This window comes from Streptomyces sp. NPDC002793, from assembly GCF_040295485.1.
Taxonomy (GTDB): domain Bacteria; phylum Actinomycetota; class Actinomycetes; order Streptomycetales; family Streptomycetaceae; genus Streptomyces.
In genome coordinates this window covers 228570-285593 of sequence record NZ_JBEOVL010000001.1, presented here as the reverse complement: position 1 = coordinate 285593, position 57024 = coordinate 228570, and the positions used below count along the sequence as shown (strand labels likewise).

The window sequence follows — 57024 nt, the reverse complement described above, 5'->3', positions numbered from 1 at the left end:
GGTGCGAGCCGCAGCAGCTGAGCGGTGGAACCCCGTCCGATCTCCTTGCCGAGGGAGCGTACGAAGCCTTCGAGCGCCTGCTGGGCCGCCGCCTGGTGGTGGTCGTCGGGGGACGGAGCGGTGCCGAGGACGACGACGCGGCCACCGGGGGCCAGTGACCGTACGACGGGGTGCAGGGCGGCGTGCACGTCGGCGAGTCCGGCCGCGGTGGTGATGCCCGTGGCGTCCAGGACGACGGCGGCCGGGCGGTCGGCCCGGTCGGTGACCTTCAGGCCGGTCGCCGCGAGCACGCGGCCGAGGGTGTCGGAGTGGGCGGAGCTGCCCGCGGTGAGGTGGAGCAACGGCCCCACGAGGGAAGGGGTCTCCAGTGTCCAGCGCCGCAGCGGGATCGGCTGCGGCAGGCCGAGCCTGCGGGTCAGGAAGCGGCCGGGTGCGGTGCCGGTGAAGTGCAGATAGCGGTCGGCCATTGTCTGGACTCCTGCTCGGTCGTAGATTTACTCCGGAGTAAGGTTACTCAAGGGTCAGGAGTTGTCGAGATGAGTTGGTCGAGTTGATTCCCCTCGCACTTCCGCGGCCGCGCCGGGTCGCGGTCATCGGTGGCAGTCGCATTCCGTTCGCCCGCTCCGACGGCCCGTACGCGCAGGCGTCGAACCAGGACATGCTGACCGCCGCGCTGGACGGGCTCGTCGAACGCTTCGGCCTGCGGGGACAGCGGGTCGGAGAGTTCGTCGCCGGCGCGGTCCTCAAGCACAGCCGGGACTTCAACCTGGCCCGAGAGACCGTCCTGGGCTCGGCCCTGGACCCGCGCACTCCGGCGTACGACATCCAGCAGGCGTGCGGCACCGGACTGCAGGCCGTGATCGCCGCGGCCAACAAGATCACGCTCGGCGCGGTCGACTCGGCGATCGCGGGAGGCACGGACACCGCGAGCGACGCCCCCCTCGGGGTCAACGACCGGCTGCGCAGGATCCTGTTGGAGGCCCGCCGCGCCACGTCACCGGGCGCCCGGATCAAGGCGCTGGCCGCCGTCCGGCCCAGCCATCTCGTCCCGGACATCCCGCGCAACGCCGAGCCCCGCACCGGGCTGTCGATGGGCGAGCACGCGGCGGTCACCGCCCGGAAGTGGGGCGTGACCCGCGCGGACCAGGACCTGCTGGCCGCCACGAGCCACCAGCGGCTCGCCGCCGCGTACGAACGCGGCTTCCTGGACGACCTCGTCGTCCCGTACCTCGGCCTGGACCGGGACCAGAATCTGCGCCCCGGCTCCACGGTGGAGAAACTCGCGACGCTGAAGCCGGTGTTCGGCGCCGGTCACCCCGACGCGACGATGACCGCGGGCAATTCGACCCCCCTCACCGACGGCGCGGCCACCGTGCTGCTGGCGAGCGAGGAGTGGGCCGAGGAGCGCGGCCTGGAACCGCTGGCGTACCTGTCGCTGTACGAGACGGCCGCCGTGGACCACGTGAGCGGCGAGGACGGGCTGCTGATGGCGCCCGCGTACGCCGTGCCGCGCATGCTGGAGCGGGCCGGGCTGACCGTCGGGGACTTCGATCTCTTCGAGGTCCACGAGGCGTTCGCCTCCCAGGTGCTCGCCACCCTGGCGTCCTGGGAGGAGCAGGGGCTCGCCCCCGTCGACAGGACCAGGCTGAACGTGGTCGGTTCCTCCCTCGCCACCGGCCATCCCTTCGCCGCGACGGGCGCCCGGATCGTGGCGACCCTGGCCAAGCTCCTCGCGGAGCGGGACGCGCCCGGCCGGGGGCTGATCTCGATCTGCGCCGCGGGCGGCCAGGGGGTCACCGCGATCCTGGAACGCCCCTGAACCCCCGGGCCACCGCACACCCCTGAACCCCGCAGGCCACCATCCGTACGTGAACGACCCCGCGCACCCAGCAGCCGCCGAGGCGCCGGACCCCCAGGACGGGCCGGCGCCGGACCCCACGTCGAGGAGCCGCTCGTGTCCACGCCCGCCCCCGCCGCCGTACCCGCCGTACCCGTCCTGGTCGAACCGACCAAGGTCAGGGCGGCCGACGGCACCGTACGGGAAGTCTCCGTGCCGCCGCTCGCGCCGACCGTACGGCGCGGTTCGCTCGCCGAGATCCCCTTCGACAACGCCCGGGAGGCGCCCTCCGAGGCGGTCCTCAGCCGTAAGCAGGCCGACGAAAGCTGGCAGGACATGACCGCCGCCGCCTTCGCCGCGGAGGTCCAGGCCGTCGCCAAGGGTCTGATAGCCGAGGGCCTGCGGAGCGGTGACCGGGTCGCCATCATGGCCCGTACGACCTATGAGTGGACGCTGCTCGACTTCGCGTCCTGGGCGGCCGGCCTGGTCACGGTGCCCATCTACCCGACCTCGTCCGCCTTTCAGACGCGGTGGATACTCCAGGACTCCGGAGCCGTCGCCTGCGCGGTGGAGACCAAGGAGCAGGGGCGGCTGGTCAGCCAGGAGCGTCAGCAGCTCGGAGACCTCACGCACCTCTGGCAGTTCGACACGGGCGCGGTGAGCCGGCTGAAGACGCTCGGCAAGGACATACCCGACGAGGTCGTCGCGGCGCGTCGCGCCGCCCTGGAACCGGACAGCCCCGCCACCCTCATCTACACCTCGGGCACCACGGGCCGGCCCAAGGGCTGCGTCCTGACGCACGGGAACTTCTTCGCCGAGGTCGACAACGCCATCGAGCTGCTCCACCCGGTCTTCAAGTCGGTGTCGAAGTACCCCGCCTCGACCCTCCTGTTCCTGCCGCTCTCCCATGTCTTCGGCCGGATGGTGGCGATCGGCTGCATGCGTGCCCGCGTACGCCTCGGGCACGCGCCGTCCATCCGTACCGAGGACCTGCTCGCGGATCTGGCCGGCTTCAAGCCGTCGTTCCTGCTGGCCATCCCGTACGTCCTGGAGAAGGTCTACAACACCGGCCGCGCCACCGCCGAGAAGATGGGCCGTGCCTCGTCCTTCGACCGCGCGTCCCGGATCGCGCAGCGTTACGGCGAGGCGGTCGAGGCCGCCGAACACGGCACGGGCCCAGGCCCCGGTCTCGGGCTCCGCGCCGCCCGCGCCCTCTACGACCCGCTGGTCTACCGGCGCATCCGGGCCGCGCTGGGCGGCCGCGTCCGGTACGCGATCTGCGGCGGTTCCCCCCTGGGGAGCCGGCTCGCCGCGTTCTACGCGGGGGCCGGCATGCAGATCTTCGAGGGCTACGGCCTGACCGAGACCACCGCCGCCGCCACGGTGACCCCGCCCCTCAAGCCCCGCCTGGGCACGGTGGGCTGGCCGCTGCCGGGCACCGCCGTGCGGATCGCGGACGACGGCGAGGTGCTGCTCAGCGGGGGCCAGGTCTTCCGGGGCTACTGGGACACCGAGCGAGGCGGGGCCACGCCGTATCCGGAGGACGACTGGTTCCCGACGGGCGACCTGGGGGCGCTCGACGAGGACGGCTACCTCACGATCACCGGCCGCAAGAAGGACATCATCATCACGTCCGGCGGCAAGAACGTCACCCCCGCCCCGCTGGAGGACTGGCTGCGCGCCCACCCGCTGGTCAGCCAGTGCATGGTGGTCGGGGACAACCGCTCGTTCATCAGTGCCCTGATCACCCTGGAACCGGACGGTCTCGCCCACTGGCGCCGGATGCGGAAGAAGGAGGACGTCCCGCTCCACGAGCTGGTCGAGGACGAGGAGTTGCGCGGCGCGCTGCAACGGGCGGTCGACGAGGCCAACCGGCTCGTCTCGCGTGCCGAGTCCATCCGCAAGTTCACCGTCCTGCCGCAGGACTTCACCGAGGAGAGCGGCCACCTCACCCCGTCGCTGAAGCTGAAGCGGGACGCGATCACGCGGGACTTCGACGCGGAGATCGAGGAGTTGTACCGGAAGCAGTAGGGCGGGGTGCGCCTCCGGCGGATGTCCGGCAGGCGGACGGCGGGAAAATTCTGAACCACTGCAAAACGGACAGGGGTGCGGTTCCCGTACTTCCCCGGACCGCACCCTGGGGCATCAATTGGAAGGCGTGAGTTGACTCATGCCTTCGATGCTTCGGTTCAAGTTCCGTTCAGGTGTTGCTAGTCAAGGGTGAGGCGGCGGAGCCTCATCCTCCGGATGTGGATATCGCAGCGCATAACGTCCTGTCCATGACTGAGCTGGACGCGCGGCCACGGGCCGGAGACACGGTACGGGGAAGCGCCCCGGCCGACGGCGGCGTACGGGAGAAGGGCCTCGGCGGGAATTCCGTCGGCCTGATGGGCAGCGCCGTCCTCGGTATCTCCACCGTCGCACCGGTGTACTGCCTGACCTCCACCCTCGGGTCCACCGCGGGCGAGGTCGGTGTGCAGATGCCCGCCGTGTTCCTGGCCGGGTTCCTGCCGATGCTGCTGGTGGCCTTCGCCTACCGGGAGCTCAACAAGGCCGTGCCGGACTGCGGCACCTCGTTCACCTGGACGGTCAAGGCCTTCGGGCCGCGCCTGGGGTGGATGTGCGGCTGGGGGCTGGTGATCGCCACGATCATCGTCCTGTCCAACCTCGCCGGCGTCGCCACCTCCTACTTCTGGCTGCTGGCCGGCGAGATCTCCGGCAGCGAATCGATCGCGGCCCTGGACGACAGCAAGCCGGTCCACATCCTCACCTGCCTCCTCCTGATCGCCGTCGCGACGGCGGTCAGCTACCGGGGGATGACGGCGACCAAGGGCCTCCAGTACACCCTCGTGGTCCTCCAGCTCGTGGTCCTCGCGGTGTTCGTGGCGATGGCCGTCCGGAAGGCGGGCAGTGGCGACTTCGCCGCGACGTCCATGGACTTCTCCTGGTCCTGGCTGAATCCGTTCGCCGTCCGTTCCTTCGCCGCCTTCACGGCGGGACTGTCCCTCTCGATCTTCATGTTCTGGGGCTGGGACACCTGTCTCACCGCCAACGAGGAGACCACCGGATCGGCGAAGACGCCCGGCCGCGCCGCCCTCATCGCGATGGTCGTCCTGGTCGGCTCCTACCTCGCGACCGGCATCGCCGCCCAGATGGTCGTCGGCGCCGGCGACTCGGGTCACGGCCTCGCCGACCCGGACACCTCCGACAACGTCTTCGCCGCCCTCGCAGGCCCGGTCATGGGCCCCGGCCTCGGCATCCTGCTCTTCCTCGCGGTGCTGGCGTCAGCCGCCGCGAGCCTGCAGACCACCTTCATCCCGGTGGCACGCACGGTCCTGGCGATGGCGGCGTACGAGGCGCTGCCGGCCTCCTACGCCCGCGTCCACCCCCGCTTCCGGACACCCGGCAGGGCCACGGTCGTGGCGGGCGTCGCGACCGGGGTGTTCTACACGGTGATGACCCTGGTCAGCGAGCACGTCCTGATCGACACGATCTACGCCCTCGGGCTGATGATCTGCTTCTACTACGCGCTGACGGCCTTCGCCTGCGCCTGGTACTTCCGCGCCGACCTCACCCGCTCCGCCCGCGACCTCGTCTTCAAGGGCCTCTTCCCCGTCGTCGGCGGCCTGCTGCTCGCAGCGGTCTTCGGCAAGACCCTGTACGACATGTGGGACCCGGCGTACGGCTCCGGATCGTCCGTCCTCGGTGTCGGCTCCGTCTTCGTCATCGGTGTCGGGCTGCTGCTGCTCGGCGTGGTGCTGATGGAGGCCATGCGGCGCCGCGGCCCGGCGTTCTTCCGCGGCGAGGTGCTGACGAAGGAGACCCCGGTGCTCGTGGTGGGCGACTGAGCGGTTCGCACCGGCCGGGCCGAGTGGTCTCGGCGGCGTGTTCCACCGCATACCGTGGAGGCGTCACGGACGACGACGGAGGTGCCTCGCATGCGGATCGCCACAACGATCTTCCTCACCGACGAGACGATTACCCCGGTCCGGCTCGCGCGCGAGCTGGAGCAGCGGGGGTTCGCCGGGCTCTATCTGCCCGAGCACACCCACATTCCGGTGAACCGTGAGTCGCCGTATCCGGCGGGCGGCGAGCTGCCGGCCGAATACGGCCGCACCCTCGACCCCTTCGTGGCGTTGGGGCAGGCCGCGGCCGTCACCGAGCGCCTGGCCGTCGGTACCGGCATCACGTTGATCGCCCAGCACGACCCCATCGATCTGGCGAAGCAGGCAGCCACGCTCGACCACCTCTCCGGCGGCCGCCTCACGCTCGGCATCGGCTTCGGCTGGAACAAGGAGGAGGCCGCCGACCACGGCGTGGAATGGTCGACCCGGCGCGCCCTCGGCTGGGACCGGCTGGCCCTGATGCGTGCGCTGTGGGCGGACGAACCGACGGCGTACGAGGGTGAGTTCGGCTCCGTCCTGGCGAGCTTCGCCCATCCGAAGCCGGTGCAGAGGCCGCGCGGTCCGGTGAGCGGTCCGCGCACCCTGATCGGCGGGGCGGCCGGCCCGAAGCTGTTCGCGCGGATCGCTCAGGACGCGGACGGCTGGATGCCGATCGGTGGACGCGGGCTGTCCGAGTCCGTGCCGAAGCTGCGCAGCGCCTGGGAGGAGGCGGGCCGCGACCCGAAGCACCTCCAGGTGGTGCCCTACGCGGTCCAGCCCTCTCCGGGGAAGCTGGCGTACTACGCGGAGTTCGGCGTCGACGAGGTCGTCCTGCAACTGCCCTCGGCCGCGGAGACCGAGGTGCTGCGGGCACTGGACGCGTATGCGGCGTATCTGTGAAAAACCTGTGGACGGGAACCTGCCGGGGGCGATCTGCCGGTGGAACCGACAACGCTAAAATCGCATCTATCACCTCCGGACATCGATGGTGCGGCCCGTGTGCGTGTGTGCCCGGCTGCCTGGGAGCAGGAGCACGATGAACAGGCCATTGCGGCATATAGCCATTTTCTGTGGGCTGCTGATGCTGGCTCTTCTGGTACGGGCCAACTGGCTCCAGTACGCGGAGAGCGAGGAGCTCGCGACCCACGAGCACAACCGCCGTGTCAAGATCACCCAGTTCGCCACCCCGCGGGGGGACATCATCGTGGGCGGCAAGGCGATCACGGGGTCGAAGGCGGTCGAGGGGACCGACTTCAAGTACCAGCGCACCTTCAAGCAGGGCGCGATGTACGCCCCCGTCACCGGCTACGCCTCCCAGGCGCAGGGCATGTCCCTCCTGGAGAACACCTACGACACCATCCTCAGCGGCCAGGACGAGCGCTTCGCCTTCCGCCACGCCAAGGACATCCTCACCGGTGAGGAGAGGCGCGGTGGCGATGTGATCACCACCATCGACCCCAAGGCGCAGGAGGCGGCCTACAAGGGCCTGACCGACCTCGACGCCCGGGGCGCCGTCGTCGCCCTCGACCCGGCCACCGGCAAGGTCCTCGCCCTGGTCTCGACCCCCTCGTACGACCCCTCGGTCTTCGCCGGCAACTCCTTCAAGGAGGGCGACAAGTTCCAGGCCCTGGTCGACAACAAGGGCAAGCCGCTGGCCAACCGGCCGCTGCGCGAGACCTTCCCGCCCGGCTCCACCTTCAAGATCCTCACGGCCGCCGCGGCCCTGGAGCACGGCGTCGTCTCGGACGTCGACGCGCGGACCGACGCGGTGTCCCCTTACCCCCTGCCGCTGTCGTCGAGCAAGATCAGCAGCGAGGCGGGTGACCAGACGTGCAACAAGGCGTCGATGAAGACGGCCATGCAGTACTCCTGCAACAACGTCTTCCTGGACGCCGCGCTCAAGGTGGGCGACGAGGGGATGCGTGAGACGGCCGAGAAGTTCGGCTTCAATGAGGACGTCTACTCCGATGCCTTCGGCGACATGCTCGCCACGAAGAGCCTCTACCCCCAGGAACTGGACAAGCCCGGCACGGCCCTCACCGGCATGGGTCAGGGCAGCCTCACGAGCACGCCGATGCAGATGGCGATGGTCACGGCGGCCCTCGCCAACGGCGGCAAGCTGATGCAGCCGTACCTCGTGGACGAGCTGCGCGGCCCGGACCTGTCGACCCTGGAGAAGCACGAGCCCGAGCTGAAGAGCCAGGCGGTCTCCGAGGAGACGGCGAAGAAGGTCCAGGAAATGATGGAGTTCACCGCCAAGGAGGGCAGTGCGAAGCGCGCCCTGATCGACGGCGTGACGGTGGGCGGCAAGACGGGTACGGCTCAGCGTGGTGACGACGTGAGCAAGGAAGTCCCGTACGGCTGGTTCGTCTCGTACGGCAAGAAGTCCGACGGCCAGGCGGTCGCGGTCGCGGTGTTCATCGACCCGACCGCGATGGACATCTCGCGTTCCGACATCTCGGGCGGTGGCCTCGGTGGCCCGATCGCGAGGGAAGTGATGAAGGCGGCCCTCGGGAAGTAGGACGGGCTCCCGAGCAGACGGAGGCCCCCGCCCGGCGACGAGCCGGGACGGGGGCCTCCGTCGTGCGCGGGCCTGGGGCGGGTCAGCCGATGCGGCCCAGGTGGATCACGATGACGGTGACCTCGGTGTCCTCATGTGCACAGCTGTTCACTTCGGGCTGGTCCATCGGGTCGACGGCGAAATCGAGGGGTGTCGGCACCGTGTGGCGCGGCGTGGTGCCACCTGGTGCCACGTGGGTGTCGCTGCAGGTGTCACTGCAGCGTCTGCGCGTATGTGATGCCATGCCTCCTCTGTGAGCATCGATGCATTTACGCAGGTCAAGTGAGTGCTTGAGGGGTTCACCCTGAGTCCCTCCCGGGAGGGACTTGCGTGCGGCGCCATAGTGGTGCCACTATGGCGCTATGGACCTCACTCCGTATGTCGACACCCTCCGCCGTGAACTCGCGGTGGCCGCCGATGCCGGCGGCGACGCATCCCGCGAGCTGGCGGAGAGGCTCACCGCTCCTCTGGAGTCGGCGGCCCGGCTGACCATGCTCAACATGCTCGCCGCCGCGGCGGACGAGATCACCCGGGAGCTCGCCCCCGGCTCGGTCGACGTACGGCTGCGTGGGCTCGACCCCGACTTCGTGGTGACGCCGCCGCCCACCGACGGCGAAACCCTCGCCGAGCCGGCCGCACCTGCCGAGCCGCTCAGGGCCCCGGTCCCGGCCGACGGCGACGAGGGTGGCACCGCCCGGGTCAACCTGCGTTTGCCGGCCCACCTCAAGGCCCGCGCCGAGGAGGTCGCGACCCGGGAGGGGCTGTCGGTCAACGCATGGCTCGTACGCGCCGTGTCGGCCGCGGTCGACGGCGACCCCCGGCCGCGCACGCCGGAGAAGGCCCGCACCCTCGGACAGAGCTTCACGGGCTGGGTGCGCTAGCCGCACCACGTCACCCGCACCACCCACATCACGTCCCCGCCCCAGGCGGGGACGATCCCAAGACCCAAGAGGACGGGACAGCCATGCCTTCTTTCGACACTCCCGAACCGATCTCGGCCACGGCGCACGTGGAAGCCGGCTCCATCCAGTTCACCGCGGGCGACCGTCTCGACACCGTCGTCGAGGTCCTGCCCCGCGATCCGAAGAAGGACCTGGACGTCAGGACGGCTGCCCAGACCGAGGTCGTCTACGCGAACGGCGTCCTGGGCGTCCGGACGCCCAAGTCCGGCCTGTTCGGCCGCACCGGCGTCCTCGACGTGACGGTCGAACTGCCCGCGGGCTCGCACATCGGCGTGACGGGCTCATGGGCCCAGGTGCTGGGCGAGGGGCGTCTCGGAGAGGTCCAGGTGAAGACCTCCGTCGGCGATGTCCGTCTCGACACGACCGGCCCGCTGAAGGTGGCGGCGGCGCACGGATCGGTCACCGTGGACCGGGTCGAGGGTCTGGCCGAGGTCACCACCAGCTCCGGCAGTCTGCGCATCGGTGTCGTCGACGGCCCGGCCGTCCTGAAGAACTCGCACGGCTCCACGAACGTCGGTGTCGTGGCCGGTGAGCTGCGGGTGCGCGGTGCCAACGGCGACATCGACATCCGGCGTGCCGAGGACTCGGTCGCCGCCTTCACCGCGCACGGCCTGCTGCGGGTGGGGGAAGTGGTGCGCGGAACGGTCCAGTTGGAGACCAACTACGGCTCCATCGAGGTCGGCGTCCGTGCGGGTACGGCCGCCTGGCTCGACGCCCACTCGCGCTCCGGGCAGGTGCGCAACTCGCTCACCGCGTCCGATTCCCCGGAGGAGTCCGAGGACACCGTCACCGTCCGCGCGCGCACCCGGCACGGCAACATCGACGTCCGTCGCGCCAAGGTCTGACCCGGAAGGGCCCGCCACCTCGACGCGCCCACGCATCAGTCACTTCAGTCATCGCACTTCAGTCATCGAACGGGGTACTCCATGTCTTCTTCTGTCATGCCCATGTCTAAAAAGGGTGACGGTCCCCAGTCGCCTGCCGCCGTCTCCGCCGTCGGGCTGCGCAAGTCCTACGGCGACAAGACCGTCCTCGACGGCATCGATCTGCACATCCCGGCCGGGTCCGTGTTCGCTCTGCTCGGCCCGAACGGTGCCGGCAAGACCACCGCCGTGAAAATCCTCTCCACGCTGATCTCCGCCGACGGCGGACAGGCCCAGGTGGCGGGCCACGACCTGGTCGCCGCGCCTCAGGCGGTGCGTGCGGCGATCGGTGTCACCGGGCAGTTCTCGGCCGTGGACGGCCTGATCACGGGCGAGGAGAACATGCTCCTGATGGCGGACCTGAACCACCTCTCCCGTGGTGAGGGGAAGCGGGTCACCGCCGAACTCCTCGAACGCTTCGACCTGGTGGACGCGGCGAAGAAGCCCGCCGCCGGCTACTCCGGCGGCATGAAGCGCCGCCTGGACATCGCGATGACCCTGGTCGGGAACCCGAAGATCATCTTCCTCGACGAACCGACCACGGGCCTCGACCCCCGCTCCCGCCACACCATGTGGACCATCATCCGCCAACTGGTCGCCACCGGCGTGACGGTCTTCCTCACCACCCAGTACCTGGAAGAAGCCGACGAACTCGCCGACCGCATCGCGGTCCTCGACAACGGGAAGATCGCCGCCCAGGGCACCGCCGAAGAACTCAAACGCATGATCCCCGGCGGACACATCCGCCTCCGCTTCACCGACCCCGACACCTACCGCGACGCAGCCTCCACCCTCCACGAGGCCACCGCCGACGACGACGCACTCGCCCTGCAGATCCCCAGCGACGGCAGCCAGCGCGAACTCCGCTCCATCCTCGACTGGCTGGATTCGGCGGGCATCGAGGCCGACGAACTCACCGTCCACACCCCCGACCTCGACGACGTCTTCTTCGCCCTCACCAGCATCCCCACACAGAACAACCAGTCCAACCAGTCCAAGGAGGACGCCCGATGAGCAGCAGCACCCTCTCCCTCGCCGTACGCGACTCGTCCACCATGCTGCGCCGCAACCTCCTGCACGCCCGGCGCTATCCGTCCATGACCTTGAACCTGCTGCTCACCCCGGTCATGCTCCTGCTGCTCTTCGTCTACATCTTCGGCGACACCATGAGCGGCGGCGCGGGCCGCTCCGCGTACATCGCCTACCTCGTCCCCGGCGTCCTGCTCATGACCATCGGCTCCACGGTGGTCGGTACCGCCGTATCGGTGTCCACGGACATGAGCGAGGGCATCATCGCCCGCTTCCGCACCATGGCCATCCACCGAGGCTCCGTCCTCTTCGGACACGTCGCCGGCAGCGTCATGCAGGCCGTCCTGAGCGTCATCGTGGTCGGCGCCGTCGGCGTCGCCATGGGTTTCCGCACGAACGCCACCCCGCTGGAGTGGTTCGCGGCTCTGGGGCTGCTGGTCCTGGTCTCCCTGGCCTACACCTGGATCGCCGTCGGCATGGGCATGGGCAGCCCCAACGCCGAGGCGGCCAGCAACAACGCCACGCCCCTGATCCTGCTGCCCCTCATCTCCAGCGCGTTCGTCCCCCTGAGCGCCATGCCGGGGTGGTTCCAGCCGATCGCCGAGTACCAGCCCTTCACCCCGGCGATCGAGACCCTGCGCGGGCTCCTGCTGGGCACCGAGATCGGCAACAACGGCTGGATCACGCTTGCTTGGTGCCTAGCCCTCTCCCTCCTCGGCTACCGCTGGTCCAAGTCCCAGTACGACCGCGACCCCAAGTAGCCGGTGAGGAAAAGGAGTGCGGGGGCCCGCGCCAGGTGCGGGCCCCCGCTCGGTCACCTCCCCGTCGGGAATGCCGCGCGTCGGCCGAAGCCGACCGTGACGAGCGAGACGAGTGCGAGGGCGATCACCGCGGCGGGCAGGACCCGTGCGCCGACGCCCTCCACGATCACAGCTCCTGCCGCCCCGCCTGCGAAGATCGCCAGGTTGAAGACGGTCGTCAGCATCGAGTACGCCGCATCGGCGTTCTCTCCCGCGGCCTCGCCCATGGCCGTCTGCAACTGAGTCGCCGAGCCGCCGAACGCGAGGCCCCACAGGACGATTCCGAGCAGGGCGAGCACGGTGGACTGCTGCGCGGCGACCAGGAACACGCCGGCGACGGTGAACAGGGCCACGCTCGCCAGGGTGAGCCTGCGCAGTGTGCGGTCGATGAACACGCCGGTGACCCAGATCCCTCCAAGTGCGGCGACGCCAAAAACAAGGAGCGCGACGTCGGGCCGGAGCGTCAGGTGCATCTGGTGCAGGAAGGGGGCGATGTAGGTGTAGAGCAGGTTGTGCGCGAGCATCCAGATGAATACGACGGCGAGGACGGTCGCCACACCGGCCGTGCGCAGCACTCGGCCGAGCGGAGCCTGCGTCTGTGCCGACTGCCCTGGGGCGTCGGGCACGAGGAACTTCGCGAGGATCATGACGATGACGCTGAGCAGTGACATCGCGGCGAAGGACCAGCGCCATCCGGCCGCCGAGCCCAGCCAGGAGCCGAGAGGGGTGCCGACGGCCAGTGCGACCGGGGTTCCGGTCATGGCGATGGCGAGGGCGCGGCCGGCGCGCTCGGGAGCGACGATACGGCGGGCGTACCCGGCGAGCATGCCCCACAGCAGGCCGGAGAAGGCTCCCGCGAGGAACCGGGCGACGAGTGCGACGGCGAACGACGGCGCTACCGCGGTGACGGAGTTGGCGACGAGGAACCCGAGCAGACCGACGAGGAGGAGCGGCTTCCGCCGTGCCCCGCGCGTCAGCATGATCGAGGGGACGGCCGCCAGGACCGTTCCGATCGCGTAGGCGCTCACCAGCTGACCGGCGCCGCCTTCGGAGACGTCGAGTCCGGCCGCGAGCTGCGGGAGCAGTCCCGCCGGCAGCGTCTCGGTCATGATCACGATGAATCCGGTGCACGCCATCACCACCAGCGCCGGGACGGGGAACGAGCTGGACGCCCGTTCGCGGATCGGAGTGGTGCTGGTTGTGGTCATCGGGTGGACCCTCCCTGATTCTGGATCGATTGATCCGATATTGATCGAGGTGGTGGGAGGTGTCAAACTGGATCAGTCAGTCCGCAATGGAGGAGGTTTGCCGTGTCCCCTGTCGGCCGTCCCCGCGCTTTCGACCAGGAAGCCGTCCTGGAGGCTGCGATGCTGCTCTTCTGGGAACAGGGCTACGAGGCGACATCGCTGGCCCAGCTCCGTGAGGCCACGGGCCTGTCCTCAGCCAGCCTGTACGGCGCCTTCGGCTCGAAGGAGGGGTTGTTCGAGAGGGCTGTCGAGCACTACATCGCCGGGCCGGGCAGCGTCACCGATGTCGTGACGGACGAGGCGGCGAGCCCTCGCGCGGCTGTCGCCCGCCTGCTGCACGGGTCGATCGACATGCAGACCGACCCCTCTCACCCTCGCGGATGTCTCGTCGCCCTCTCGGGGACGGTGCGTGCGCCGGGAGAGGGGGAGTCCGGGCCGCACACGGCCGTAGTGGCGCGCCGGGCGGGGGACCGGGCGCGTATCCGGGAGCTCGTCGTACGCGGGGTCGCCTCGGGGGAACTCGCCGAGGACGCCGATGTGGACGGCGTCACCTCGATGATTCACGGCTTCCTGCTCGGCGTTTCGGTGCAGGTGTGTGACGGCGTGCCGGCCCGCGACCTGCACGCCGGGGCCGATGCGGTGCTCGCGGACTGGAACACGCGAGGACAGTGACGCTCGCCTGCGGCACGCGAAAGGGCCGGGCCCTCCACCCCTGATGGAGAGCCCGGCCCGTTCGCAGGAGACCTGAGCGGTGGTGCCGGTGGTCAGGACCGGGTCAGCGCTTGATCTCCTTGATCTTGAGCATCCGCGTGATGACCTTGTCGAGTTCCTCGTCCTTGAAGACGTTCTTCCAGTCGTCGCGGACGATCGACTCGCGCCCGTAGTCCATCGCGATCAGGCAGGCGTCGGAGAACGGGTTCGAGCCCTTGAGGGTGTTGGCCAGCGCGACCTGCGTGTGGCCGAGCAGCATGGCGCGGGCCGCCTTCTCCGGGACGCCCACCGTGTGGACGGTCTCGTGGAGGGCCTCGGTCAGCAGTGCGCCGACCATGCAGGCGATCGTCTCGACGAGGGTCGGCTCCAGGACCGCGAGCTGCTTGACCGTGACCCAGTGGACGTCGATCACGGGCGCGTACATCACGCGGATGACCGAGTCGGCCAGCTCCTGCTTGGCGGCGTCACCGCCCTCGTACGCGGCGACGACCTCCTGCGGGGCGGCGATGCCGCCGAAGGTGTCCTGCCACTCCTCCTTGGTGGTGCGCTCCAGGAAGACGGACGGGTGGCAGGGGTGGGCGCAGGCGTAGTGGATGTCGTCGCGGGAGAACAGCAGTCCGGCGTAGGCGGCGGCAGGGTCGAGCGTGAGGACGACGGTGCCCGGCTGCATCAGCGGCACCAGTTCCTCGGACACCTTGCCGAGGACGACGTCGGGGACGGCGAGGATGACCACGTCGGCCCGGGCGGCCGCCTCGGCGGACTCGGTCAGCTCGCGGCCCAGGCCGCGGATCAGCTCCTGGCCCTTGGGGGACGCCTCGCTGAAGAGCACCCGGAAGTCGCTCTCGACCAGGTTGTCGGAGACGCGCCGGCCCATCTTGCCTGCGGCTCCGATGACGGCGACGGTCTTGGATCCGGTGGCCATTACTAGCTCCTCAAAAGGGTGTTGATGCTGTGCCGGGTCCACTGGTCCTCCAGGCGGGCGGTTTCCTCGAAATCGCCCTGCCAGGGGAGCCAGTGCTCCACGATCTGGTTGATGCCCCGCTCGTCCGGCCTGACCGTGTCGGTCATGTGGCCGTAGTCGAGGAGGCCCTCGCCGAGAAGGCAGCCGGCGAAGGTGAAGCCGACCCAGCCGTCGCGGCGGGAGAAGGAGAAGTCCTTGACGTGGATGTTCACCACGTAGGGGGCGGTGGCCTCGACGACGTCCACCGGGCGCTCCAGCCGGGCGACGCTGTTGCCAGGGTCGAGGACGACGCCGAGGTGGGGGCTGTCCACTCCGCGTACGACGGACAGCAGGTCGTCGGTGGAGACCTGCTCGTAGGTCTCCAGGCCGAGCGTGACGCCCGCCGCCGCGTAGGCGGGGACGGCCTCGCGCAGCAGGGCGGTGGCCTCCGCGACGGTCGGGCGGTGGTCCGCCGTGTTCAGCATCGAGCGGACCAGGGTGACGCCCAGGCGCCGGGCGATGCGGAGGTAGGTGGCGAGGTGTGCCGTGCGTACGCCCCGGGTGCCCAGCTCCAGCGTGATGCCGTGGCCGGCGGCCGTGGCGCGCAGGGCGTCGAGCTGGTCGTCGTCGTACGTCTCGATCAGCGGGTAGTCGCAGATCTGGAAGACCGTGCCGCCCGTCTCCCGGGTCTGCGCGAGCATCTCGTCGAGCGTGAGCGGCCGGGGGGCCTTGTCCGAGATGCGCCAGAAGAAGGCGTAGGTGCTCAGGCCGTAGGACATGGGACGGCTCCTTCCCTGGTCTCGTCGAGGATGCGTTCCACCGCTGCCGGGTCGTGCGCGAAGCGGCCGAGGAACAGTCCGTCGACGCCCGATCCCAGGTCGGTGAGCAGGCCGGGGCCGGCGCTGCCGCCGTAGATCACGCGGCTGCCGGTCAGCGCGGGCTGGGTGGTGAGCCATGCCGTGAGGGCTTCGCAGACCGTACGGATGTGCTCCGGGGACGCGGGCCGGGGGGCGCCGATGGCCCACTGCGGTTCGTACGCGAGGACGACCGGGGCGAGGGGGCCGTCGTGGGCCGCCGTGGCCAGGATGCGTTCGGCCTCGGCGACCGTGCGGGCGGCGGCTTCGGAGGGGGACACCTGGTCGAGCTCGCCGACGCAGAGCACCGGCGTCAGCCCGTTGCGCAGGGCGGCGGCCGTCTTGGCGGCGACGACCGTGTCGCCCTCGCCGAAGAGCCGGCGGCGCTCGGCATGGCCGACCTCGGCGTAGCGGGCGCCGATCTCGTGCAGGTGGGCGCCGCTGACCTCGCCGGTGTACGGACCGGAGTCCTCGGTGGCCAGGTCCTGCGCCCCGGTCCGTACCTCCGTACCGGCGAGGATGCCGGTGACGGGGACGAGCGCGGGGAAGGCGGGCAGCACGAACAGTTCGGCGGTGCCGCTGGTGACGGCCGGGTGCCGGGCGGCCAGATCCGCGATGGCGCGGGCCCAGTTGAGGGTCTCGTGGTGGCCGAAGTACATCTTCAGGCTCACCCCGATCGTGACCCGGGGGCGGTTCCGCCCGGTGTTGTTCTGCGCGACGGACATCAGGCTGCGGCTTCCTGCTTGTTCTCGTAGTCGTCCATCAGCGCGACCTTGGCGGCGGACGCCGACGCCTCGTCGAAGCGGTACGTCAGCCACTCGGCGGCCAGTCGGCGGGCCAGCTCCAGGCCGACGACGCGCTGTCCGAAGGTCAGGACCTGGGCGTTGTTGGAGAGGACCGCGCGCTCGACGGAGAAGGAGTCGTGGGCGGTGACGGCGCGGATCCCCTTGACCTTGTTCGCGGCGATGGCCACCCCGAGGCCCGTGCCGCAGACCAGCAGGGCACGGTCGGCCTCGCCCCGGGCGACCATCTCGGCGGCGGCGATGGCGACCTTCGGGTAGGCGGTGTGCCCGTCGGAGTCGACCCCCACGTCGGTGACGTCGGCGACGAGGCCGCTGGCCTCCAGGTCCTTCTTGAGGGCTTCCTTGTACGCGTAGCCGGCGTCGTCGGAGCCGACGACGACGCGGAGCTTGTCGGACCGCTGGCCGGGCTGCTTTTCGGACATCAGTGCTTCTCCAGTGTGGGTACGAACACGCCGTGCACGGCGCGGACGATCAGGGCGAGCGAGTGGGCTCCGGCGTCCGGAGTGCCCAGGCTCTTCTCTGCGTGCGGGCGGGCGCGGCCCATTCGGGGCAGCAGGTCCGCGGTGGCCCTGGCGGCGGCGGACGCGGAGTGCGCGGCCGTGTCCCAGGCGGTGGCCAGGGGCTGTCCGGCCTCGGCGGCGGCGGTGAGCGCGTAGGAGAACGGGACGAGGACGTCGACCATGGTCTTGTCGCCGACCTCCGCCTTTCCCAGCTCCATCACGCCGGCCGCAGCCCGGGCGACCCCGGTGGCGACCACGGGGGCGGTGGGCCGCTCGGTGTCGCCGAGCGTGGTGCCGAGTGCCCGGAGGATGACGCCCCAGAGGGCGCCGGAGGTGCCGCCCGCGCGGTCGGCCCAGGCGTCGGCCGCCCGTTGCAGGAGCGTTTCCGCGCCGGCTCCGAGCGACTCGGCGCGCACCGCGGCCTCGTGGGCGCCGGTGGAGCCGCGCTGCATGCCGATGCCGTGGTCGCCGTCACCGGCGACCGCGTCGATCCGGCCGAGCTCCTCGGCGTGGAGGTCGACGGTGTCCTTGAGGACGCGCAGTGCGGTCAGCACCGTGCGTGCCGTCTCGCGTGATGCGTCGGTGGCCGGCGGGACGGTGTCCGCCGCCGCCTCCTCGGAGGGGTCCGGGACGTACGGGTCGGCGGCCTCGACGGCGCCCTTGCGGTAGGCGGGGGCGTCGGCCGGGGCCGTCCACAGGGGCTCCAGCTCGTCGGTGAGCCAGCACAGGGTGAGCGAGACACCGGCCATGTCGAAGCTGGTGACCAGCTCGCCGACCTCCGGGTCCACGGTCTGCACACCGGCCTCGTCCAGGAGCTGGGCGACCCGGCGGTAGACGACGAACAGCTCCTCGTACTTCACCGAGCCGAGGCCGTTGAGGATCACCGCGGCACGCTGTCCGCGCGGCGAGCCGACGCCTTCGGGGAGCTCGCCGAGGACGGTGGAGACCAGGAGTTCGGCCGCCTGGTCGGCGGTCGGCACCGGCCGCTCGCCCATGCCGGGCTCACCGTGGATCCCGAGCCCCACGGCCATGCGGCCCTCGGGCACGGTGAACAGGGGGTGGTCGGCGCCCGGCAGCGTGCAGCCGGAGAACGCGACGCCGAAGGAACGCGTACGGACGTTCGCCAGTTCGGCGATCCTGGTCACCTCGTCCAGGGGCTGCCCGGCCTCGGCCGCCGCCGCTGCCGTCTTGAAGACGACCAGGTCCCCGGCGACCCCTCGGCGCTTGTGGGCCTCGTCGGCCGAGGCGCTGGACATGTCGTCCGTGACGCCGAGCGCGCGGGTGGGTATGCCCTCGGCGGTCAGCCGCTCGGCGGCCTGGCCGAAGTGCAGGACGTCGCCCGCGTAGTTGCCGTAGGCGAGGAGGACCCCGCCGCCGGTCTCGGCGGCACGGGCGACCTGGCGTACCTGGTGTGCGGAGGGCGAGGCGAAGACGTTGCCGACCGCCGCGCCGTGGGCGAGGCCCTGGCCGACCAGTCCGGAGAACGCCGGGTAGTGGCCGGAGCCGCCGCCGACCACCACGGCGACCTGGCCGGGGGCGGTGCGGGTGGCCCGGACCACCCCGCCGGGGACCTGGCGGACCCTGCGGGGGTGGGCGGCGACGAAGCCTTCGAGTGCTTCGTCGGCGAAGGCGGCGGGGTCGTTGGTCAGGCGGGTCATCAGCGAACCTCTGCGAGAGGCCGGCCGTGGTGCGCGTCCCGGCCCTTGGACCGGTTGGCGAGCCACAGCATCAGCGCGGCGGACATGAGCATGAAGGCCCCGACGAGGAACAGCGGCAGGTAGTAGGCCCCGCTGAAGTCCTTCAGCCAGCCGGTGACGTAACCGGCGGCGAAGCCGGCCACGTTGCCCGCGGTGTTGATCAGGGCGATACCGGCCGCGGCTGCCGCGCCGGTCAGGAACTGCGAGGGGATGGACCAGAAGACCGGCAGCGCGGCAAAGATCGCACAGGCGGTGATGGTGATCACGGCGACCGTGGCGGCCGGTGAACCCATGTAGAGGGCGATCGGGATGGAGACCCCGCCGACGACGGCCGGTCCCGCGATGTGCCACGTGCGGACGCCGTGCTTGGTCGCGTGACGTGACCAGAAGTAGAGGACGATCGCGGCCGGGAGATAGGGGATGGCCGTGATCAGGGCCTTGTCCATCACGCTGAACGTCGTGCCGAACTGCTCCTGGAAGCCGTTGATGATCGTCGGCAGGAAGAAGGCGAGGGCGTACAGGCCGTAGATGAAGCCGAAGTAGATGAGGGCGAGGGTCCAGACGCGGCTGTTGGTGAAGGCGGCCTTCAGAGCCTCCTTGCCGTGGTTGCTCTTCTCGTCCGCGCCGGTCTTGCCGGCGTTCTCGGCGGCGAGCTCCTTCGTCAGCCAGTCCCGCTCCTCCGAGTTCAGCCACTTCGCGTCGGCCGGCTTGTCGATGAGGTAGAACCAGGCGACGACGCCCAGCAGGATCGCCGGGATGGACACGCCCAGGAACATCACGCGCCAGCCCTCGAGGCCGAAGAGTCCGTGCTGGTTGATGAACCAGCCGGCCAGCGGTGCTCCTATGACGGTGGTCAGGGGCTGCGCCAGGTAGAAGAGGCCGAGCACCTTCGTACGGTGCCGGGAGGGCACCCACTGGCTGAGGAAGAGGATGGCGCCGGGGAAGAAGCCGGCCTCGGCGACACCGAGCAGGAAGCGGAGCGCGTAGAGCTGCTCGCTGTTCTGCACCCAGGTGAAGAGGAGGGCGACGACGCCCCAGCTCACCATGATCCTGGCCAGCCAGCGGCGGGCACCGAACTTGTGCAGCGCCATGTTGCTGGGCACTTCGAGAATGATGTAGCCGACGAAGAAGACCCCCGAGGCGAAGCCGAACTGGGCCGCGGTGAGTGCGAGGTCCTGTCCCATGCCGTTCGGCTCGGCGAAGGAGACGGCCGTGCGGTCCAGGTAGTTCACGAAGAACATCAGGGCCACGAAGGGGACGAGCCGGATCGAGACTTTCCTGATCGCCGACTTCTCGATGGCTGAATGTGCAGTGGCGCCCATGGGGAGACTCCTCGCTTGCGGACCGCTCTGTCCGGTTCTGTGTCTACTCCGGCGGGCGTGATCGAACTGTTGAAGCACGTGTTTCCAGCCGGTGAACAACTCCAAGCTAGCCCTGGATCTTAAATTGGTCACCAATTTACCAAAGTGACGTAGGTCGCTCCCCTGAGCTCTTCTCCTGGACCGATGAGCGCGTTATCGTCCGCCCGCTCCGGGGCTCCACCCGCCTGTCTGGTGTACTGGTCAGCGTGTCCACGCAGCCCGAAGCGCCCGATTTCACGTCACTTCTGCGCCCCGTCGTACGGGAGTCCTCGGTCAGTGAGGTGGCCAAGCGGCTCCTCGATCACCTGTCCGAGGGGAACCTGAAGCCGGGTACGCGCCTGCCCGCCGAGCGTCAGCTCGCCGACGCCCTCGGCGTCGCGCGCTCCAGCGTGCGCGGGGCGCTGTCCGCACTCGACGTCCTGGGCATCATCGAGATCAGGCCCGGCTCGGGCTCGTACGTCCGCGAGGGGACCTCGGAGTTCCTGCCGCGGGCCATCAACTGGGGCCTGATGCTCGGTCAGCGCCGCACCCAGGACCTGGTCGAGGTCCGCACCTTCATGGAGGGCATGTCGGCACGGCTGGCCGCGGACCGGGCGTCCGAGGAGGACGTCGAGCGGCTCGAGTCGCACCTGGAGCGGATGCGGGAGGCGGGGACGGACGTCAAGGCGTTCATCGACGCCGATATCGCCTTCCACCTGGAGACCGCGAACATCGCGCGCAACACGGTGCTCAGCGACATCCTGCACTCCATCCGGGCGCTGCTCCAGGTGTGGATGGAGCGTGCGGGAGACATCGAGGGCACGGTCAGCGGGACGCTGCACGAGCACGGGGCCGTGCTCGACGCGATCCGGGCGGGGGACCCCGAGGGGGCGGACGCGGCGATGGCCGAGCACATGAGGCTGGCGAGTGACCGGCTGAGGCTCTCGCTCAGCGGCGACGACGACTGAGCGACGGGGCGGGTCCGGGGGTCACTCCCCGGCCACCACCGCCGCCGGGACCTCCCGCCGCCCGGCACCTCCCAGCAGCGCCGGCAGTTCGGTCAGCGCGTTGATCCGCCAGTCCGCCGTCTCCACGACGTCCGGGTGGTCCGCCCACCAGTGGCCGTACGGCCCACGGCGGATGTGGGCCGCCCGCAGCCCCGAGGACTTCGCCGGGAACAGGTCGTCGGCGGGGTGGTCGCCCACGTAGAGGGTCGCCTCCGGTGAGGCACCCGACACCTCCAGCACGCGGGTGAAGAACTCCCGACCCGGCTTGGACGCACCCCACTCCTCCGAGGTGACGACCAGATCGGCCGGCAGGTCCAGCGCCCGCAGCAGTTCCCCGGCCCGGGCCGTCCGGTCGCCCGCCACGACGACCCGCAGGCCGAGCGAGCGCAGCTCGGCCAGGGCGGGGCGCACGTCGGGGTAGAGGTCCGTCTCGTCCAGGTGCTCGCCCCGCCCGGCCGCCGCACGGGCGTGGTACGCCTCGCGGACGTCCATGTCGGGGCGCAGGACGCGCAGTGCGTCGGTGCAGTCGCGGCCCTGTACGACGGCGGCGCCGACCAGTGCGCTGACCGTGTGGGGCGGGACCCCGAGCCAGTTGGCCCACGAGGACCAGTGCCGGTCGTCGCGGACGAGGGTTTCTCCGATGTCGAAGACGATCGTTTCCATCACCCCTCCGAGCCTACGGGGCAAGACGGACATAACGTCCAAGGCGCCAGTGCCGGAGGGGTGGTTACGCCGGTGAGAGGCCCTGGTCCGTACGGATCGACGCGCTCGTATGCTCGGGTCATGACCGATCCTCAGCGCCCCACGACCAACGCCATGCGGCGCGCCCTCCGGCGGGCCCGCGACGGCGTCGCCCTCGACGTGGCCGAGGCCGCAGTCCTGCTCCAGGCGCGGGGGGACGACCTGACCGACCTCGCCGCGTCCGCCGCCCGGGTCCGGGACGCGGGTCTCGACGCCGCCGGGCGGCCGGGAGTGATCACGTACTCCCGCAAGGTCTTCATCCCGCTGACCCGGCTCTGCCGTGACACCTGCCACTACTGCACCTTCGTCACCGTGCCGGGGAAGCTCAGGCGCGCCGGCCACGGGATGTTCCTGTCCCCGGACGAAGTCCTCGACATCGCCCGCAAGGGTGCCGAACTGGGCTGCAAGGAAGCCCTGTTCACGCTCGGCGACCGCCCCGAGGACCGTTGGCCCGAGGCGCGGGAGTGGCTGGAGGCCGAGGGGTACGACGACACCCTGGCGTACGTACGCGCCATGGCGATCCGGGTGCTGGAGGAGACCGGCCTGCTGCCGCACCTGAACCCCGGTGTGATGACGTGGACGGACCTGCAGAGGCTCAAGCCCGTCGCACCGTCCATGGGCATGATGCTGGAGACGACGGCGACCCGGCTGTGGTCGGAGAAGGGCGGCCCGCACCACGGGTCCCCGGACAAGGAGCCGGCCGTCCGGCTGCGGGTGCTGGAGGACGCGGGCCGGTCGAACGTGCCGTTCACCACGGGCATCCTGATCGGGATCGGCGAGTCGTACGAGGAGCGCGCCGACTCGCTCTTCGAGCTGCGCAAGACGGCCCGTGCCTACCACGGCATCCAGGAAGTCATCGTCCAGAACTTCCGCGCCAAGCCCGACACCGCGATGCGCGGGATGCCGGACGCCGAACTGGAGGAGCTGGCCGCCGCGATCGCCGTCGCCCGCCACATCCTCGGCCCCTCGGCGCGCATCCAGGCCCCGCCGAATCTCGTCGACGCCGAATACGCCCTGCTGATCGGTGCGGGCATCGACGACTGGGGCGGCGTCTCACCCCTCACCCCGGACCACGTGAACCCCGAGCGCCCCTGGCCGCACATCGACGAGCTGGCGGCCCGCACCGCCGAGTCCGGCTTCCAGCTGCGCGAACGCCTCACCATCTACCCGGAGTTCATCCAGCGGGGCGAGCCCTGGCTCGACCCCCGCCTCGTCCCGCACGTGCGGGCGCTCGCCGACCCCGACACCGGCCTCGCCAAGGAGGGCGTGATCCCGGTCGGGCTGCCCTGGCAGGAGCCCGACGAGGGCTTCAGCGCCTCCGGCCGCACCGACCTGCACCGCACCATCGACACCGAGGGCCGCACCGGCGACCGGCGCGACGACTTCGACGCGGTGTACGGCGACTGGGAGGCCCTGCGCGAGGCCGCCGCCCCCGGCATGGTGCCGTCCCGCATCGACGCCGACGTACGCCAGGCCCTGAGCCAGGCCGCCGACGACCCCACGAAGCTCACCGACGACCAGGCGCTCGCCCTGCTGCACGCCGACGGACCGGCGCTGGACGAGCTGTGCCGGATCGCGGACACCCTGCGCCGCGACGTGGTCGGTGACGAGGTCACCTACATCGTCACCAGGAACATCAACTTCACCAACGTCTGCTACACCGGCTGCCGTTTCTGCGCCTTCGCCCAGCGGCGTACGGACGCCGACGCCTACACCCTCTCCCTGGACCAGGTCGCCGACCGTGCCGCCCAGGCCTGGGACGTCGGCGCGGTCGAGGTCTGCATGCAGGGCGGCATCCACCCGGACCTGCCCGGCACCGCGTACTTCGACATCGCGCGGGCCGTGAAGGAACGCGTGCCCGGCATGCACGTCCACGCCTTCTCGCCGATGGAGGTCGTCAACGGCGCGTCCCGCACCGGCATGTCCACCCGCGACTGGCTGACCGCCGCCAAGGACGCCGGGCTCGATTCCATCCCCGGCACCGCGGCGGAGATCCTGGACGACGAGGTCCGCTGGATCCTCACCAAGGGCAAACTGCCGACGGCCGACTGGCTGAAGGTCATCAGGACGGCCCACGAGACGGGCCTGCGCTCCTCGTCCACGATGATGTACGGCCATGTGGACCAGCCCCGGCACTGGCTCGGCCACTTCAGGACGCTGGCCCGCCTCCAGCAGGAGACCGGCGGCTTCACGGAGTTCGTGACCCTGCCGTTCATCCACACCAACGCCCCGGTCTACCTGGCGGGCATCGCCCGCCCGGGCCCCACCGACCGCGACAACCGTGCCGTCACCGCGATGGCCCGTCTCCTGCTCCACCCGCACATCACCAACATCCAGACCAGCTGGGTGAAGCTCGGCGCGGAGGGTGCGGCGGAGATGCTGCGCTCGGGCGCCAACGACCTGGGCGGGACCCTGATGGAGGAGACCATCTCCCGCATGGCGGGATCCAGTTACGGCTCGTACCGCTCGATCCAGGACCTCGTCGCCATCGCGGACCTCGCGGGCCGGCCGGCGAAGCCGCGTACGACGCTGTACGGCGAGGTCCCGGAGGAACGCGTCACAGCGGCGACGGCCTCGGACGGCCACCTGCCGGAGCTGCTTCCGGTGCTGCCGCAGTAGCGGGGCACATGTCTGCTTCCGGAGCCCGGCCAGCTCCGGAAGCAACTGCTCGCAACTGCCCTTCTGTGTGTGTCACTCAGATGAGTGATTGGGCTCTTTCCGGCTCTTTCGGGCGACAACTGCGGACATATGCTCCTGGCAAGAACGGAACCGGTGCTCGCGGCACTTCGAGCATCACGCCACTCGCAGGAGTCCCGCATGGTCAGTTCGCCCCACGAAGCGATGCATCGCATCTTCCAGGAGCACCCGGGCCTGTTCTCCCGGGTCTCGGAAGTGCTGGGGGTCACGATCGCCCCACCTGTCTCGGTCACCGTGATGCCTACCGACCTGACCGAAAACCGTCCACTCGAACGGCGTGTGGACACCCTGTTGCGCCTGGACACGGAGAACGATGAGCCGTTTCTCCTGGCCGTGGAAGCGCAAGGGAAGAAGGACGCGGACAAGCCGGCGAGCTGGGCTACTACTGTCCTACCTGTACACGAAATACCGGCTCCCGCCGCTGCTGCTGGTCGTCTGCCAGGACCGTGCTACCGCGGAATGGGCCTCCGGTCCGGTCTCCATCGGCCCCCGCCAGTGGCCCGCGCTCACCCTGCGCCCGCTCGTCGCCGGCCCGCACAACATGCCGGTGATCACCGATGTCGCGGAGGCCCGCAAGGACCTGGCGCTCACCACGCTGGCGGCGATCACCCATGCCGCCGATCCGGACATCGGTGCCATACTGAAAACGCTGTCCACCGCTCTGCGGGACGTACCGGAAACCATCGCCGATCCCCTTGTCGAACTCACCGCACAAGGCCTGGGCAACCGCCCGGCCGCACAACAGTGGAGGAACCTGGTGGCCGTGGACCTCTCTTTCTACAAGTCCTTCATGGCAGAGGAAATCCGGGACCAGGGCCGGACGGAAGGCATTGCGCAGGGCATTCTGCTCTTCCTCGCGCAAGCAGGCGTCGACGTGTCGGGCGAGGCGCGTGACCGGATCACCACCTGCGGCGATCTCGACACCCTGAACCGCTGGCTTCTGAGGGCACCCACCGCCCGGTCCACCGAGGACGTCTTCGCCGGGGAGTAGGCGGCTCCTCGACCGCAGCGACCTTCCCGAACGGTGCTTACGAACCGACGGTCACCGGTACCCCGTCGCGTCCGCCGGTTTCCCGGCGCCTTCGACCTCGACCAGATAACGCCAGCAGTCGGGGCGGGAACCGACGGCGGAGAGACCCAGGTCACACGCAGCCGTGTCACATCCCGTAGGAGCTGGTCCGTCGTAGGGGTGTAAGCAACGGCAACAGCTCAGGAGCTGACCATGAACGCTCGTCTCAACCTCTTCGGCAACAAGGCCGCCGCCTCCTTCCTGAAGCACATCAACTCCGCCGGGAAGGTGGTCACCGACTCGGGTCTGCCCGCCGCGACCCAGGAGCTGGTCAAGATCCGGGCCAGTCAGATCAACGGGTGCGGGTTCTGCACCGACATGCACACCAAGGAGGCCACGGCGGCGGGCGAGACGGCGCTCCGGCTCAACCTGATCGCCGTGTGGCGCGAGGCCACCGTCTTCACCGACGCCGAGCGTGCCGCCCTGGAGCTGGCGGAGCAGGGCACCCGCATCGCCGACGCCGCGGGTGGCGTACCGGACGACGTGTGGGCGAACGCGGCCGAGCACTTCGACGAGGACCAGCTCGTCGCGCTGGTGGCCCTGATCGCCGTGATCAACGCGTACAACCGCCTGAACGTCCTCGTCCAGCAGCCGGCGGGTGACTACCGGCCCGGCATGTTCGGCTGATTCCGGCCCCTCGCCACCGCGGCCGGGGCGCCCTCCCGGCCGTGGTCGGCACGGGCCGGAAACCATCAGGAATGCCGCGCACAAGTGCTCTCGCGTACCAGTCCGTACATACTGTTCCGGCCCTGAGACGCCCCCCACCGTTCGATTACAGTGCTTGCGCAGTCACCGACGGCGGGCCGGACGGAAGGGGCACGGTGAGCACTGGGACCACAGCTGTCTGGGGCCGTGCCCAGCAGCAGGACTTCCGCGGCCGGGTGAGGGGATCCCTGCTCGGCGGGGCCATCGGGGACGCGCTCGGGGCGGGTGTCTCGGGGCTCAGCCTGGAGGCGATACGCGCCGCCCACGGTGTGGACGGACTGGCCGACTTCGTCCCCGTGCACGGCAGACGGGGCGCGGTCACCGCCGTCACCCAGCTCACCCTCTTCACCGTGGACGGGCTCATCCGGGCTCAGGTCCGCCGTGACACCGGTGCCTGGCATCCGCCGACCGACGTGCACCGTGCCCATCTGCGCTGGGCGGCCACCCAGAGTGCCTGGGGGCCCGACGAACGCCGTAAGGACAACGGCTGGCTCGCCAGGGAGGAATGGCTGTACACCCGCCGTGCCCCCACCCGGGAGTGCCTGGTCGGCTTCGGTGACGCCACCATGGGCACGCTCGCCGTGCCCAAGAACCCCGCCGCGCGGGACTCGGCGGCGCTCACCCGCTCCGCGCCCTTCGGGCTGCTCGTCGGCTGGGACCCCCAGCTCGTCCTCCAGTTGGCCGTCGAGTGCGCCGCCCACACCCACGGCCACGCCACCGCTCAGCTCGCGGCCGGGGCCCTCGCCGTGATGGTGCACGGGCTGGCCCGGGGCGAGACCCTGGACGGCTCGGTGCAGCGCGCGCTCGCGCTGCTCGCCGAACGCCCGGGCAGCGAGCAGGTCGCCGAGGCGCTCCGGCAGGCACTCGGCTCCGTACGCCAGGGGATTCCCGGGCCGGCTCTCATCGAGGCGCTCGGGGACACCGACTCGGCGGAGGAGGTCCTCGCCGTGGCGCTGTACTGCGCACTGGTCGGCGAGGACGTACGCCACGGGCTGCGGCTCGCCGTGAACCACTCCGGGCCGTCGGCGGCCACAGGGGCCGTCTGCGGGGCCCTCCTCGGGGCGCTGCACGGCGAGACGGCGCTGCCGCCGGGGTGGCTGGCGGAGTTGGAGGGACGCTCGACCCTGCTGGAGCTCTCCGACGACTTCGCGATGGAGATGACCCAGGGGTCCGCCCTGCACAGCCCGACCGCCGTCGCCCCGGGCTGGCTGGCCCGCTATCCCCGGGACTGAGCGGGAGCGCCCGGGGAAGGCGGAGGCGGGTGGGCGCCGCCGCGCCCACCCGCCGTCCGTACGCCCCTGTGTGCGGGGCGGTCAGTCCTTCACCCCCTCCGGAACTCCGGTGCTCTCGGGGCCGGGGCGCTGACCGGGAACAGCTGCCGCAGACGCTCCGGGGCCACCGGCCTCCGTGTTGATCGTCTCGATCAAGGCGTCGCGCTCCGGGGTGTCCTCGGGTTTGATGAACCCGATGACGATGTAGAGCACCAGGGAGATCGCCAGTGGCAGGGCCACTTGGTACTGCAGCGCGACGTCCGTCCTCATCGAGCCGTCGAGGTTGTAGTTGGTGAAGAAGAAGGCGAGCAGACCGGCCGCCCAGCTGGCGAGTGCCGCCGTCGGTCCGGAGCGGCGGAACCTGCGCAGCAGGCCCAGCATGAACGGGATGGCGATCGGGCCCATCAGTCCGGCCACCCACTTGATGACGACCGAGATGATGTCCTTGAACGTCGGCGAGTTGATCTGGGTCGCCAGCGCCATGGACAGGCCGAGGAACGCCAGGGTGGACAGCCGCGCGGCCAGGAGTCCGCTGCGGTTGTTCCAGCTGCGGGCCGCCTTGGAGAGGACCGGCGCGATGTCCCGGGTGAAGACCGCCGAGATGGCGTTGGCGTCGGAGGAGCACATGGCCATCGTGTGCGAGAAGAAGCCGACGACGACCAGGCCCAGCAGCCCGTGGGGCATGAGCTGCTCGGTCATCAGGGCGTAGCTGTCCGACGCGTCGGGCTTCTCGGCCTTGACGAGCAGCGGGGCCACCCACATCGGGAAGAAGAGCACGACCGGCCAGACCAGCCACAGGGCGGCGGACAGGTAGGCCGAGCGGGTCGCGGAGCGTGCGGAGTCCGTGGCCATGTAGCGCTGGGCCTGGTTCCACATGCCGCCGTTGTACTCGAAGGTCTTGATGAAGAGGTAGGCCAGCAGGAAGGTCACCGTGTAGGGGCCGGCCGTCGGCTCCGTGTGACCCTCGGGCAGCTTGTCCCAGACAGTCCACAGTGCGCTGAAGCCGCCGAGCTTGCTCAGGACGATCACGAGCATGGCCACACCGGCGAAGAGCTGGATGATGAACTGGCCCAGCTCCGTGAGCGCGTCGGCCCACAGCCCGCCGACCGTGCAGTACACGGCCGTGACGATGCCGGTGATGAAGATGCCCTGGGTGAGCGTGGCGCCCGTGAAGACGGAGAGCAGCGTGGCGATGGCGGCCCACTTGGCACCGACGTCCACGATCTTCAGCAGCAGACCGGACCAGGCCAGGGCCTGCTGGGTCGGGACGTTGTAGCGGTTCTTCAGGTACTCCAGCGGCGAGGCGACGTGCAGTCGCGAGCGCAGCCGGTTGAGCCGGGGCGCGAAGAGCTTCGCGCCGATGCCGATGCCGATGGCGATCGGCAGCGACCAGGTCACGAAGGACGTGACGCCGTACTGGTACGCGATGCCGGCGTAGCCGGTGAACATCACCGCGCTGTACCCGGACATGTGGTGCGAGATGCCCGACAGCCACCACGGCATCTTGCCGCCGGCTGTGAAGAAGTCGCTGACGTTGTCCACGCGCTTGTGCGACCAGAGTCCGATCGCGACCATCACACCGAAGTATCCGATGAGCACGGCCCAGTCGAGACTGTTCATGTGCCCCCTCCAGGGGTCCGCCTTGTGAACGGGAACGCGCTTCGTCGGTACGGCCGTTCAGCGGGGCCCCGTGCGGGTACGGGACTTGGGGGATTGAACCGCCTGCCGGGTTCACGGTCAAGGTTTTCTCGATCAGAGATGTGAACACAGGTCAGTAAGTCGAACGATTTTACTTGTTCTTGACCTTGCTAGGCGTTGTCGTGAACGTGACCGCAGCCACACGATGAGCGAGCACTTCGTCAGGCTGGGCAGAGAACGGCTCAAGGCAGGAAGCCCGAGAACGCAGAACGACCGCACGGGATGCGGGTCCCGTGCGGCCGGAAAAGGGGGAAGTCGAACGACGCGATTCGTGTGCACTGACGGAGCCGTACGCGCTGTCGGTGCTGACTGCTGAGGTCATGTGGCGTGCGGGCGCGAGGTGTGCGGCACGTCGGACGGCTGCGCCGGGTCCGGCCGTGGGCCGAGCCCCCTCGGCCAGGACGGCGGACCAGTCGAGAGGGCTCCTGGCGGTCGTGCGCGATGACCGGACATGGTGCGGCGCGTGCGCGTCGACGTGACGGTCAGGCGGTGACCGAACCCGACGCGACGTCACGCACGAAGGTGTTCCACGCTCCGGACACGAAGGAGAGCGAAGGGCCCTCGGGCGCCTTCGAGTCCCGCACGGCGATGGCCTGCGTGACGGGCGACTTCACTTCGACGCACGCGCCGTTGCCGCCGGAGTACGACGACTTCGTCCAGTTATCCGTAGCACCCTGAAGAATGGCCATTTTCACTCCGGTTCAGAGAGTTGATGTGAGTGGCACCAACTTCGTTCCTGTTGGCGTGATCGACGCTACTCGCCAACGTGGCTTGTTGGTGAGGCCGTTCACTCGACCGGATGGCATATCCCATGCGGGTCTTCCGCTGCGAGGTGGCGGCGGTGTATCTTCCCGCCCCCACCTCGTCCACGAGCGGTGTCAGGGGGCGTAATCCTTGGCGATCTCGCTGATGAAGTGGCGGGTCTGGTCCACGTTCAACGCCTGGGCCCGCAGGTGCTCGTACATGACGCTGTAGCGCTGTACGTCGTTCGCCTTCTCCAGGTAGAGGTCGCTGGTGACCCCTTCGATGTAGACGACGCTGGAGTCCGCGGCGTCGGGAAATTCCAGGATGGCGTACTGACCGTTGATGCCGGGGTGCGCCCCCATGTCGAAGGGCAGTACCTGCACGGTCACATGAGGCAGCTGGGACTGTTCGACGAGGTGCTCGAGCTGTTCGATCATGACCTGGTTGCCGCCCACGCGCCGGCGCAGCGCGGACTCGTCGATGACGGCCCACAGGCGCAGCGGGTGCTCGGGAGCGTTCACGCGGTCCTGGCGGCGGGCCCGGACGTTCACCCGCTTCTCGATGTCGGACGGCGGCGCCTCGGGCAGTGCGCCGGTGATCAGGGCCTCCGAGTAACTCCGGGTCTGCAGCAGCCCTGGAACGACCTGGGGTTCGTACACCCGGAGGGACTCGGCGTCGGTTTCCAGCCCGATGTACACGCTGTACGGGATGTCGCCGAAGGCGTGCCACCAGCCCTGCTGGCGTGAGTCCTTCGCCATCTGCATCAGCGAGTCGACGACACGGTGGTCCTCGACCTCGTACACCCCGCAGAGATCGCGGACGTCGCGCTGGCTGATGGAGCGACGGCCGTTCTCCAGGCGGCTGATCTTCGACTGCGAGACCAGCAGGCGCTCCGCCACCTCTTCGGCCGTCATGCCCTTGATCTCGCGGAGGCGGCGCAATTCCTGACCCAACCGGCGTCGCCTGACGGTGGGATTGACGTTGGTCGGCACGGGAACGGCACCTCCGGCTATGCAGCTTTTGTAGCTGTGCGTATCTGCTGTTCAGCAGATTGCCACCCGGGCCCCCGGGCGCGCTGGGAAATGACCACACGCAATCACCGCACGCAAGAGCGCGGGGCAGCCGGTGGATCCGGCTGCCCCGCGCTTGGTGCGGCTCCCGAACCGGGTCATGGGGACGTCGGTGCGGCGGTATTCGGTGCTCCGCGCAAGTGACCGCGCGGTCGTGCTGTCAGTGGACGGAGGTGTGCGCCATGCTGCCGCGACGCGTCTGTGCTTGCGGCTGCAACGGCACGCTCGCCGTCTGCTGGTTACGGCGTGGCTGGACGGCCACACCGTTCTGGACGTCCATCACGGCATGCGCCACGAGACCGCCCATCGGGTCGTGTCTGATCAGGTCCCGGAGCCGGGAGCGCGATGAGCGCCCCTCGTTCCCGGGGTACAGGTGCTTGCCGAGTCCGACCGCGTGGGCCAGTGCGGCGAGCGCCGCGGTCCGCGGGTCCGGCGGTACGCCGGTGCGGATCGCACTGTCCAGCCGGGTTCTGATGTCCCGGCTGATTGCCGTGTCCGTCGCCTGGTAGCGAGTCGTCGGCAGCACCCCGCACATCTGGCCCGCCACGGCGTGAACCATGCCGCACCGCTCCAGATGAGCGAGATAGATCTGGCGAAGTCCCAATCGGGGCCCGCCGATCCAGTGGACCGCCCGAACCGGACTGCCACGACGGCGCAGCAGTTCCAGTGCGGAGTCCAGAGTCGGATCTCCTGTCGGCCGTGGCATCACCACGGCGATACGATCCCCGTCAGGGGCTATCCGTCCTGCCAGAGCCAGCTCTACTAGCTGTGCCCCGGCCAGGCCGAGGTCGAGCGACTGCGGCTGCGCTGTGGTACCCGTGGTCGGGTCCAGAGCGAGCAGCAGAAGCTCCTCCGGAATTGTTCTGCGGCTCCTGCCCATCCATGCCTCCCCGCGTGGATGAGTGACAGGGTGACCCCTCTCACATTGGTCTGTCGAGAGTGCCTGGGTGCTTTGTGAGGGAACCGTTAGGTATGTCGTTCTCGTCTAGCGGCTCGGACAAGGGTTCACACAGGACACTGGTAGACGGTTCGGGCAGTGCGGGGCGTGCCCCGCAGCGCAACAAGGAGGTATCGGTGGCGGGCGAGTCCCCCGACAAATCGGATCAGCGGAAGCCGTCAGGGACGGCTGAGGAACGCGATCCGCGTTTCGCCGTGTTCCGTGAACCGTCCGCCGCGGCGGACGCGCATACGGCGGGCGGGACCACGGACACCACGCCGGACGGTGGGACCGACAGCGAGACGGCGGTCTTCCGCGTGCCGCCCTCGGTGACGGCCGACGCGTCCGAGGACGCCTCCGGCGTCTCCAAATCTCCTTCGGGCGGCTCCGCGGACGCTTCGGGCGCCCCTGAGGACGCTTCGGGCGCCTCCGGCGCACCCGAGGGCGGCTCGGGCGCCTCCCGTGCCTCGAAGGGCTCGGAGGGCCCCGCAGGGGCGTCTGAGCCCCGCGAGGAGGCCGGGGAGGCGGACGCGGAGGCGGACGCCGAGCCCGACGCGGGCCCGGCTGCCGAGACCGACGAGCGCCCGCAGGCCGCTGCGGACTCGGAGCCGGAGGTCGGCCAGGGCTCCGATTCCGGCCCTGACTCCGGCTCCGAAGCCGGCGACGGCTCCGGTCTGGACTCCGCGGCGAGCCCGACGGACACGCGACTGCGTGCCGCCGTCGCGGCATGGGTGGAGACCGGTTCCGATGACGAAGACACAGGTCAGGACGGTGCGGCCGAGAGTGCGGACAAGTCGTCGGTGAGCGACGGCGACACGTCCGAAGACGGCGGTGACGGCCCGGCCGCATCCGAAGACGAGACGGAGAGCGCCGACGGCAAGGCGTCGGACGGCGCCGATACGGCCTCGTCCGATGGCGCTCCGGCGGCTGAGGGCGGCGCACCGGCGACCGACGGCGACACCGACGAGCCAGCGGGCACCGAAGCCGAAGCCGAAGCACCGGCCGTCAGGGCCTCCGAGGACGCTCCCCGTGTCCCGAGGACCCGCGAGGAGACCGCCCCGGCGGAGGAGACGGTCTCTGCGGCCGACGGCCGAGGAATCGATCACCCGACCGCCGTCTTCAAGGCTCCTCGCGCGGAACGCGTCGACCAGCCGACGACCGCGCTGAAGCTCCCGCCGAAGGCGAAGGAGAGCGGGGAGGACGGGCGGAAGCCCGCCTCCTGGGCCGCCAAGCCCTCCGGAACCTCCGGGGCACCCGAGGCGCCCGAGACCCCTTCCGAGCGGACCAGCAAGTTCGTGCCGCTGCGCGCGGACGACGTGCGCCCCGCCGCCGTGGTCGGTCCCACGGTCACCCCGGACGTCGCGGCAGGGTCCGGTACGCCCGCGAGCCCCGGGGCCGGTTTCGCCGAGGCCGAGCGGACCAGGCAGCAGCCCATGCCGCCCCGGCCGCCGCTCGACCTCCTCGCCGAGCTGACGAACACCCCGCCGCCCCCGGAGACCCCGGTCCGCACGGCGGTCAGGCGGGTCAAGATCTGGACCCCGCTGGTACTCCTCCTCCTGATCGTCTTTGCGATCGCACAGGCGATGCGCCCGCTTCCGGAGCCGTCCCTCGAACTGACGACGAAGCAGACGTACGACTTCGAGGGAGGCAAGCCCTCCCTGCCGTGGCCGGACGAGGGTCAGGGCTTCATGGCGGCCACGGGTCTCGGCACGGTCGACTCGTTCGGTGAGCAGAAGGCCGTGCCGATCGGCAGTGTGGCCAAGGCGATGACCGCCTACGTCGTGCTCAAGGGCCACCCGTTGAAGAAGGGGGCGGACGGGCCTGCCGTGAAGATCGACGCCAAGGCGGAGGCCGAGGGCAAGCTGGACTCGGTGGGTGAGTCGACCCTGAACACGATCAAGGCCGGTGACACGCTCACGGAGCGGGAGGCCATCTCGGCCATCATGATCCCGTCGGCGAACAACATCGCCAGGCTGCTCGCCCGCTGGGACGCGGGTTCCGAGGAGGCGTTCGTCAAGAAGATGAACGACACCGCCAAGGAACTCGGTATGACGAAGACCACCTACACCGACCCGTCCGGGCTGAACGCGACCACGGTGAGCTCCGCCGAGGACCAGGTGAAGCTGGGCGAGAAGCTGGTCGAGATCCCGGCCCTGATGGACATCACCAAGCTGCCGTCCTGGACGGACCCGTCGGGGCACACCCACCGGAACTACAACACCCTCGTTCCCTACGACGGCGCGCTCGGCATCAAGACGGGCTCCACCACGAAGGCCGGTGGCAACCTGCTCTTCGCGGCGCACAAGATGGTCGGAGACACCGACCAGCTCATCGTCGGTGCGATCCTGGGGCAGCACAAGCCGCCGATCATCGACACGGTCAACGCGGTGAGCAAGAAGGCCGTGACCGCCACGCAGGACCTGCTGGAGAGCCGGACCGTCGTGAAGAAGGGGCAGGTCGTCGGCGTCGTGGACGACGGCTTCGGGCACACCACCGACGTCGTGGTGGCCGAGGACGTGAAGGCGGTCGGCTGGCCCGGCCTCACGGTCAAGCTCGAACTGACCGACGACGGCAAGACGCTCCCGAACGCGGCGGCGGCCGGCACGAGGGTCGGAACGATGACCGTCGGTGAGGGCGCGAGCCAGGTGGAGGTCGCGGTCACCCTGGGCAGCGCGTTGGCCGAACCGTCCTTCGGGGACAAGCTCACCCGCATCACCTGACCGGTCCGGCCCCTGTCCCCGCCCCCGCGGGTGACAGGGGCCGTCGGCCGATAGGGCAGCGCGGCGAAAATGCTGCGTGCTAGCGTCCCGAAGGGCAGCGGACGGGCGTGGGGACGCGCCCCTCCGAGTACGGATGGGCCCGTGCGGTACATGGACGGTTCGGCAGGCCCGGGCGAGGACGGGGAGAGTCGCAGTGACCACCGCTGAGCCGACACGGGCGGACACAGACCCGGTTGCCGAACGCGTTACCGTCCGGATCCCCGCCCAGGCCGGCGGGGACAACCGCGGCGCCGACGGTTCGATACGGAGCCGTCTGCGACGTCACCCGGTCCTCGTCACGACCGTGGTCGCCGCGGCCGCGCACCTGCTCTGGTTCTTCTTCTTCGCCAACAGCGGCGGCGACATCGCAGCCCAGGACGCCTGGGCCGAGTTCGTCGGCCGGCACCCCGGTACGGCGTACAACCTGGCCTGGTACGGGGGCATGCACCCCGTCTCGTACAGCGTGGTGTCGCCCTATCTGATGTCGGTGCTCGGCGTCCGCACGACGATGATGGTCGCCGGCACGGTCTCCTCCGCGCTCACCGCCCTGATCCTGGTGCGGGTACCCGCCGTCCGTAACCCTCTCGCCTGTGCGTTCGCCGGCGTGTTCGCGTATCTGTGCAACGCCCTGTCCGGCCGGGTGACGTTCGGGCTCGGCATGATGTTCGCGCTCGGAGCCGTCGCCGCCGTCTTCTGCTGGCCGCACCGCTGGCGCTACAGGCGCTGGGCGAAGGCCGTGGTCGCCGCACCGCTGGCCGGACTCGCGACGGCGGGCAGCCCGGTCGCAGGGCTCTTCCTCGGTGTGGTCGCAGCGGCGCTGTTCCTGAACAAGCGACGTCCCGGTGCGTACGCGATCGGCCTGCCGCCCGTCGCGGTGGTGGGCCTGTCCTCGTGGTGGTTCCCCTTCTCCGGCACACAGCCGATGTCGTTGGGGACCCTGTCGCTGCCGTTCCTCTTCGCCGTCCTGGTCTTCTTCCTCGTACCCCCGTCCTGGCACACCGTGCGCACGGCCGCCGCCGTCTACGGGGTGGGGACGCTCCTCACGTACGTCATCGACTCGCAGATCGGGTCGAACGTGTCGCGCATGGCGATGCTGTTCGCCGGCGTCGCGCTGCTCGCCGCCCTCCCGTACACGGCGCCGCGCACCCGCCGCTGGTACGCCCTGGTCATCGCCTTCGCCGGGCTGAACTTCTGGATCGGTTTCAAGGGCGTCGACGACATCGTCCGCACCGCCCCCACCGCGTCCTGGAACCGTGAACTGGCCCCGCTGGTCAACCAGCTCCAGAAGGCAGGGGCGGAGCGGGGCCGGGTCGAGGTGGTGCCCGCCAGCAGCCACCGTGAGGCCTCCGCGCTCGCGCCGTACGTGAACCTGGCCCGCGGCTGGAACCGGCAGGCCGACATGAAGCGCAACCCGCTCTTCTACGACGACACCCTCGACACCGTGAACTACCGCGAGTGGCTGGACCGCTGGGCCGTGCACTACGTGGTGCTGCCGACCGGGAAGCCGGACTCCGGGGGCGAGCAGGAGGCGGCGCTCGTCGAGAAGGGGCTGCCCTATCTCGAGGCGGTCTGGAGCGACGCCAACTGGAAGCTGTTCCGGGTCCTGGACCCGGTTCCGCTCGCGGATCCGCCCGCGACGGTGGAGAAGGCCGGTGACAACGAGCTCACCATCCACGTGCGGTCGGCGGGCCGTGTCCTGATCCGGATCCCGTACTCCCGTTGGCTCGCCGTCGTGGACGGCGAGGGCAAGGGCGTGGAGCGGCCGCAGGAGACGGAGGCGTCCAAGCTGCGCTCGGCGGAGGACGAGAGCGTTCCGAAGGACTTCACCAACGCCCACGGCTGCCTGATCAGGGTGGAGGAGGACGGCGACGGCGACGAGTGGACCGAGCTCCTCGCGCCCCGCCCGGGTGTCTACCGCCTGGCGGCGCCGTACCAACTGCAGCCGGGTACCCCGTGCCCCGAGGAGCTGAGCCCGTAGGACGGGAAGGCTCCCTCGGCGGGGCGGCAGGCGGCGGGGCGCCGGAACGTGTCCTGCCGCCGGCTCACCGGACGAACGCGCCGTCCCGTTCCGCGAGCTGTGCGGCGGGGCCGGCGGCCCTGAGCACCACATCCAGCGCGCGGTCCGGGTCGGAGCCGTAGCAGCCGCTGGCCCAGGCGGCGTTGGCCTCGATGACCGCCCACTGCCGGTCATCGGTGCGCCCTACGTCCACGACGATCGCGGACGGCAGCGTGTGCCCGGCGGCGGCGAGCAGATCCGTACCGAACGTGTGCGCCGCGGCGGTGAGCGGAGCCATGTGCAGCCGCCCTGACACGGCGTACCGGCTGCCGGTGACGACCTGCCCGTCGAGCAGGTACAGCCGGTACTCCTCATCGAACCGGACGACATCGCTCACCAGCACCACCGTCCCCGGATCCACCGCGTCCGGCCCGGGCAGCCGGGAGCCGTCCGTGTAGACGAGGGCCGGAATGCCCCTGTCGTTGGGTGACTTGACGAAGGCGGGGCGGCGCAGCCCGTACGCCTCGCGGAGGGGCATCGCGCGGATCTCACGCCGGACGAACGCGGCGGGCAGCCGGGCCAGCCAGTCCGCGGGGGCTTCGAGAGGTGCGATGCCCAGCACGGGGGCCACGGCGTCGGCGAAGGAAGGTCCGGCGTGCAGGTGGGCGCTCCCGCCGCGCAGCTCCTCGGGCACCGTGCGATCCGGCAACTGCACGGTTCGCAGGCCCCGCCGCCGTGCGGTGTCGCGGAGGGTCCGGGCTGAGGCGGTGAGGCGCGGCGGGAGAACAAGGGGCATGGCGCGCATCCTGCCGCAGCGGACGGGGCGCGGCCCATCGGATTTCGCCGGACGACCCGTCGGGCCCGGGAGCGGTGGTTCAGGACCCGCAGCCGCCGCCCACCGTGCCCTCGGCGGTCGTGACCGGCAGGGCGGCGCCGACGCCGAGCGGGACGGGAACGGGTGCCGGAGCGCAGCAGCCGCCTTCGTCGGGCCGGCTTGCGGCCGCCGGGTCGTCGAAGAGGCCGGCGCCGCCGCAGACTCCGGTCTCGGGGAGGGTGAGTTCGACGCGGTCGGCCGCCTCGGTGTCCCCCGCGAGGGCGGCGGTGACGGAGCGGACCTGCTCGTAGCCCGTCATGGCGAGGAAGGTCGGGGCGCGGCCGTAGGACTTCATGCCGACCAGGTAGAAGTCCTTCTCGGGGTGCGACAGTTCGCGGTGGCCGTGCGGGTAGACGGTGCCGCAGGAGTGCTGGTTGGGGTCGATGAGCGGGGCGAGCTCCACCGGTGCCTGCAGGCGCTCGTCCAGCGCGAGGCGGAGCTCGGTCAGGAAGGTCGGATCGGGGCGCATACCGGTCAGGACGATGAGCTCGTCCACCGGGTCGAGGCGTCGGCCGCCCTCGCCGACCAGGACCAGGCGGCCATCGGCGGTGCGCTCGACGGCCTCGGCGCGGAAGCCGGTGACGGCATCGGCGTACCCCTGGTCGACGGCTGCCCGGGCGGCCAGGCCCAGGGCGCCGCGGGCGGGGAGCTGGTCGGCGGAGCCACCACCGAAGGTGGACCCGCTGATGCCGCGCCGCAGGATCCACACCGCGTGCGTACCGGGTGCGTCCTTCGCCACGTCGGCGAGGGTGGCCAGGGCGGTGAACGCGGAGGCGCCGGAGCCGATGACGGCGGTGCGCCGGCCCGCGTAACGGGCGCGTACGGCCGGGTCCTCGAGGTCGGGGACGCGGTAGGAGACGCGGGCGGACGCGGCGTGCTCACCCAGGGCGGGGAGCCCGTCGGCGCCGATGGGGCCGGGGGTGGACCAGGTGCCGGACGCGTCGATCACGGCGCGGCCCAGGATGCGCTCCTCGGTGCCGTCGGCGCGCGTGACGCGGACGGTGAAGGGCTGCCGGTCCCGGTCGGCGTCGACGATCCGGTCGCGGCCCAGGCGGGAGACGCCTGTGACGGTGGCGCCGTAGCGGACCTTGTCCCCGAGGAGATCGGCGAGGGGCTGGAGGTACTGCCCGGCCCAGTCCCCTCCCGTCGGGTAGGTGCTCGCGTCGGGCCTGGTCCAGCCGGTCGGCGCGAGGAGTCTCTCCGCCGCCGGGTCGGTCAGTTCGCCCCAGGTGGAGAACATCCGCACGTGCGACCAGTCGCGCACGGCGGTGGCGGCTGTCGGTCCGGCCTCCAGGACCAGCGGTTCGATGCCGTGCTCGACCAGGTGGGCGGCGGCCGCCAGCCCGGCGGGGCCGGCGCCGATGACGACGACAGGAAGATCTGCGATGGTGGTCATGGCGGTGATGTCCTCCGGGACGGGCGACCGCTCGGGCCGCTGTATCGATCGCTGTCTATATGTGAAGGTTGGCACTCGATATAGATGAGTGTCAACATAGACGCATGTCGAATTCAGAGGCTGTCGAGCTGCCGGTCCTGGACGCCGGAGCGGTGGTCCCCTGCTGCCCGCCGATCACGGCCGGGGAGCTGTCGCAGGGCGATGCGGAGAGGATGGCCGTGATGTTCAAGGCGCTGTCCGACCCGGTGCGGCTGCGCCTGTTCTCCAAGGTCGCCTCCCACCCGGGCGGCGAGGCGTGCGTGTGCGACATCTCCGATGTCGGCGTCTCCCAGCCGACCGTCTCCCACCACCTGAAGAAGCTGCGCGAAGCCGGTCTGCTGACCTCCGAGCGGCGGGGGACCTGGGTGTACTACCAGGTCGCCCCGTCCGTCGTGGCGGCGATGTCCGCCCTGCTCGACCTGCGCGGCTGAGTGCCGCGTCAGGCTTCACCTCCCGGGGTGGTGAGGGCTGCCGGGCCGAACCTCTTGCGCCAGGCCAGCGCGACGTACACCAGCCCGATCAGGACGGGGACCTCGATGAGTGGGCCGACCACACCGGAGAGGGCCTGGCCCGAGGTGACGCCGAAGGTGGCGATGGCGACGGCGATGGCGAGCTCGAAGTTGTTGCCCGCGGCGGTGAAGGCCAGGGTCGTGGTGCGGTCGTAGGCCAGTCCCAGGGCCTTGCCGAGGAGGAAGGCGCCGAAGAACATGATCGCGAAGTAGGCGAGCAGCGGCAGTGCGATGCGTACGACGTCCATCGGCTGCGAGGTGATCGTCTTCCCCTGGAGCGCGAAGAGGATGACGATCGTGAAGAGCAGGCCGTACAGGGCCCAGGGGCCGATCCTCGGCAGGAACGCCGACTCGTAGGACCGGCGCCCCATCCTCTTCTCGCCGATGCGGCGGGTCAGGTATCCGGCGAGCAGCGGGATGCCGAGGAAGACGACGACGTTCAGCGCGATGTGCCACACGGGCACGTCGAGACCCTGCCCGTCGCCCAGGCCCAGCCACCGGGGCAGCAGATCGAGGTAGAACCAGCCCAGTACGCCGAAGGCGATGACCTGGAACACGGAGTTGAGCGCGACGAGCACGGCCGCGGCCTCACGGTCGCCACAGGCCAGGTCGTTCCAGATGATGACCATCGCGATGCACCGGGCCAGTCCGACGATGATCAGACCGGTGCGGTACTCGGGCAGGTCGGGCAGGAAGATCCACGCGAGGGCGAACATGACCGCGGGGCCGACGATCCAGTTGATGACCAGCGAGGACACCAGGAGCTTGCGGTCGCCGGTGACGGTGTCCAGCCGGTCGTACCGGACCTTGGCCAGCACCGGGTACATCATGACCAGCAGGCCGAGTGCGATCGGCAGGGAGATGCCGCCGACCTCGATCCTGGCCAGTGTGTCGTTCATCCCGGGGACCAGCCGGCCCAGTCCCAGGCCGACGGCCATGGCGAGCAGGATCCACACCGCGAGATAGCGGTCGAGGGTGGAGAGCTTCTTGACGATCGAGTCGTCCCCGGCCTGACCGGCGGTGGTGGTGGTGGGGGTCGTCGTGGTGCGCTCGGTGGTCACGGGCAGGCCCTCTTGTTCCCGGCGGCGGTACGGGCGGAGTCGGCCAGCGCCGCGAACTGCTCGGAGAGGCCGGCGAGGACCTCGGGGCGCAGCCTGTAATAGGTGAAGCGGCCGCACGGCTCGGTCTCGACCACACCGGCCTCGCGCAGGACCTTCATGTGGTTGGAGAGGTTGGTCTGCTTCGCTCCGGTCTCCTCGACCAGGTGGGTCGTGCAGAGGGTCTCGCGCGCCAGCAGGGTCACGATCCGCAGGCGGAGCGGATCGCCCAGTACCCGGATCAGGTCAGGATCGACTGAAGTCAGCATGCGCTGATACTGTCACATCATCGTCCGCTGATACCAGCGGGAGCTGAAGTCATCGGCGGTTGGTGCCGCCGTGCGACGAGAGAGAACGATCACCGTGGCCGAGACCTCCGGCAAGCCGTCCGTCCTGTTCGTCTGCGTCCACAACGCGGGCCGCTCCCAGATGGCGGCCGCCTGGCTGACGCACCTCGCCGGGGACCGCGTCGAGGTCCGTTCCGCCGGCTCGAACCCCGGTACCTCCGTCAACCCCGCCGCCGTCGAGGCGATGGCGGAGGCCGGCATCGACATCTCCGCCGAGACCCCGAAGATCCTCACCGTCGACGCCGTCCGCGAGTCCGACGTGTGCGTCACGATGGGCTGCGGCGACACGTGCCCCGTCTTCCCCGGCAAGCGCTACCTCGACTGGAAGCTGGACGACCCGGCGGGCCAGGGCGTGGAAGCCGTCCGCACCGTCCGCGACGAGATCCGGATTCTGGTGGAGGGCCTGATCGAGGAGATCGCTCCGGAGCCGACGGTGTGAGCGGGCGCTGAGGACGCTGTCGGCAGAGCCGGTCCCACACGGCCTCGGCCTGTGCCGGGCCGACGTGCCTCTCCCCCTCTCCGTACTTCGCAGGTCGCATGAGGAGGAGGGGACTCCGCCCCTGGGGTGATGCGGCCTCCGCTCCGGCCGGGGGAGGCTGCACAGCAGGACCGGAAGGAAAGGGAGGCCGCATGAACGCGATCATGGAGTCCGACTGGAACGTCGTGGGAATCCTGGGGGCCGCCCGGGGCGCGCAGGGTGCGGCCGACGGGGATGCCATCGGTACCGAACACCTGCTCGCCGGCATCGTGACGGCCAAGGGAGCCGCGCCCGAAGCGCTCGCCGGGGCGGGGGCGACCAAGACGGTGCTGGTGGCGGTGTTGCGGGACAGGACGGACCGGGACTCCGCGTGGGGCGGCACCGACGACAACGAAGGAAGCGTCGCCGCGAAGGACGTGCTGGGGGAGGACGGCGACGAGCGCGGCCGTTTCACGGGCGCCGCGGCCAGGGCCCTGACCGCGGCGATGGGGCAGGCCCGACAGGAGGGTGCGGCGAAGTTCGGCGCCGTTCACCTGCTGCGCGGGTTGCTGGCGGAGGACAACCGCGCGGTGGAGACGCTGGGCACCTGCGGTATCTCACCACGGGCCGTACTCGCCCGCCTCGAAGGCGACACCGGAGCGGAGGGCGAGGAGGACGGTCTCTTTCCCCTGCTGCACCCCACCCGCGAGGTACTCCTCGGCCGAAGCCAGTATCGCCAGATGCCCTTCTGGAAGCGGTGGCTGGTCAAGAGGATGGGGATCAACTGGGCGTCGCATCCCGCCTGGTGGGTCAGGATGGAGACCTACGAGCAGGCGCGCCGCCTCGGCGACCGCGCGGTGGGCAGCGAACATGTGCTGCTGGCCATCCTGGCCACCCATGAGGTCGCGCTCCGTTACCCGCACCTGCTGCGGCAGGGCGCTCCCGCTCCCGACACCCGGTACGAGGGCGGCGAGCGGCTGGCCCGTCTGGGCATCGACTACGCCTCGGTGCGCACCGAGCTGACCGGTGGCCGCGTCCGCCTGGCGGCTGATGCCCGGCCCGTCGAGCAGTACGTCGATGAGACGGCAGGACCGGGCGGGGCGCCTGCGGCCGGCGCCGGCAGCGAGTCGAGGACCGACCCGGGCACCGGCCCGCTGGTGGAGATCCTCCTGGGAGAGGAGACCCGCGCCCGTCGGCTGATCGACGCGATGACCACCGGTCCCCGGGGCTGACCGGGTCGGTGGGTACGGGCGGAAGCCGGCGGCTGCCACGTCCTGAGCCGCTGGAGTGACCACTGGTCGACGTAGGATCGGATGCCGATATCGGTTCCGTCACTGCCGGAGGTACCCAGGTGCGCGAGTTCCAGCGGGGTGCGGTGCGGCTGCACATCCTGCACCACGCCGCCGAGGAGGAGATCCACGGAGCCTGGATGACCGAGGAACTGGCCCGACACGGCTACCGGATCAGCCCCGGCACCTTGTACCCGACCTTGCACCGGCTGGAGGCGGACGGGCTCCTGGTCTCCGAGCAGCGGGTGGTGGACGGCCGCACCCGGCGGGTCTACGCGGCCACCGAGGCCGGGAAGGAAGCTCTGGCGGAGGACCGCAGGGCGCTCAAGGAGCTCGCCCGTGAGGTGCTCGGCGACGAAGCACGGTAGAGAGACGGCCGGTCGGCGCGCACTCCGGACGACGCCTCCACTCGGGACGACGCCTCCACTCGGAACGGTGGCGACGAGGATCACCCCCGAACGCCGCTCCTCCACGGACGGGAACCCCTCAGGGGTGACGAGCGGCCACAGCGCGGCGGACCGCGTAGGCCGCAGCGCCGACGGCCAGGACGGCAGCGCCGCAGAGGGCCGAGGAGAGGGGGAGGGCGAAGGCCAGGACGAGGCAGCCGACCAGACCGAGAGCAGGGACGGCCCTGGCCGGGCGGCCCTCTTCAGGTGTGAGGGTCCAGGCGGAGGCGTTGGCGATGGCGTAGTACGCCAGGACGCCGAAGGAGGAGAACCCGATGGCCGCGCGCACGTCGGCCGTCGCGGCGACCACCGCCACCACCGCGCCCACCGCGAGTTCGGCCCGGTGCGGGACCTTGAACCTCGGGTGGACCGCGGCCAAGCCGTGGGGGAGGTGCCGGTCCCGGGCCATGGCCAGGGTGGTCCGGGACACGCCGAGGATCAGCGCGAGCAGCGAGCCGAGCGCTGCCACCGCCGCACCGACCCGCACAGCGGGCGCCAGCCACTCGGCGCCCGCGGCCCGGGCCGCGTCCGACAGGGGCGCGGCAGCCGACGCCAGCCCCTGCGGGCCGAGGACACCCAGTACGGAGACGGCGACGACGGCGTAGACGACCAGGGCGATCCCGAGCGCGATCGCCACACCCCGGGGGATGGTGCGCCGTGGGTCGCGGACCTCCTCGCCGAGGGTGGCGACGCGCGCGTATCCGGCGAAGGCGAAGAAGAGCAGGCCCGCTGCCTGGAGCACCCCGCCGAAGGTCGCGTCGTCCCTGACGTCGAGCCGTCCCGCGCTCGCGGCGGAAGAGGTCAGGGAGGCGACCGCCACAGCGGCGAGCACCGCCAGGACCACGGCCACGATCACCCGGGTCAGCAGCGCCGACTTCTGCACCCCGGCGTAGTTCACCGCAGTCAGCGCCACCACTGCGGCTACCGCGACCGCGTGAGCCTGGCCGGGCCACACGTACGACCCCACCGTGAGCGCCATGGCCGCGCAGGACGCGGTCTTGCCGACGACGAACCCCCATCCGGCGAGGTAGCCCCAGAACTCGCCCAGCCGCTCACGGCCGTAGACGTAGGTGCCGCCCGAGGCCGGGTACAGCGCGGCGAGCCGTGCGGACGAGATGGCGTTGCAGAACGCGACAACGGCGGCCAGGGCCAGGCTGATCAGCAGCCCGGAGCCGGCCGCGCGCGCCGCCGGCGCGAGTGCGCCGAAGATCCCCGCCCCGATCATCGACCCCAGGCCGATCACCACAGCGTCGGACAGCCCGAGCCGACGCTCCAACTCACCGGATCCGGCGGCTTTTGACGGCTTGTTCATGGACCCACCCCTGGCAGCAGCGCGACACTTTACGGGCTCCGATATCGGATGACGATATATGAGGCACGAGCAGTCGGTCGGCCGGGAGGCGGCCCGTGCGTTCGTCGAACGCTGGAGGTGATGCTCCGCACGCAGCGGGGAGACACCGGGACAGGGCGGCACGCGCGTGAACATGAGAAAGGGCCAGTTCGAGAGGATCAAGCCTCCGAACTGGCCCTTGGTGTGCTGTGCCCCCGGCAGGATTCGAACCTGCGACACCCGCTTTAGGAGAGCGGTGCTCTATCCCCTGAGCTACGAAGGCGGGGCCTGCGCGAAACCGTGCACGAACTGCAGAGCAGTCGATGCTGTGGCCTCTTTCCAAGCCCGGAGAGGTTGTGGCCTGTGACTACGGTGTGTGCGTGCACGGTCGCCCGTGCGGCACACATTGCAGCACCTGCCCCAGTCTCGATCCACAGCGTACCGGATCGAGGCTGGGGCAGGTGCTGTGGTTTCGTTCGCGGGGGGAGCGGAGGCCGGCCCGTGGGTCGGAGCTCAGCGCCGCCCCCGTTCGGCCCGGTGGATCAGCCGCGGCAGGACCCGGTCAGGCCACCGCGGCCCGGCCCGCGTTGCCCCTTGCCCAGTCGGTGATCTCCCGGGGCGGTGCGCCCGGGGTGAAGACGGCCGCCGCCCCAGGTCGAGCAGTTCGTGGACGTCTCCGCGGGGGATGATGCCGCCGCCGGACACCGAGATGTCCGTCGGGCCGCCCGAAGTCCGTCACCCTCCGGGGGAGCCGTCCCCGTGCCGCTGTTGTTCGGTGCTGATCAGTCGCGCTCCGTGATCCGCGCGCTGCCTTCCGGCCTGAAGCGCGTAAGCCTGCGCGGCGGGACGATGCTGGGCAGCAGCATCTCCCACAGGAGGGTCGTCTGCTCGCACAGGTCCGCGCGTCCGGTGAGCACCTGCGAGCTGAGTTGTAGTCCGGTCCAGGACCCGGTGACCAGCCGCGCCACCCGGTCGGGGTCGACGTCCGCCTTGACGTCACCGCGGTCCTGCGCCTGGGTCAGGCATTCCCGGAAGAGCTCGATCCACCGGGTGTAGGGCTCACTGACGATGTCCGTCTTGGAGCTCTGGTCGATCACCAGACGGATACCCGCGCGCACCCGGACGTCGTCCACCAGTTGCCGGGCCATCGACTGCAGGATGTCGATGATGGTCTGCACGCCAGGGTTCTCGGCGTTCGCCAAGGGGTCCAGGACGGAGAACTGCTCGTCGATGAGGGCCTGGGCGAGGTCTTCCTTCGAGGAGAAGTGGAAGTAGAGGGCGCCCTTGGTCACCCCGCCCTCCTTGACGATGTCGCCGAGCGTCGTGCCGTGATAGCCCTCGGCGTCGAAGGCGCGTGCCGCCCCGTCCAGAATGGCCGCCCGAGTGACCTCCGCGCGTTCCTGCCTGGCCATGTGCCCAACCCTTTCACTCCGTTGACCGGAGCTGTCGTCGAGGCTGTGCCCTCCGGGCTGCGACGCGACGAGCTCTCGGTGTCAGTTTGCCTTCCGGCCTCACAAAAAACCAACCAACTGGTACTGTTTTCCCGCAGTGCTCGACCGGCCCTCTGGTGGTGCAACGGCCTGCGGTCCGGTGGTTGGACGGTTTCCGGTGGTGCGTGGCCACATTGTTCGCAGTGGCTGAGGTGGGCTCGGTCTCGTCGTCCGCGGCGTCGGCGTGATCGGTGCGGTGCCGTGCCATCCGGTGCACTCCGCAGCCTGGTGTGGCAGTTCCGTCTTTACGCTGCCACGGGGCCGTCGGCGGTATGACGGCGCCCTTTCCGGTGTGGCATTCCGTGATTTTGTTCGCTCCAGCGCTATTTCCTGCTCGGGGTGTCGACCGGTTCCACCGGCCATCTCGCTTGCGAACGGCTTCTTCTGAGGGGTGGTTCGACCCGGCGAAGCCGGCGACGGCTCGGGGGGTTCGGGTTTCTCCGCGCTCACCGGATGGCAGCTGTCCGCCCAGTGGGGCAGGTACTCGGAATGGAACATTCCGTAGGCGGAAGTAGCGTCCCTCGGGAAGTGGGGGTAGTGGGAGATCTCTCCATGTGCCGCTCTGGCCTGGTGCTTCATCGTCGGTGCGGCTTCCTCTGAAGATCTTGACTCAACCGTTTGACAAACAGGTCGAATGGTTTCTTTACTGTAGAGGTGCCTGGTGGAGGCGGCTGTCCGCTTCGACGTCGACAGGGGGTGGGTCGGGTGCGATTCAATTTACTGGGTCCGCTGGAAGCGTTCTCCGATGACGACCCCGTGGGCCTGGGGGGATTCAATCAGCGGGCCATCGCGGGATTTCTTCTGCTGCGCGCCAACGAGGTCGTGCCCACCAGTAAATTGGTGCACGCGCTATGGGGGTACGACACTCCGGCGACGTCGCGGAAAATGGTGCAGAACGCCGTGTCCGGTCTGCGCAAGATCATAGAGCGGCATGCGGAAACCGCGGGAGCGGTCACGCTGACGACGACGGCTCCCGGCTACCGGATGACCGTCGCGGACGGCAACCTCGACCTGTGGAACTTCCGCCGTCTGGTGGAGCTGGGACGGGCCGACCTCGCCGCCGGCAGGGAGGAGTCGGGGCTGGGCAAGCTGTACTCGGCGCTGCAGCTGTGGCGCGGGCCGGTGCTCGCGGACCTCGCCGAGACGGGGGTCGCGTGGCCGGAGCTCAGCGCGGTCGCGGGGATGCGGATGTCCGTCTTCGAGGACTACGCGCAGGAGGCCCTCAACCGGGGCCGGCACCACGAAATCCTCGGTGAACTGGAGCAGATGGCCACCGCGGAGCCGGCCGGGGAGCGGATGTGCGGGCTGCTGATGGTGGCGCTGTACCGCTGCGGACGCCAGCACGACGCACTCGCGGCGTACCGGCGCACGAGGGCCGCGCTCCTGGACGACTTCGGTCTTGACCCCGGCCATGAACTCCGCGGCCTGGAGGTGGCCGTCCTGCACCACGACGCGTCCCTGGCCCTCGACGCCGAGCCCGAACGGCGCCGCACGATCCCCGGCCCCGTGGGCGTCCGCCGCTGCGAACGCATCACGGCGGGGCGCGGTGCGACGGCGCGCAGATCGCAGACACTGATGCACCGGCGCCACTCGTGACGGGCCGGCTTCCCGGGGCGTTTGGGCCCTTCGGGAAGCCGGTGGCAAGGACCCCGCAGGGGGTGGGCAGCCGGCCCCACCGGCTCGGGTTCGTGCACGGTCGACGTACCCGGGGAGGGACCTCGCGAAGCCGCCGCCGGTCGTGATGACGTCGGGGTGGGTCGGTTCCGCCAGGGACGTCGCGGCCGCCGCCAGGGCCGACGCTCCCGCCCCCACCACCTCGACCGCCCAGTCCTCGCGTGCCGTCCACACGGCCCCTCGGACGCGTGAACCCGATCTCCTCGCCCAGGATTTGGGCCGCCCGCCGCAGCGCCGCGCGGCCCGTCGAATGTCCCTCACTCCTTCCGCCTGCGCGATTACCGCACGGTTCCCGGACGGTGGCCCCTGCCATGGCGTACTGGACCCACGTGCGGGCGCGATACCGGCGCCGCTCGGTCCACAGTCCGACGCACGATCACGGTGTGACGACGAAAGAAGTGAGTGATGACTCCCCCGACATCACAGGCCCGCACCACGCGGGGCCTTGCGCTCGCCATCCTCTGCGCGATGCAGTTGATGATCATCCTTGACGGGACGATCGTCACGGTCGCACTTCCGACCATCCAGGACGGACTCGGCTTCTCCCAGAGCGGCCTGTCCTGGGTCGTGAACTCCTACCTCATCGCCTTCGCCGGTCTGCTGCTGCTGTCCGGCCGACTCGGAGACCTGCTCGGCACCAAGAAGGTGTTCCTCAGCGGTCTGAGTGTCTTCACCGTCGCCTCGCTGGTGTGCGGTATCGCGAACAGTTCCGAGGTGCTGATCACGGGCCGCTTCCTGCAGGGTGTGGGCGCCGCGCTGGCGTCCGCCGTGGTGCTCAGCATGATCGTCGGCCTGTACCCGGAGCCCGGCGAGCAGGCCAAGGCCATGGGCATCTACAGCTTCGTGTCCGCGGGCGGTGCCTCGCTCGGTCTGATCGCCGGCGGTGTCATCACCGACACGCTCGGCTGGCACTGGGTGTTCCTGATCAACCTGCCGATCGGCGTGGTCGTCCTGTTCCTCGGCCTGAAGCTGCTGGCGGACGAGCCGGGCCTCGGCCTGAAGGCGGGCGCCGACGCCATCGGCGCGGTACTGGTGACGGCCGGCCTGTCGCTGGGCGTGTTCACCATCTCGCAGGTCGCCGAGGACGAGTTCAGCAGCGGCGAGCCGGCCACGTACGGCCTGGTGTCGGTGGCGCTGCTGGCGGCGTTCGTGTGGCGGCAGGCCACGGCGCGGCGTCCGCTGTTGGCCCTCAGGATCTTCCGCAACCGGGAGGTGGTCGGCGCCAACATCGCGGTGGTGCTGATCTTCTCGGCCGGTTTCGGCTTCCAGTTCCTCAACGCCCTGTATCTGCAGCGCGTGCTGGGCTTCGATTCGATGCGGACCGGACTGGCGTTCCTACCGGCTCCGCTGGTCATCGGCACGATGTCGCTGTTCTTCACGCCGAAGCTGGTTGCTCGCTCCGGCACCCGGCTGGTGCTGCTCACCGGTCTGCTGTTCCTCGGCGGCGGTCTGCTGCTGCTCAGCCGGGCCCCGGTCGGCGGCGACTACTGGATCGACGTGGCGCTGCCGCTGGTCGTCCAGGGCTTCGGCATGGGGCTGACGGTGTCGTCGGTCATCATGCGGGCCATGGGCGCCGTGGCCCCGGAGGACGCGGGTCTGGCCTCCGGTCTGAACAACACGGCGCAGCAGGCCGGCGCCGCGGTCGGTCTGGCGGTGCTGGCGACGGTCGCCACCTCGCACAGCAACTCGCTGCTGGGCGAGGGGCGTCCGGCGATCGAGGCGTTGCGGGACGGCTACAGCCTGGCCTTCCTGTGGGCGGCCGGGTTCGTGTTCGTGGCCTGGCTGGTGGCGTTCTTCGTACTGAAGGACGTCGAGCGGCCCACGGCCGCCGGCGCGACGGCGGCCGAGGTGACGCCTGAGGCGGTGCCGACGGTAGGACACATCTGACAGGACCCCAACGGGCCGGAGGTGGCCGGGATCACCGGCCGCGCTCCGACCTGTGTGGGGAGGACTCGATCACTCAGGGGGTAGGCACATGGCGGACAGGATCCGGGTGGGAGTCGTCGGCGCACTCCACAGGAGCGCGGGTCCGGGGTTCACGGCCGGGTGATGCGGACCCGGTAGTTCCCGTCGGGTGCCTTGTCCCGCACCGAGATGCGGATGCCGTTGGCCCGGTCGGTGAACGTCTCACCCGGTTCGAAGGGGGCGTCGGAGAGCTCGGCGTGGACGTTCGGCCGCCGGGTGCAGCCGCCGCTGTCCTCGGTGCTGTCCTCGACGGACACCGGCCCCTGGCCGGTGTCCACGTCCGAGCTCACCTTGTAGATGAGGACGCCGGGCCGGCAGACCGCCTCGTCGTTGCCCCCGGCGGTCCGTACCTCCACCGCGTAGCCGGACTGCGCGCTCACCGGTACGAAGGCCAGCTTCGGTCCGCCCGTCGTGGCCAGCGGCCCGAGGACGTGTTCGCTGGTGCCGGGCATGGCGGCGCAGCTGATCTGGTCGCCGTCCAGCCATCCGAGCTTCCATTTGTGCCAGGCCAGGAGGTCGTTGTTGGCCCCCCAGTCCTCGGACATGATGTCCCAGTGCCCCACGGAGCCGCCGCCCTCCATCGTGTAGAGGTCGGGCAGCCCGAAGACGTGGCCGTTCTCGTGGGGCAGGACCCGGTAGCCGGTCTCCGCGTACGAGCCGGAGCCGTCGTCCTGGCGGCTGTACACGAAGGACGTGTTGGCGAGCGGCACGCCGTCGGCGGACGGGGCGTCGTCGTTCCCGGAGAAGGTCACCGACAGGACTGTGTCCAGCGCGGAAGGGCCGGCGTTCGGGGTGACCAGCACGTTGACCAGGTCGTACGCCGAGAAGTCGACCTTCGGGTCGGCGACGGCCACCAGGTCCCTCACGAGCTCGCGGTAGCCCGGCTCGTACGGTGAGCCGCGCTCTATGCCGTACTCCGCGAACGGCTTCGGCATCCGCAGCCAGTCCTCCACCGGTGCTTCCGGTATGTAGGTGAGCCGGCCGTAGGAGCTGGTGCTGAACCAGTCGGAGGTCTGCGGGAAGAATTCCGCGAGCCGGTCGGAGGTCGGCTCCGTCGCCCGCGCGTCCGGGAAGTCGATCATCAGGTTGAGGGCTTTGATCCGGCCGGTGGACCGCACGTAGCCGGCAGGCGTGGGCATGCCCTCCGACATCTGGACGCCCATGGCCGTCGGTATTCGGCACGGTGCGAGGCCGGTCCCGCGCGGCGCGGACACGGGTCCGGCGGCCGCGCGGTCGGACAGCGGCAGGGTGGAGCTGGCCGATGCCGTCACCGCGATGACCAGGGCCGTCGCTCCGGCGAGGGCGAGGGGGCGGCGGTATCCGCGTATCCGGTGGCGGGGCTGCTGCATGGGGCGGCGCCTTCGGGATCGGCGGCAGTCGGCCGGCCCTGACTGCGCTCTGGCGATCAGCCTCATCCGGGTCACGGGGGACCGCTCGCTGGGTGCGCCGATGGAGGGTTTCTGTCGGGCGGTTCGCGTGACTCAGGTCACACAGGGGTGGGAAATAAGCGGGGATCCCTTCCCCGTTTACACCTGTGTTCCCGAGAAACGGGGACACGGTCCCCGGTTGCGCCGGAGGCCGCCGCGCCCATCGAGTCGTACGCAGCGAGTCGAGAACGCGCACATCGAGCCGAGCCCATCGGAAGGGAAGAGCCGTGGCCGTGGAGTCCGTCGCCGAACCCGTTTCCTGCGCCGTACGGCGCCGCATGCCCCGCCCGCGGGCGGACGCGCTGCGCAACAGGGAGCGGATCGTGACGGCCGCGCGTGAGATGTTCGTCGAGTTCGGGCCGGATGTGCCGCTCGACGAGGTCGCACGAAGGGCCGGAGTCGGCAACGCCACGCTCTACCGGAACTTCCCCGACCGGGCCGCCCTTGTCCATGAGGTCGTCCTCGCCGTCACCTCCCGCACCACCGACCGGGTGGAGGAGGCCGTCGAGGCCGAGTCCGACCCCTTCGCCGCGCTCAGCCGCTTCGTGCACGCGGCGGCCGACGAACGGATCGGCGCCCTGTGCCCGATGCTGTCCGGCGGTTTCGACAACGCCCACCCCGAACTGCTCACCGAGCGCCGCCGCCTCGAAGAGGCCGTCGAGGGGCTCGTGGAGCGTGCCAAGTCCGCGGGGCGGCTGCGCACCGACATCGCCGTCGGTGACGTACTCGTCGCCCTCTCCCAGCTCACCCGGCCGCTGCCCGGCACCGCCTGCCCGGAGATCGACCGGTTCACCCACCGCCATCTGCAGCTCTTCCTGGACGGTCTGGAAGCTCCGGCCCGCTCCGAGCTGCCCGGATCGGCGGCGACCTTGGAGGACCTTCGCGGCGGGTGCTGACACCCGCGCACCGGAGAACCGACCCCTCAGCCCTCGGCCCTCAGCGGCCCCCATCAGCCCCATGAAACCGGCCCGGACCTGACACGCAGGGTCCGGCCCGGGCACCGCTCGCCCTTTTCCGAGTCCGTACGCGGTCCGTTCGCGGTCCGCCGGACCCGCAGCTCCTCATGTCCTTAGGTGGCAACTCCCATGTCCAGAACAGCCGGAACCCTTCCGGATCCCAGTCGCTGGAAAGCACTGGCCTTCATCGCACTCGCCCAGCTGATGGTCGTGCTCGACGCGACCATCGTGAACATCGCGCTGCCCTCCGCCCAGACCGATCTGGGCATTTCCGAGGGCAACAAGCAGTGGGTCATCACCGCCTACGCCCTCGCCTTCGGTGGGCTCCTGCTCTTCGGTGGACGCATCGCCGACCTCTGGGGCCGTAAGCGCACCTTCGTCGTGGGCCTGCTCGGCTTCGCCGCGGCCTCCGCGCTCGGTGGTGCGGCGACGGGCGAGGCGATGATGTTCGGCTCCCGTGCCCTGCAGGGCGTCTTCGGCGCACTGCTCGCCCCGGCGGCCCTCTCCCTGCTCGCCGTGATGTTCACGGACGCCAAGGAGCGCGCCAAGGCCTTCGGTATCTACGGGGCCATCGCCGGTGGCGGTGGCGCGGTCGGCCTGATCCTGGGCGGCTTCCTCACCGAGTACCTGAACTGGCGCTGGACCTTCTTCGTCAACATCCCGTTCGCGATCATCGCCGCCGCCGGTGCCTACTTCGTCATCCGTGAGCCGTCCGGCAGCCGCAACCGCTCGCCGCTCGACATACCCGGCGTCGTCCTGTCCACCCTGGGTCTGGTCGCTCTGGTGTACGGCTTCACCCGTGCCGAGTCGGCCGGCTGGTCGGACTCGCTGACCGTCGGCATGTTCGTCGCGGCCGTGGTGCTGCTGGCGGCCTTCGTCGCCACCGAGGCGCGCGTCAAGTCGCCGCTGCTGCCGCTGCGCGTCCTGATGGAGCGCAACCGAGGAGGGGTCTACCTCTCGCTGGGCCTCGCCATCATCGCGATGTTCGGACTGTTCCTCTTCCTGACGTACTACCTGCAGGTGGTCCAGGGCTACTCGCCGGTCAAGACCGGCTTCGCGTTCATGCCGATGATCGTCGGCATGATCACCGGCTCCACGCAGATCGGCGCCCGGCTGATGACCCGGGTCCCGCCGAGGCTGCTGATGGGCCCCGGGTTCCTGGTGGCGGCCGTCGGCATGCTGCTGCTGACCCAGCTGGACATCAACACCTCCTACACGGCCGTCATCCTGCCGGGCCAGCTGCTGCTCGGCCTGGGCATGGGCACGGCGTTCATGCCGGCCATGTCCCTGGCCACGCACGGCATCGAGCCGCGTGACGCGGGGGTGGCCTCCGCGATGGTGAACACCTCGCAGCAGGTCGGCGGTGCCATCGGCACGGCCCTGCTCAACACCATCGCCGCCGGTGCCACCACCGCGTACGTCGCCGATCACGCGGCCGGTGCGAGTGACCCGAAGCTGCTCGAACTGCAGGCCATGGTCGCCGGCTTCTCCAGCGCCATCTGGTGGGCGGTCGGCATCCTGGTCGCAGCCTCGGCGATCGCGGTGGCCCTGATCAACACCGGCCGCCCCGGCACCGGCGCGGGCGACGGCCTGACGGACGGAGCCGAGGAAGAGTTCAGGATCCCGGTCGTCGCTCACTGAGCGAGGCGACGGGACACCGGGTCTGCCCTGGCTCCGCTCAGCGGAGCCAGGGCAGATCCGCGTCCGTGCCCTCCGGCTGCAGACCGGTGGCGATGACCTGCATGATCTCGCCGAGGCTCTGTACCTGCTCGGGGCTGAGCCGGGCGAACATCGCCTGGCGCACCGCTTCGACGTGCCCGGGTGCGGACCGGCTGAGCATCGCGTGGCCCTCCTCGGTGAGGATCGCGTTCTGGCCCCGCTTGTCCGACGGGCACTCCTCACGGCGGACCCAGCCGTTCTTCTCCAGCCGCGCCACGGCGTGCGAGAGGCGGGAGCGGGTGATCTTGGCGTCCTTGGCCAGCTGGGTCATGCGCTTCTGCCGGCGAGGAGCCTGCGAGAGCTGGACGAGGAGTCCGTAGTAGATGTGCGGCATGCCCGCGTCGCGCTGCAACTGGCGGTCGAGGTGATCCTCCATGAGCGTGGTGGCGGCGAGATAGCTGCGCCACACGCTCTGCTCTTCATCGGTGAGCCATCGGGGCCCGCCGGGGGATGCCGTGGTCATGTACTCCACTGTACGACCTTTTCTTGAAAGTTGAACTAGATAGAGCTAAGGTCTCCGGTAGTTGGAACTTGAAGATTCAAAGATTTGGTCCCGAAGAACTGATCTGCCGAATCCACTGCGCTCGCGCTGGAGCGCGTTCCCGGTACCTGCAGGGAACACACATACCTTGATCGGCGGAGGAATGGGAGTGTCATGACAGTCACCGCGGAACGCATGCCCGCCCTCTACCTCTCCCACGGCGCCCCGCCGCTCGCCGACGACCCGGTCTGGCCCGGAGAGCTGGCCGCCTGGTCGGCCGGGCTGCCCCGCCCCAAGGCGGTGCTGATGGTCTCCGCGCACTGGGAGGAGGCCCCGCTCGCCCTCGGTGCCACCGAGCCCGTGCCGCTGGTCTACGACTTCTGGGGCTTCCCCGAGCACTACTACCAGGTGGAGTACGCCGCCCCCGGGGCCCCGAAGCTCGCCGACGACGTCCGTAAGCTGCTGCGCGGCGCCGGCACCCCGGTCCAGGACATCCCCGACCGCGGCCTCGACCACGGGGCGTACGTGCCGCTGGTCGAGATGTTCCCCGCCGCCGACATCCCCGTACTCCAGATCTCGATGCCGACGCTCGACCCGCAGAAGCTGATGTCCATCGGGCGCAAGCTCGCCCCGCTGCGCGACGAAGGGGTGCTGATCGTCGGGAGCGGCTTCTTCACGCACAACCTGGCGGCCCTGAGGCACCCCGGTGGCGGCACCCCCGGCTGGTCCGCGGAGTTCGACGACTGGGGTCACCGGGCGCTCCAGGCGCAGGACATCGACTCCCTGCTGGACTTCGAGCACGCCTCGCCCGCCGGCAGGCTGGCCCACCCCCGCACGGAGCACTTCGCACCGCTGTTCGTCACACTCGGGGCGGCCGAGGGGGATCTCGATCAGGGGCGCAGCGTCATCGACGGCTTCTGGCTGGGCCTGGCCAAGCGCTCGGTGCAGTTCGGCTGACCAGCCGCTTCTCGTACCAGGACACGTCCCAGTACCGGCCGAACTTCCGGCCCACCTCCGTGTACGTACCGACGTGGCGGAAGCCGAAGGCGTCGTGGAGCCGGACCGACGGCTCGTTCGGCTGCGCGATCCCGGCGTAGGCGCGGTGGACGTCCTCGTCGGCCAGGGCCTCGAACAGTGCCGCGTAGAGCAGCGTGCCGACACCGCGGCCCGTGGCGCCCGGGGCGAGGTACACGCTCACCTCGACCGATGTGCCGTACGCGGCCTTCGCGCGGAACGGGCTGCTGGTGGCGTAGCCGAGGACATGGGGTGCGTCGTGCCGGGTATCCGTGTCCGGAGCAACCAGCAGCCTGTGGGGTCCGTCTTCCGGGTGGGAGCGCAGCCACGGCAGACGCTCCTGCGGGGTGAAGGCGGTCGTGTCGAATGTGAGCGCGGTCTCACGGACGTAATGGTTGTAGATGTCCGTGAGTGCCCGCAGATCGTCCTCCACTCCGGGCCTGACCTGCACTTCTGCGGGTATCTGCGGCATCTGTCCTCCTCTGGGGGTCGGACAGGGTACTGCATGATCTCGAAAGTGAATGGGCGTCGTGGGAATTCTGTCCGGATTCCAGTCGTTGTTTCCATCGGATGCAGGGCACCCGGGAGGGTGTCGCGACCTACTCAGCAAGGGAGCACGCATGGCAACCCGTGCCGTCGCCCGTCGTTCGTCCGCCAGCACCGGCGGGACCAACCGGGCAAGCAGTGTTCGCGCCGTGGGCGGGGAGATCGCCGATCGCGACCTGGTCGGCATGTACCTGGACGAGATCGCTCGCACACCGCTGCTCGACGCCGCCAAGGAGGTCGAGCTCTCCCAGACGATCGAGGCGGGCGTCTTCGCCCAGCAGATCCTCGACGGAGTGGTGGAGAGCGAAGCCGGCGGTGCGAAGCGTGAGGAGCTGGAGGCGCTGGTCGCCGAGAGCGAGCGCGCCAAGGACATATTCATCCGTTCCAACCTCCGGCTCGTCGTTGCCGTGGCCAGGCGCTACCCGAGGGCGGGTCTGCCCCTGCTCGACCTGATCCAGGAAGGGAACGCGGGCCTGGTGCGCGCGGTCGAGAAGTTCGACTACGCCAAGGGCTTCAAGTTCTCGACGTACGCCACCTGGTGGATCCGGCAGGCCATCACCCGTTCCATCGCCGACCAGTCCCGCACCATCCGGCTCCCCGTCCACCTCGTGGAGGAGCTCGGCAGGATCCGGCGCGTGCAGCGCGAATTCAACCGTGAGCACGGGCGGGATCCGGACCACTCGGAGATCGCCGCCGAGCTCGACTCCAACCCCGAGCGCGTGGGCAACGTCCTGGACTGGGCCCGTGACCCGGTCAGCCTGAACATGTCCGTGGACGACGACGGCGACACGCAGTTCGGGGACCTGCTGGAGGACACCTCCGCCGTGTCGCCGGAGCAGTCCGTGATGACGTTGCTGCGCAGCGAGGAGCTCGAGGACCTGATCGGCAAGCTCGACAACCGCACCGCCTCCATCATCAAGATGCGCTACGGGATCGAGGACGGCCGTGAGCGGACCCTCACCGAGGTGGGCAAGCAGCACGGTCTGACTCGGGAGCGGATCCGTCAGATCGAGAAGCACGCATTGCTCGAATTGAAGCGAATGGCTCACGACACGGGCTTTGACGCTGCGGCGTGAGCCGATAACCCGTAATCTCCCCATCAAGCCGGTTCGCACCGGCCCGACGACCGGTCTCCTTTCCGGTCCCCTGAGCTGAGTCCCGGCGCCCACCCCCCCCGGCGCCGGGGC

49 protein-coding genes, 1 tRNA gene and 2 pseudogenes (1 of these 52 cut by a window edge) are annotated in these 57024 nt (G+C 70.2%); 27 read left to right on the top strand and 25 right to left on the bottom strand.

What is annotated here, in order from left to right; all coding sequences use genetic code 11:
• Window positions 1–467, bottom strand: the 5' end (the start) of a protein-coding gene (locus tag ABT001_RS01285; RefSeq protein WP_351270507.1) for a 3-oxoacyl-ACP reductase. 856 nt of this gene lie to the left of the window's left edge; 467 of the gene's 1323 nt are visible here — the first part of the coding sequence; the start codon lies at window positions 465–467; the stop codon falls past the left edge of the window.
• Window positions 468–541: 74 nt separating this feature from the next.
• Between ABT001_RS01285 and ABT001_RS01280 the strand changes: the two genes are divergently transcribed.
• The 5 genes from ABT001_RS01280 to ABT001_RS01260 all read left to right on the top strand — a co-directional run bounded on the left by ABT001_RS01280 (window position 542) and on the right by ABT001_RS01260 (window position 8242).
• Window positions 542–1819, top strand: a complete 1278-nt coding sequence (locus ABT001_RS01280; RefSeq protein WP_351270504.1) for an acetyl-CoA C-acetyltransferase — start codon at window positions 542–544, stop codon at window positions 1817–1819.
• A 135-nt stretch (window positions 1820–1954) separates the two neighbouring features.
• Window positions 1955–3868: an AMP-dependent synthetase/ligase gene (locus tag ABT001_RS01275; RefSeq protein WP_351270501.1), complete on the top strand. Its 1914-nt coding sequence runs from the start codon at window positions 1955–1957 to the stop codon at window positions 3866–3868.
• A gap of 248 nt (window positions 3869–4116) precedes the next feature.
• Window positions 4117–5685, top strand: coding sequence for an APC family permease (locus ABT001_RS01270; RefSeq protein ID WP_351270498.1), 1569 nt, complete (start codon window positions 4117–4119; stop codon window positions 5683–5685).
• A 90-nt stretch (window positions 5686–5775) separates the two neighbouring features.
• Entirely contained in the window at window positions 5776–6621 is an 846-nt protein-coding gene (locus tag ABT001_RS01265; protein ID WP_351270495.1) for an LLM class F420-dependent oxidoreductase, read from the top strand.
• Window positions 6622–6757: 136 nt separating this feature from the next.
• Window positions 6758–8242, top strand: coding sequence for a peptidoglycan D,D-transpeptidase FtsI family protein (locus tag ABT001_RS01260; protein ID WP_351270492.1), 1485 nt, complete (start codon window positions 6758–6760; stop codon window positions 8240–8242).
• 82 nt (window positions 8243–8324) lie between these two features.
• Here ABT001_RS01260 and ABT001_RS01255 read toward each other — a convergent pair whose 3' ends face one another.
• On the bottom strand, window positions 8325–8525 hold the full coding sequence (locus ABT001_RS01255; protein ID WP_351270489.1) for a hypothetical protein: 201 nt from the start codon (window positions 8523–8525) through the stop codon (window positions 8325–8327).
• Window positions 8526–8643: 118 nt separating this feature from the next.
• Here ABT001_RS01255 and ABT001_RS01250 point away from each other — a divergent pair, with 118 nt between their 5' ends.
• The 4 genes from ABT001_RS01250 (at window position 8644) to ABT001_RS01235 (ending at window position 11956) form a co-directional block, all read left to right on the top strand.
• Complete coding sequence (locus ABT001_RS01250) at window positions 8644–9162, top strand: hypothetical protein (RefSeq protein ID WP_351270487.1); 519 nt, start codon at window positions 8644–8646, stop codon at window positions 9160–9162.
• 83 nt (window positions 9163–9245) lie between these two features.
• Window positions 9246–10088: a DUF4097 family beta strand repeat-containing protein gene (locus ABT001_RS01245; RefSeq protein ID WP_351270485.1), complete on the top strand. Its 843-nt coding sequence runs from the start codon at window positions 9246–9248 to the stop codon at window positions 10086–10088.
• A gap of 96 nt (window positions 10089–10184) precedes the next feature.
• Window positions 10185–11180 carry an ATP-binding cassette domain-containing protein gene (locus ABT001_RS01240; protein ID WP_351270483.1) on the top strand — a complete coding sequence of 332 codons (996 nt, stop codon included), beginning with the start codon at window positions 10185–10187 and terminating at the stop codon, window positions 11178–11180.
• Window positions 11177–11956, top strand: a complete 780-nt coding sequence (locus ABT001_RS01235; protein ID WP_351270480.1) for an ABC transporter permease — start codon at window positions 11177–11179, stop codon at window positions 11954–11956. Before ABT001_RS01240 ends, ABT001_RS01235 begins: the two co-directional genes overlap by 4 nt.
• 53 nt (window positions 11957–12009) lie before the next feature.
• Here ABT001_RS01235 and ABT001_RS01230 read toward each other — a convergent pair whose 3' ends face one another.
• Window positions 12010–13203, bottom strand: coding sequence for an MFS transporter (locus tag ABT001_RS01230; protein WP_351270477.1), 1194 nt, complete (start codon window positions 13201–13203; stop codon window positions 12010–12012).
• A gap of 102 nt (window positions 13204–13305) precedes the next feature.
• On the opposite strand from ABT001_RS01230, the gene ABT001_RS01225 reads away from it, so the two are divergent.
• The gene (locus tag ABT001_RS01225) at window positions 13306–13914 is read left to right on the top strand and encodes a TetR/AcrR family transcriptional regulator (protein WP_351270474.1); all 609 of its coding nucleotides are present in this window, start codon (window positions 13306–13308) and stop codon (window positions 13912–13914) included.
• A gap of 103 nt (window positions 13915–14017) precedes the next feature.
• Here ABT001_RS01225 and ABT001_RS01220 read toward each other — a convergent pair whose 3' ends face one another.
• The 6 genes from ABT001_RS01220 to ABT001_RS01195 are packed head-to-tail and all read right to left on the bottom strand — an operon-like array spanning window position 14018 to window position 20069.
• Complete coding sequence (locus tag ABT001_RS01220; RefSeq protein ID WP_351270472.1) at window positions 14018–14875, bottom strand: phosphogluconate dehydrogenase C-terminal domain-containing protein; 858 nt, start codon at window positions 14873–14875, stop codon at window positions 14018–14020.
• Between the two features lie 2 nt (window positions 14876–14877).
• Entirely contained in the window at window positions 14878–15672 is a 795-nt protein-coding gene (locus ABT001_RS01215; protein WP_351270469.1) for a sugar phosphate isomerase/epimerase family protein, read from the bottom strand.
• Complete coding sequence (locus ABT001_RS01210) at window positions 15657–16472, bottom strand: triose-phosphate isomerase family protein (protein ID WP_351270466.1); 816 nt, start codon at window positions 16470–16472, stop codon at window positions 15657–15659. Before ABT001_RS01210 ends, ABT001_RS01215 begins: the two co-directional genes overlap by 16 nt.
• On the bottom strand, window positions 16472–16972 hold the full coding sequence (locus tag ABT001_RS01205; protein WP_351270463.1) for a ribose-5-phosphate isomerase: 501 nt from the start codon (window positions 16970–16972) through the stop codon (window positions 16472–16474). Before ABT001_RS01205 ends, ABT001_RS01210 begins: the two co-directional genes overlap by 1 nt.
• On the bottom strand, window positions 16972–18708 hold the full coding sequence (locus tag ABT001_RS01200; protein WP_351270461.1) for a dihydroxyacetone kinase family protein: 1737 nt from the start codon (window positions 18706–18708) through the stop codon (window positions 16972–16974). Before ABT001_RS01200 ends, ABT001_RS01205 begins: the two co-directional genes overlap by 1 nt.
• The gene (locus tag ABT001_RS01195; RefSeq protein WP_351270458.1) at window positions 18708–20069 is read right to left on the bottom strand and encodes an MFS transporter; all 1362 of its coding nucleotides are present in this window, start codon (window positions 20067–20069) and stop codon (window positions 18708–18710) included. The genes ABT001_RS01200 and ABT001_RS01195 overlap by 1 nt, the downstream gene beginning before the upstream one ends.
• A gap of 245 nt (window positions 20070–20314) precedes the next feature.
• Here ABT001_RS01195 and ABT001_RS01190 point away from each other — a divergent pair, with 245 nt between their 5' ends.
• The gene (locus ABT001_RS01190) at window positions 20315–21055 is read left to right on the top strand and encodes a FadR/GntR family transcriptional regulator (protein ID WP_351270456.1); all 741 of its coding nucleotides are present in this window, start codon (window positions 20315–20317) and stop codon (window positions 21053–21055) included.
• A 21-nt stretch (window positions 21056–21076) separates the two neighbouring features.
• Here the strand turns inward: ABT001_RS01190 and ABT001_RS01185 are convergent, their stop codons facing one another.
• Complete coding sequence (locus tag ABT001_RS01185) at window positions 21077–21757, bottom strand: HAD family hydrolase (protein ID WP_351270736.1); 681 nt, start codon at window positions 21755–21757, stop codon at window positions 21077–21079.
• Window positions 21758–21877: 120 nt separating this feature from the next.
• Here ABT001_RS01185 and ABT001_RS01180 point away from each other — a divergent pair, with 120 nt between their 5' ends.
• Entirely contained in the window at window positions 21878–24454 is a 2577-nt protein-coding gene (locus tag ABT001_RS01180) for a bifunctional FO biosynthesis protein CofGH (RefSeq protein WP_351270454.1), read from the top strand.
• Window positions 24455–24652: 198 nt separating this feature from the next.
• Window positions 24653–25523 (top strand): annotated as a pseudogene (locus ABT001_RS01175) (hypothetical protein).
• A 51-nt stretch (window positions 25524–25574) separates the two neighbouring features.
• Here ABT001_RS01175 and ABT001_RS01170 read toward each other — a convergent pair.
• Window positions 25575–25655 (bottom strand): annotated as a pseudogene (locus ABT001_RS01170) (dehydrogenase); the annotation flags it as partial.
• A 99-nt stretch (window positions 25656–25754) separates the two neighbouring features.
• Between ABT001_RS01170 and ABT001_RS01165 the strand changes: the two are divergent.
• Entirely contained in the window at window positions 25755–26228 is a 474-nt protein-coding gene (locus tag ABT001_RS01165) for a carboxymuconolactone decarboxylase family protein (RefSeq protein ID WP_351270452.1), read from the top strand.
• 194 nt (window positions 26229–26422) lie between these two features.
• Window positions 26423–27538, top strand: a complete 1116-nt coding sequence (locus ABT001_RS01160) for an ADP-ribosylglycohydrolase family protein (RefSeq protein WP_351270449.1) — start codon at window positions 26423–26425, stop codon at window positions 27536–27538.
• Window positions 27539–27619: 81 nt separating this feature from the next.
• Here the strand turns inward: ABT001_RS01160 and ABT001_RS01155 are convergent, their stop codons facing one another.
• The 4 genes from ABT001_RS01155 to ABT001_RS01140 all read right to left on the bottom strand — a co-directional run bounded on the left by ABT001_RS01155 (window position 27620) and on the right by ABT001_RS01140 (window position 31969).
• Window positions 27620–29197 carry a sodium:solute symporter family protein gene (locus ABT001_RS01155; protein ID WP_351270447.1) on the bottom strand — a complete coding sequence of 526 codons (1578 nt, stop codon included), beginning with the start codon at window positions 29195–29197 and terminating at the stop codon, window positions 27620–27622.
• Between the two features lie 560 nt (window positions 29198–29757).
• On the bottom strand, window positions 29758–29964 hold the full coding sequence (locus ABT001_RS01150; protein WP_351270444.1) for a DUF397 domain-containing protein: 207 nt from the start codon (window positions 29962–29964) through the stop codon (window positions 29758–29760).
• A 189-nt stretch (window positions 29965–30153) separates the two neighbouring features.
• Complete coding sequence (locus ABT001_RS01145; protein ID WP_351270441.1) at window positions 30154–31011, bottom strand: helix-turn-helix domain-containing protein; 858 nt, start codon at window positions 31009–31011, stop codon at window positions 30154–30156.
• A 238-nt stretch (window positions 31012–31249) separates the two neighbouring features.
• The gene (locus ABT001_RS01140; protein ID WP_351270438.1) at window positions 31250–31969 is read right to left on the bottom strand and encodes a GOLPH3/VPS74 family protein; all 720 of its coding nucleotides are present in this window, start codon (window positions 31967–31969) and stop codon (window positions 31250–31252) included.
• A 194-nt stretch (window positions 31970–32163) separates the two neighbouring features.
• Here ABT001_RS01140 and ABT001_RS01135 point away from each other — a divergent pair, with 194 nt between their 5' ends.
• Both ABT001_RS01135 and ABT001_RS01130 read left to right on the top strand, forming a co-directional pair.
• Window positions 32164–34746, top strand: a complete 2583-nt coding sequence (locus ABT001_RS01135; RefSeq protein WP_351270435.1) for a D-alanyl-D-alanine carboxypeptidase — start codon at window positions 32164–32166, stop codon at window positions 34744–34746.
• 193 nt (window positions 34747–34939) lie between these two features.
• Window positions 34940–36763, top strand: a complete 1824-nt coding sequence (locus tag ABT001_RS01130) for a DUF8823 domain-containing protein (protein ID WP_351270433.1) — start codon at window positions 34940–34942, stop codon at window positions 36761–36763.
• Between the two features lie 64 nt (window positions 36764–36827).
• Here the strand turns inward: ABT001_RS01130 and ABT001_RS01125 are convergent, their stop codons facing one another.
• Complete coding sequence (locus tag ABT001_RS01125; RefSeq protein ID WP_351270431.1) at window positions 36828–37577, bottom strand: ATP-grasp domain-containing protein; 750 nt, start codon at window positions 37575–37577, stop codon at window positions 36828–36830.
• A 79-nt stretch (window positions 37578–37656) separates the two neighbouring features.
• Complete coding sequence (locus ABT001_RS01120; RefSeq protein WP_351270428.1) at window positions 37657–39051, bottom strand: FAD-dependent oxidoreductase; 1395 nt, start codon at window positions 39049–39051, stop codon at window positions 37657–37659.
• Window positions 39052–39155: 104 nt separating this feature from the next.
• Here ABT001_RS01120 and ABT001_RS01115 point away from each other — a divergent pair, with 104 nt between their 5' ends.
• A complete protein-coding gene (locus tag ABT001_RS01115; RefSeq protein ID WP_351270425.1) occupies window positions 39156–39521 on the top strand; it encodes an ArsR/SmtB family transcription factor in 366 nt (121 codons plus the stop codon).
• A gap of 8 nt (window positions 39522–39529) precedes the next feature.
• On the opposite strand, the gene arsB is transcribed toward ABT001_RS01115, so the two are convergent.
• Window positions 39530–40660, bottom strand: coding sequence for an ACR3 family arsenite efflux transporter (gene arsB / locus ABT001_RS01110; protein ID WP_351270422.1), 1131 nt, complete (start codon window positions 40658–40660; stop codon window positions 39530–39532).
• Window positions 40657–40965, bottom strand: coding sequence for an ArsR/SmtB family transcription factor (locus ABT001_RS01105; protein ID WP_351270419.1), 309 nt, complete (start codon window positions 40963–40965; stop codon window positions 40657–40659). The genes arsB and ABT001_RS01105 overlap by 4 nt, the downstream gene beginning before the upstream one ends.
• Window positions 40966–41059: 94 nt before the next feature.
• Here ABT001_RS01105 and ABT001_RS01100 point away from each other — a divergent pair, with 94 nt between their 5' ends.
• From ABT001_RS01100 to ABT001_RS01090, 3 genes are all read left to right on the top strand, one after another.
• A complete protein-coding gene (locus ABT001_RS01100) occupies window positions 41060–41482 on the top strand; it encodes an arsenate reductase ArsC (protein ID WP_502967397.1) in 423 nt (140 codons plus the stop codon).
• Between the two features lie 191 nt (window positions 41483–41673).
• Window positions 41674–42732, top strand: coding sequence for a Clp protease N-terminal domain-containing protein (locus tag ABT001_RS01095; protein ID WP_351270414.1), 1059 nt, complete (start codon window positions 41674–41676; stop codon window positions 42730–42732).
• Window positions 42733–42851: 119 nt separating this feature from the next.
• Window positions 42852–43157: an Rv3488 family transcriptional regulator gene (locus ABT001_RS01090; RefSeq protein WP_351270412.1), complete on the top strand. Its 306-nt coding sequence runs from the start codon at window positions 42852–42854 to the stop codon at window positions 43155–43157.
• 118 nt (window positions 43158–43275) lie between these two features.
• Here the strand turns inward: ABT001_RS01090 and ABT001_RS01085 are convergent, their stop codons facing one another.
• From ABT001_RS01085 to ABT001_RS01075, 3 genes are all read right to left on the bottom strand, one after another.
• On the bottom strand, window positions 43276–44547 hold the full coding sequence (locus tag ABT001_RS01085; RefSeq protein WP_351270409.1) for an APC family permease: 1272 nt from the start codon (window positions 44545–44547) through the stop codon (window positions 43276–43278).
• Window positions 44548–44775: 228 nt separating this feature from the next.
• Window positions 44776–44848, bottom strand: a tRNA-Arg gene (locus ABT001_RS01080).
• A 499-nt stretch (window positions 44849–45347) separates the two neighbouring features.
• The gene (locus ABT001_RS01075; protein WP_351270406.1) at window positions 45348–45977 is read right to left on the bottom strand and encodes a ScbR family autoregulator-binding transcription factor; all 630 of its coding nucleotides are present in this window, start codon (window positions 45975–45977) and stop codon (window positions 45348–45350) included.
• A gap of 783 nt (window positions 45978–46760) precedes the next feature.
• Here ABT001_RS01075 and ABT001_RS01070 point away from each other — a divergent pair.
• Window positions 46761–47651 (top strand): AfsR/SARP family transcriptional regulator, encoded by an 891-nt coding sequence (locus tag ABT001_RS01070; protein ID WP_351270403.1) that lies wholly within the window; start codon window positions 46761–46763, stop codon window positions 47649–47651.
• 483 nt (window positions 47652–48134) lie between these two features.
• Entirely contained in the window at window positions 48135–49616 is a 1482-nt protein-coding gene (locus tag ABT001_RS01065) for a DHA2 family efflux MFS transporter permease subunit (protein ID WP_351270400.1), read from the top strand.
• A gap of 149 nt (window positions 49617–49765) precedes the next feature.
• Here ABT001_RS01065 and ABT001_RS01060 read toward each other — a convergent pair whose 3' ends face one another.
• Entirely contained in the window at window positions 49766–51043 is a 1278-nt protein-coding gene (locus ABT001_RS01060) for a M6 family metalloprotease domain-containing protein (protein ID WP_351270397.1), read from the bottom strand.
• Between the two features lie 356 nt (window positions 51044–51399).
• On the opposite strand from ABT001_RS01060, the gene ABT001_RS01055 reads away from it, so the two are divergent.
• Both ABT001_RS01055 and ABT001_RS01050 read left to right on the top strand, forming a co-directional pair.
• Complete coding sequence (locus tag ABT001_RS01055; RefSeq protein WP_351270733.1) at window positions 51400–52017, top strand: TetR/AcrR family transcriptional regulator; 618 nt, start codon at window positions 51400–51402, stop codon at window positions 52015–52017.
• A gap of 189 nt (window positions 52018–52206) precedes the next feature.
• The gene (locus tag ABT001_RS01050; protein WP_351270395.1) at window positions 52207–53718 is read left to right on the top strand and encodes an MFS transporter; all 1512 of its coding nucleotides are present in this window, start codon (window positions 52207–52209) and stop codon (window positions 53716–53718) included.
• A gap of 37 nt (window positions 53719–53755) precedes the next feature.
• On the opposite strand, the gene ABT001_RS01045 is transcribed toward ABT001_RS01050, so the two are convergent.
• A complete protein-coding gene (locus ABT001_RS01045; RefSeq protein ID WP_351270392.1) occupies window positions 53756–54268 on the bottom strand; it encodes a MarR family winged helix-turn-helix transcriptional regulator in 513 nt (170 codons plus the stop codon).
• Window positions 54269–54451: 183 nt separating this feature from the next.
• Between ABT001_RS01045 and ABT001_RS01040 the strand changes: the two genes are divergently transcribed.
• Complete coding sequence (locus ABT001_RS01040) at window positions 54452–55234, top strand: dioxygenase family protein (protein ID WP_351270389.1); 783 nt, start codon at window positions 54452–54454, stop codon at window positions 55232–55234.
• Here ABT001_RS01040 and ABT001_RS01035 read toward each other — a convergent pair.
• Window positions 55182–55763 (bottom strand): GNAT family N-acetyltransferase, encoded by a 582-nt coding sequence (locus tag ABT001_RS01035; protein ID WP_351270386.1) that lies wholly within the window; start codon window positions 55761–55763, stop codon window positions 55182–55184. The two genes, ABT001_RS01040 and ABT001_RS01035, sit on opposite strands and share 53 nt — an antisense overlap.
• 148 nt (window positions 55764–55911) lie before the next feature.
• Here ABT001_RS01035 and ABT001_RS01030 point away from each other — a divergent pair, with 148 nt between their 5' ends.
• Window positions 55912–56913: a sigma-70 family RNA polymerase sigma factor gene (locus ABT001_RS01030; protein WP_351270384.1), complete on the top strand. Its 1002-nt coding sequence runs from the start codon at window positions 55912–55914 to the stop codon at window positions 56911–56913.
• Window positions 56914–57024: the final 111 nt, after the last annotated feature.

Bases quoted from the DNA above. Each gene is read 5' to 3' on its own strand.
- ABT001_RS01270 (WP_351270498.1), top strand. From the start codon at position 4,117: ATGACTGAGCTGGACGCGCGGCCACGGGCCGGAGACACGGTACGGGGA.
- ABT001_RS01265 (WP_351270495.1), top strand. From the start codon at position 5,776: ATGCGGATCGCCACAACGATCTTCCTCACCGACGAGACGATTACCCCG.
- ABT001_RS01260 (WP_351270492.1), top strand. From the start codon at position 6,758: ATGAACAGGCCATTGCGGCATATAGCCATTTTCTGTGGGCTGCTGATG.
- ABT001_RS01255 (WP_351270489.1), bottom strand. From the start codon at position 8,525: ATGGCATCACATACGCGCAGACGCTGCAGTGACACCTGCAGCGACACC.
- ABT001_RS01250 (WP_351270487.1), top strand. From the start codon at position 8,644: ATGGACCTCACTCCGTATGTCGACACCCTCCGCCGTGAACTCGCGGTG.
- ABT001_RS01245 (WP_351270485.1), top strand. From the start codon at position 9,246: ATGCCTTCTTTCGACACTCCCGAACCGATCTCGGCCACGGCGCACGTG.
- ABT001_RS01240 (WP_351270483.1), top strand. From the start codon at position 10,185: ATGCCCATGTCTAAAAAGGGTGACGGTCCCCAGTCGCCTGCCGCCGTC.
- ABT001_RS01235 (WP_351270480.1), top strand. From the start codon at position 11,177: ATGAGCAGCAGCACCCTCTCCCTCGCCGTACGCGACTCGTCCACCATG.
- ABT001_RS01230 (WP_351270477.1), bottom strand. From the start codon at position 13,203: ATGACCACAACCAGCACCACTCCGATCCGCGAACGGGCGTCCAGCTCG.
- ABT001_RS01220 (WP_351270472.1), bottom strand. From the start codon at position 14,875: ATGGCCACCGGATCCAAGACCGTCGCCGTCATCGGAGCCGCAGGCAAG.
- ABT001_RS01215 (WP_351270469.1), bottom strand. From the start codon at position 15,672: ATGTCCTACGGCCTGAGCACCTACGCCTTCTTCTGGCGCATCTCGGAC.
- ABT001_RS01210 (WP_351270466.1), bottom strand. From the start codon at position 16,472: ATGTCCGTCGCGCAGAACAACACCGGGCGGAACCGCCCCCGGGTCACG.
- ABT001_RS01205 (WP_351270463.1), bottom strand. From the start codon at position 16,972: ATGTCCGAAAAGCAGCCCGGCCAGCGGTCCGACAAGCTCCGCGTCGTC.
- ABT001_RS01200 (WP_351270461.1), bottom strand. From the start codon at position 18,708: ATGACCCGCCTGACCAACGACCCCGCCGCCTTCGCCGACGAAGCACTC.
- ABT001_RS01195 (WP_351270458.1), bottom strand. From the start codon at position 20,069: ATGGGCGCCACTGCACATTCAGCCATCGAGAAGTCGGCGATCAGGAAA.
- ABT001_RS01185 (WP_351270736.1), bottom strand. From the start codon at position 21,757: ATGGAAACGATCGTCTTCGACATCGGAGAAACCCTCGTCCGCGACGAC.
- ABT001_RS01180 (WP_351270454.1), top strand. From the start codon at position 21,878: ATGACCGATCCTCAGCGCCCCACGACCAACGCCATGCGGCGCGCCCTC.
- ABT001_RS01165 (WP_351270452.1), top strand. From the start codon at position 25,755: ATGAACGCTCGTCTCAACCTCTTCGGCAACAAGGCCGCCGCCTCCTTC.
- ABT001_RS01155 (WP_351270447.1), bottom strand. From the start codon at position 29,197: ATGAACAGTCTCGACTGGGCCGTGCTCATCGGATACTTCGGTGTGATG.
- ABT001_RS01150 (WP_351270444.1), bottom strand. From the start codon at position 29,964: ATGGCCATTCTTCAGGGTGCTACGGATAACTGGACGAAGTCGTCGTAC.
- ABT001_RS01140 (WP_351270438.1), bottom strand. From the start codon at position 31,969: ATGGGCAGGAGCCGCAGAACAATTCCGGAGGAGCTTCTGCTGCTCGCT.
- ABT001_RS01125 (WP_351270431.1), bottom strand. From the start codon at position 37,577: ATGCCCCTTGTTCTCCCGCCGCGCCTCACCGCCTCAGCCCGGACCCTC.
- ABT001_RS01120 (WP_351270428.1), bottom strand. From the start codon at position 39,051: ATGACCACCATCGCAGATCTTCCTGTCGTCGTCATCGGCGCCGGCCCC.
- ABT001_RS01115 (WP_351270425.1), top strand. From the start codon at position 39,156: ATGTCGAATTCAGAGGCTGTCGAGCTGCCGGTCCTGGACGCCGGAGCG.
- ABT001_RS01105 (WP_351270419.1), bottom strand. From the start codon at position 40,965: ATGCTGACTTCAGTCGATCCTGACCTGATCCGGGTACTGGGCGATCCG.
- ABT001_RS01095 (WP_351270414.1), top strand. From the start codon at position 41,674: ATGAACGCGATCATGGAGTCCGACTGGAACGTCGTGGGAATCCTGGGG.
- ABT001_RS01085 (WP_351270409.1), bottom strand. From the start codon at position 44,547: ATGAACAAGCCGTCAAAAGCCGCCGGATCCGGTGAGTTGGAGCGTCGG.
- ABT001_RS01075 (WP_351270406.1), bottom strand. From the start codon at position 45,977: ATGGCCAGGCAGGAACGCGCGGAGGTCACTCGGGCGGCCATTCTGGAC.
- ABT001_RS01065 (WP_351270400.1), top strand. From the start codon at position 48,135: ATGACTCCCCCGACATCACAGGCCCGCACCACGCGGGGCCTTGCGCTC.
- ABT001_RS01060 (WP_351270397.1), bottom strand. From the start codon at position 51,043: ATGCAGCAGCCCCGCCACCGGATACGCGGATACCGCCGCCCCCTCGCC.
- ABT001_RS01055 (WP_351270733.1), top strand. From the start codon at position 51,400: ATGCCCCGCCCGCGGGCGGACGCGCTGCGCAACAGGGAGCGGATCGTG.
- ABT001_RS01050 (WP_351270395.1), top strand. From the start codon at position 52,207: ATGTCCAGAACAGCCGGAACCCTTCCGGATCCCAGTCGCTGGAAAGCA.
- ABT001_RS01040 (WP_351270389.1), top strand. From the start codon at position 54,452: ATGACAGTCACCGCGGAACGCATGCCCGCCCTCTACCTCTCCCACGGC.
- ABT001_RS01035 (WP_351270386.1), bottom strand. From the start codon at position 55,763: ATGCCGCAGATACCCGCAGAAGTGCAGGTCAGGCCCGGAGTGGAGGAC.
- ABT001_RS01030 (WP_351270384.1), top strand. From the start codon at position 55,912: ATGGCAACCCGTGCCGTCGCCCGTCGTTCGTCCGCCAGCACCGGCGGG.